Source organism: Aestuariivivens insulae (assembly GCF_022662195.1).
GTDB lineage: Bacteria > Bacteroidota > Bacteroidia > Flavobacteriales > Flavobacteriaceae > Aestuariivivens > Aestuariivivens insulae.
Window position 1 is genome coordinate 173,015 of record NZ_JAKMCS010000006.1, and the last position, 57,671, is coordinate 230,685.

Below are 57,671 nucleotides of genomic sequence, written 5' to 3' on the forward strand. Positions count from 1 at the left end.
GAATTGCCGTTAGATATGGGTAAAGACGATATTGAAAAAGCAGTGTTGGCAAACGAAAAGACCCAAGAACAGTTACAAGGGCGTACCCCTAAAAAGGTGATTGTGGTTCCTGGGAAGATTGTGAATATAGTAGGTTAATGTCATTACGAGGAAGGAACGACCGAAGTAATCTGTATAATTGAAAGTTTAATTCGTGAGATTGCTTTATCCAGACGTTTGCAGTCTGGATTCGCAATGACATTCATAAAAAAAAAGAAATCATGAAAAAATGGATTTTAATAGTAGCGTTAATTGTAATGGCCTCATGCGCTAACCAAGAAAAAAAGCAAACCGTAGAACTGTCATATGGGCAATGCCAGTTTGGGATGACCTCTCAAGATGGTTGTGATTTAGCGGTTAGAATAGATGGAAAATCATACTTTGTAGATGGTGCTCATATCGACGATTTTGGGGATGCCCATGATGAGGGAACGGGATTTTGCGAAGTGATTAGAAAAGCCGAAGTTAAAGGTGAATTAGTTGACCATCGGTTTAAGGTGAGTTCGGTGAAGTTATTGGAAGAATAATTTATCATAATGGAAATCATTGGTTTTGTTGCCGCCGTATTAACCACGGCTGCCTTTCTGCCGCAAGTATATAAAACCTGGAAAACCAAGGATGTGTCCAGTTTGTCCTTGCCCATGTTACTTATGTTTTTTGTTGGTATAGTGGGTTGGTTGGTTTATGGGTTTTTAAAACAAAGTCCGTCCATGATTTTTGCCAATACCATAACTATAGTCTCTTCGTTTTTGCTGGTCTATTTTAAAATTAAATACGGTAAAAATAATTAGGACTGACAAAATTTCTTAACTTTTATTTGGCTTATTTTTTGCTGTTCAAAAGGTATATTTACAAAAAAATTAAATCATGATAGGATATTATATATTAATTGGGGCTATAGCCTTAGTAAGTTGGGCTGTAAGTAACACCTTAAAACGTAAATTCGAAAAGTACTCTAAGGTACAATTGCGTAATGGTATGAGCGGTCGTGAGATTGCCGAAAAGATGTTGGCAGATCATGGTATTTATGATGTGGAGGTGATTTCTACACCAGGCCAGTTAACAGACCATTACAACCCTAAAAATAAGACTGTTAATTTAAGTGAAGCCGTATATAACCAGCGTAATGCGGCGGCAGCAGCTGTTGCAGCACACGAATGTGGTCATGCCGTACAACATGCCCAAGCCTACCAGTGGTTGCAGATGCGTTCTGCTTTAGTACCTGTGGTAAGTGTGTCGTCTGGAATGTCGCAGTGGTTAATTATTGGAGGTTTGGTACTCGGTGGAGCTGCAGGAATGGGCTTAGGCTGGTGGGTAGCTGCTTTAGGTGTGGTTCTTATGGGGTTTGCGACTTTGTTTAGTTTTATCACCTTACCTGTAGAATACGATGCCAGTAACCGTGCCTTAGCATGGTTAAAGAACAAGAACATGGTGTCGCAACAAGAATATGAAGGTTCTCAAGATGCCTTAAAATGGGCGGCTAGAACCTATTTAGTAGCTGCTATTGGTGCTTTGGCCAATTTACTGTACTGGGCACTTCAAGTCTTTGGAGGTAGAGACTAGTTGTTTTGACAAGTTAGGGGTAAACAAAAAACATGTACTTAAATTGTTGATTGATAATATGATTTAGTATTTTTGATAAAACAGATGATTATGAGGACAATCCATTTAAATATACCTGATAATGTTGATTTGAAAGATCATGATTTTTCAATGATAATTGCTGCTAAGTTATATGAGGATGCTAAGCTGTCTGCCGGACAGGCTGCAGAGGTTGCTGGATTGTCAAAAAGGGCATTTATTGAAATACTAGGGAAATATGGGGTTTCAATTTTTAGCTCATCGATTTCTGATTTACATTCCGATATAGCAAATGCCTAAGGTTGTTATTTCAGATGCGAGTACTTTGATAATTTTTCATAAGATTGATGAGTTTGATCTTTTGCATAAAGTTTATGGAGAATTGGTTACTACTCCTAAGGTTGCAGAAGAATTTGGAGAAGAATTACCAAAATGGATTAAGCTTAAATCTGTTTCAGATAAAAAATATCAAGATTTTTTAGAGACACTAGTCGATTCTGGAGAAGCAAGTGCGATAGCATTGGCAGTTGAGTATGACGATGTTTTACTTTTACTTGATGATTTAAAAGCAAGAAAGCTGGCGATTCAATTGAAATTTAAAATTACCGGCACTCTTGGAGTTATTCATAAAGCAAAACAAATGTCGATTATTGAAAAGGTAAAGCCATTGGTCGATAAATTATTGTTGACAAATTTTCGAATAGCTGATAACGTTATAGCTGAAATTTTAAAATTAAACGATGAATAGGTTGATAGATAACCTTTAAAGTCGAAATTTCTCATATATTGTGGTACGTACTTAGTATTCTAATGTCACGCGATTAGAAACTAAATAAAATAGATATATAAAGCTCTGAAATTTTTCAGGGCTTTTTTGTTTCTTTACCCAACAATACTATAAGAAATGAACAACCCGCAAGACTATTATAAAGAACATTCGACATTATACCAAGCTGAAGCACAGCGATTGTACAAGACAATGACGCGCTATAGTTTATACAGGCTTACCGTATTTTTAATAACGGTTTTTGGTATCTATTTTACCTTTCAGCAGTGGCAAGTGTCACTCTTTATAGGTGTGATTGGCGCTTTGGTTTTTATGGTGTTGCTTTCAAAGTATACCGATGTGAAACGGTCACACCGTTTTAATAAAGCTTTGGTTAACATTAATGAAGAAGAACTAAAAATAGCTTCGGGCGATTTTTACGATCGTGATAAAGGCTTGCAGTTTCAAGATCCCAGTCATTTTTATAGTTTGGATATCGATTTGTTTGGTCGTGGTTCTTTTTTTCAGTTTATCAATCGAACAACTATCGCCGAGGGTACCGAGCAATTGGCCAATGCCTTAAAGGCGAACCACATTGAAGGTATTGAGCAGCGGCAGGAAGCTATTAAAGAGTTAAGTGAAAAACCTAAATGGCGACAGTACTATTCTGCAACATCACATTTGGTCGAAGTTGAAACACGGGCAACAAGCATTATAAATTGGCTTAAAAGCTACCAACCGTTTTTATCCAAAACCATGGCATGGTTGCCTGTTGTGTTTGGAATACTTTCAGTAATCATTATAGTGCTTACAGCTTTAAACCTTATGCCCAATGCCCTTTTTGTGGGGTATTGGTTGTTTGTTGGATTGGGCTTTGTTGGTCGTTATTTAAAAAAAATAAATGTATTGTCTGCTAATGCCGATAAGATAAGGGATACGTTCAGGCAATATGCTTTGTTGTTGGATTTAATAGAAAAGGAAACCTTTACCTCGGGATTATTAAAAGAAAAGCAACAGCAAATACAATTAGTAAAGGAACAGGCATCACATATATTCAAAAAATTATCGAAAGCCTTGGATGCTTTGGATAATAGGAACAATCTTATTGGAGCTATTTTTGGTAACGGCTACTTTCTAATCGATTTAAAAAACAGCTATGCCATTGAACAGTGGATAAAGCAATATGCCCATAAGGTTGAAGATTGGTTTGAAGTGGTGTCGTTTTTCGACGCCTATAATACCTTGGGGAATTATGTTTATAATCATCCAGAGTTTGTTTTTCCAAACATTAAATATGATGGCATAGTTATAAAAGCCACAGATTTAGGACATCCATTATTGAACAAAACCAAACGGGTTGATAGTAACTTAAATATTGAAAATGAGCAATTCTTTATTGTAACTGGAGCCAATATGGCAGGTAAGAGTACTTTTTTGCGTACCGTTTCCTTGCATATTGTTATGGCCAATGCAGGGTTGCCCGTTTGTGCAAAATCAAGCGCATATTCACCAGTGAAATTAATTACCAGTATGCGAACTACAGATTCCCTAACGGATGACAGTTCGTATTTCTTTTCAGAATTAACCCGATTGAAATATATTGTAGATGCCATTGCAAAGGAACCTTACTTTATTGTACTGGATGAAATTTTAAAAGGAACCAACAGCACCGATAAAGCGATAGGCTCGCGTAAGTTTGTTGAAAAATTGGTAGCCTCTAACGCAACGGGTATTATAGCGACACACGATTTAAGTTTGTGTGAGATTGAAGAGGAGTTGGAAGATGTGAAAAATTATTATTTTGATGCTGAAATTATTAATGACGAACTTCATTTTGACTATAAACTGAAACAAGGGATCTGCCAAAATATGAATGCTTCCTTTTTGCTTAAAAAGATGAACATCGTTTAAAATACCATGCTTTGAATTCAAAAGATCAATACGATATTGCTGTTGTGGGAGGCGGTATAGTTGGCGTTGCTTCGGCGTATAAAATCCAATTAAAACACCCACATTTAAAAATTGTTCTTATTGAAAAGGAAGCGCGTTTGGCGGCACATCAAACGGGACATAATTCTGGTGTTATCCATTCCGGACTGTATTATAAACCGGGTTCGGCTAAAGCTAAAAACTGTGTTGATGGTAGAAAACAGTTAGTCGACTTTGCCAAAAAATACAAGATAAAGCATGAAGTTTGTGGAAAAGTGGTTGCTGCTGTTAATGAAGCCGAATTACCGTATTTAGATCGTATTTTTGAAAACGGCAAAGCCAATAATACCGAGGGCATTGAAAAAATAAATGCCAGTCAATTACGGGAGATTGAGCCTTATGTGGAAAGTATTGGAGGTATTTGGGTGCCTTGCACCGGAATTATTGATTTTGTAGGGACAACGAATAAGCTGGCCGAATTAATAATGGCAATGCAGCCTAAAAGTAAAATAATATTAGGAGAAAAAGTTGAAGCTTGCGAGCATATGGCTGAAGGGGCTTTGGTGGTGACTTCAAAAAATAAATATACCGTAAAGTACATTATTTTTTGTGGAGGCTTGCATTCAGATCGATTGGCAAAACAAGATTATATTAATCTAAAAGAACGGATAGTGGGCTTTAGGGGCGATTATTATAACTTATCCGAAGCTGCCAAAACAAAAGTTAAAAAATTAATCTATCCAGTGCCCAATCCTGCCTTTCCGTTTTTAGGCGTGCATTTTACCAGAATGATTAATGGCGATGTAGAGTGTGGGCCCAATGCCGTATTAACGTTTAAGCGAGAAGGCTATGGTAAAACAGATTTCAATATAAAGGATACCCTAAATGCTTTGTCGTATTCTGGAACATGGAATCTGCTATTTAAACATACTGATTTTGCCATTAACGAATACCTAAGAGCATTTTCTAAAAAGCGATTTTTAAGAACGTTACAACGCTTGATACCTTCATTAGCTATGCAGGATATAGAGCCAGCTAGGGCTGGAGTTAGAGCGATGTTGTTAAAGGAAGATGGTACTATGCAGGACGATTTTAAAATTGTACATCATAATAGAAGCTTGCATGTGCTCAATGCGCCATCGCCAGCTGCCACTGCATGTCTGGCCATTGGAGATACGATATGCGATATGGCAAGAACTTATTTTAATTTGGATTAATATTTTTTTGTTGAATAATACAGGGAAAACACTTAGTCCAGGAGTATAAAAACTTGGCTAACATCCTGTTTATAAAATCCAATAAAATTCTAATAAGAAGAACCTATATACAAGAATTACTTGTTAAATTAGGGGGTAGATTTTATTTAATGCAACACACCTCTAAACTTCCAGATGTAAAAACCACCATTTTTTCTATAATGAGTGGATTGGCAAAGACACATAATGCAATTAACCTGTCCCAAGGGTTTCCCGATTTTGAGAGCGATAAAACGCTTACCGATTTAGTCTGTAAAGCCATGAACTCGGGGTATAACCAGTATGCACCTATGTATGGGAATTTAGAGCTTCGTCAAGCCATTGCCAAAAAAATAGAATTACTATATAATACAAGTTATCATCCAGACAATGAAATTACCGTTACGGCAGGAGCCACGCAAGCCATCTTTACTGTAATCAATACGTTTATAAGAGAAGGAGATGAGGTCATTATTTTCAAACCGGCTTACGATAGTTATGAACCTGCAGTAAAACTAAATGGAGGTACTCCAATAGCGATACAATTAGAAGCGCCTTTTTTTGGGGTTGATTGGGATTTGGTAAGGCAAAAGATAAGCTCGCGTACCAAAATGATTATTGTTAACACACCACACAATCCATTGGGGACGGTATTTTCGAAAGCAGATATGTTGCAACTGCAGGACTTGACCAAAAATACCGATATTATTGTATTGAGTGACGAGGTGTATGAGCATATGATTTATGATGGCGAACAACATCAAAGTGCCTGTTTATTTCCCGATTTAAAAAAGCGGAGTTTTGTTGTGGCATCCTTCTGTAAAACCTTTCACAATACAGGGTGGCGCATTGGCTATTGTTGTGCGCCAAAGGAGCTTATGGATTTGTTTATGCAAGTGCACCAGTTTAATGTGTTTTGCGTGCACCATCCTACCCAAAAGGGCATTGCCGATTATATGCAAGAGCCTAAGCATTATTTAGAGCTATCAGCATTCTATCAACAGAAAAGGGATTTGTTCCTGAATTTGATTAAGGATTCCCGGTTTAAGTTTAAGCCATCAAAAGGAACCTATTTTCAGGTACTGGATTATTCAGCAATTACCGATGAATATGATGTCGATTTTGCCAAGCGTTTAACGGTAGAATCAGGTATAGCCTCTATTCCTCTGTCTGTATTTAACACCAATAATATAGACCATAAAGTACTCAGGTTTTGCTTTGCTAAAAAGGACGATACCTTAAAGCGGGCAGCAGATATTTTAAATACCATTTAACCATGCAAGACGAATTAAAAGTAGCCTGTATTCAATCCAGTTTGGTTTGGGAGAATCCAAAGAAAAACAGAAAGCATTTTTCAGAAAGAATTAAGGAAATAACCCAGGAAGTAGATGTTATTGTACTTCCAGAAATGTTTACCACGGGATTTACTATGAATGCTTCAAAAGTAGCCGAAACCATGGATGGGGAAACGGTAGCTTGGATGCAGAAAAAAGCACAGAAAGCCCAAGCGGCCATAGTGGGCAGTATGGTTGTTGTAGAAGGAAACAAGTTTTATAACCGTTTGCTTTTTGTGGAACCCTCTGGTGATGTCAAGTGCTACGATAAGCGGCATACCTTTACCTTGGCCCATGAAGATAAAGTTTTTACTGCAGGGACTAAAAAGCTTATTATAGACTACAAAGGCTGGAAAATTTGTCCGTTAATCTGTTACGATTTACGTTTTCCTGTTTGGGCTAGAAATGTTGAAGATTACGAGGTGTTGCTTTATGTGGCCAATTGGCCTAAACCTAGAATTTTAGCTTGGGATACCTTGTTAAAGGCTAGAGCTATAGAAAATATGTGTTATTGCATAGGTGTAAACCGTATAGGTATTGATGAGGCGCAGAATGAATATTGTGGTAATACAGCAGTATATGATGTGCTTGGAAATGCCATTACACCTATAAAGCCAAACAGGGAACATATTGAAATAGCTGTTTTAGAGAAACGGCATATTAGCTTTTACAGAAATAAGTTAAAGTTTTTAGACGATAGGGATGATTTTGCTATTAATTAAATGTTAGTGTTTCTATGATATCAAAATTTGAGCGCATATCATCAGACATTTCAAAATGACTCACACGTTCGGGCTGTAACTTTTCAAGGTAATTACCCGTGTCATACTTTTTATTGCCATTGGCATCATGAATGACCCTAATTAAATACTTGCCTGGGTTTAAATTTAAAAAGTCTAAAGGTTTGGCTTCTGTAGTGTACTGTTCTGCTTTCACGTCTCCTTTACTATCAGTTAATTGAACTATGGCAGGATATTTTGCATTTGCCATTATAATGCGCAAATTACCAAAGTCGGAAACTTTTTTGGTGCTAACCGTATAGTTTAATGAGTCGTTGGTTTTACCAAAAAAGCCTGTAAAGGTTTCAGGTAGTACTTGAATACGGTATTTATTGTCTTCAACCTTTTCAAAGTTTAACTCATAAGCGTTGTTTAAAGTATCAAGCTTAGCTGTGAACGCAACATTTATAGAGTCTTTGTCGAGTATGCTAATTTTGGTTTCGTCAAAGGTTGTAAAAGGTGTAGAACCATAAATTTTAAAAGGTTCATCATAAGTAATGGTTCCTGATGGATAGGACGAAACGGTTAAAGTATCCCGTTTTTGTTCACTAATTCTAACTGTATAGTCTTTTTCAAAATCTAAATGAGAAACCTTAAAGATAAGAGAATCTACTTCCAGCCTCGGTTTATACCAATAGTAAAGCGAATCGGTTTTCTGGTCTTTTGTAATGCGGTAATCAAAATCGTTGGGTACTTCAGATAGCAGTTCAATACCCATACCCTTGTAATCGCCTTCAAAGCCAAAAACTATTTTTTCTCCAGATAGCAACCGCGGTTTGCTGGCACGAAAGTCCAGTTCTTCTTTAAATAGCTTGAGGTTGTAAACCGAATCTGTGGGAACGTTTATAAAGCTTTTATAAAAACCTATTTTATCAGTTTTTTGTTGAAATTTATTGTCGTCGTTATTATCTTTTAAAGCGACTAATAAATATTTTCCTTCCTTAATATTTTCAATAGTAAAGGTGGTTACACTATCTAAGGTATTAGTAATATATTTTGGAACCTCTTTATAGATAATGGAATCGTGGAACGTTGAATCGACTTCATAGAGCCCTACATTTACAAAGGTTTCCGTTTCTTTATCTATGGCGTCGCTAATGGAACCTTTAACGGTTAAGGAATCAATATAACTGCCGGTTGAAAAGACATAGCGGTAATAGGAAAACGGATTGCCCTCGTTGTTGTCCTGTATACTATTTCCAAAATTAAAGGCGTAGGTGGTATTAGGTTGAAGGGTGTCATAAATTTTAATGGAAATATATTTACTGGCACCTCCCAAAGGTTTTATTTCGGGTTGGGTTTTCATTGGGGGCGAGATGATCAATTGCTTCTGAATATCCTTAAGCTTAATATACTCATCAAAATAGATAACAATTTCGTCGCTGTTAAAGTTGATCGAAAAATTCTCAGGTTCAGACTTAATAATTACAGGAGGCGTTTCATCTTTGGGGCCACCGCCAGGAGTGCCTTTATTGGCACAATTAATAAAAATAAGGCTTATAAAAATTAATAAAACAATGTTAGAAAGTGCTTTATGCATGGGGTGTTTTAAATTTTAGCAAAAGTACATGAATTTTATAAATATAACGTATATCAATTTTATGCTATTGCCATACAGGCAATACTTATTTTAATATTTTCGGCTTGGTTTAAAACCTTTATACAGGCTTCCATTGTTGCGCCAGTTGTTATTATATCATCTACCAATAATATGTGTTTGTTATTTATTGAAGCTAGGTTGTTAACGGTAAAAAGCGTACTGTTATCCTGCCAACGGGCAAATCGTTTTTGGGTAACCTGAGATTTGGTATTGGTTACTTTTAAAAGGACATCGTCTTTATAATTGGCATGCAGTTGTTTCGCAATTTGCTGGCCAAACTTAGCCACTTGGTTGTAGCCCCTCTGTTTTAATTTCTTTTTATGTAAGGGTACGGGAATAACAATATCAATTGTATTATAATGCTCCAAGGTTTTAAGTTCGCCGCCAAGCCAATTGCCTAAAGCGAAACCTATATTTTCATACCCTTTGTATTTTAGACCATGAATAAGCTGCTGTACAGCTCCTTTTTTCTCAAACCTAAAAAGTGCTGTGCCTTGTTCTATTTGAGCTCTTCCATAAAGTGCTTTGACGACTGTATCATTATTGTTAAAATGAAAATTGGTGACCGGTAAATTATGTCTGCAAGAGGTGCATATGGTATTTTGATTGTCTTCCAATACATTAAGACAAGCATAACAAATTTTAGGAAAAAATAAATTCACTAAGGGTTTAAACATGTTTAAAAGCAAGGGGCAATTAGTATAAATTAATCAGAAACATACGAATATAAATATTTATTAGTGAATTTGTTGCAAATTTTGTTTGAGAAGGCTCTTAGTTCACGGCGGTTTTTTATTTTTGCACCTATGGCAAATCAAGACGATACATTTAAGAGAGTAATCTCCCATGCTAAGGAATATGGGTACGTATTCCAGAGCAGTGAAATATACGATGGACTGAGCGCAGTTTACGATTACGCGCAAAATGGAGCTGAATTAAAGAAAAATATCCGTGACTATTGGTGGAAGGCCATGGTACAAATGAACGAAAACATTGTGGGGATTGATGCGGCTATTTTTATGCATCCAACCACTTGGAAGGCTTCGGGGCATGTTGATGCATTTAACGATCCTTTAATTGATAATAAAGACTCAAAAAAACGCTATCGAGCCGATGTTTTAATTGAAGACTATTGTGCCAAGATAGAAGCTAAAATAGATAAGGAAGTAGCTAAAGCAACAAAACGTTTTGGTGAAGCCTTCAATAAAGAAGAATTTGTGTCTACCAACCCTAGGGTTTTAGCTTACCAAGAAAAGATAAATGCTACGTTGTCGCGTATGGCGAAGTCTTTGGAAAAGGAGGATTTAGCCGATGTAAAAGCGCTTATTGAAGAACTCGATATTGCCGACCCGTTAACGGGCAGTAAAAACTGGACCGATGTCAAGCAGTTCAACTTGATGTTTGGGACTAAACTAGGAGCTTCAGCCGATAATGCGATGGATTTATACTTGCGTCCTGAAACGGCACAAGGTATTTTTGTTAACTTTTTGAATGTTCAAAAAACAGGACGTTTAAAAATTCCATTTGGTATTGCACAAACTGGAAAGGCCTTTAGAAATGAAATTGTAGCCCGACAGTTTATCTTTAGGATGCGTGAGTTCGAACAAATGGAAATGCAGTTCTTTATTAAACCAGGAACGCAGCAAGAATGGTATGAGCATTGGAAGGAAACCCGATTAAAATGGCATTTGTCCTTAGGGATGGGGGAGGATAACTATCGTTTCCACGACCATGAAAAGTTAGCACATTATGCAGATGCTGCTGCCGATATTGAATTTAAATTCCCATTTGGATTTAAGGAATTGGAGGGTATCCATTCACGTACCGATTTCGATTTGAGTCAGCATGAAAAGTATTCAGGTAAAAAATTGCAGTATTTCGATCCAGAGGAAAATAAAAGCTATGTGCCTTATGTGTTGGAAACTTCCATTGGATTAGACCGAATGTTTTTGGCGGTATTCTCCAATTCGTTACAAGAAGAGGAATTGGAAAATGGAACTACCCGTACCGTTTTAAAATTACCAAGTGTATTGGCGCCTATAAAAGCAGCTGTATTGCCATTGGTGAAAAAAGACGGATTACCAGATATTGCAAGACAAATAGTAAATGATTTAAAATGGGATTTCAATGTCGTCTATGATGAAAAGGATGCTGTTGGACGTCGTTATAGAAGACAGGATGCCAACGGAACCCCATTTTGTATTACCGTAGACCATGATACGTTGGAAGATAATACTGTTACTATTCGCCATAGGGATTCCATGGAACAACAACGTGTTAAGATAGAAGATTTACGCGAGATTATAAAGAAAGAAGTAGATGTACGTAATTGGTTGATGAAGATGTAATATTCCTGCGTAAGCAGGAATCTCAAAAAAATAATCCCGAGTATTTTTTGCTTGGGATTTTTTTATGAATAAAACATAGATTTAAAAATCAATGTAAATCCTAAATCTTAACTTGTCTATCAATATCCTGATTTAAAGAGATAAAAGATTCTGTTCTGGAGACTCCAGTTATGTCTTGTAGTTTGTTTAATAATAACATTAAATGGTCGTTGTTTTTGCAAAGCACTTTTAAAAACACATTCCAATGCCCTGTAGTGTAATGGCATTCCAATACCTCCGGAATACGCTTTAATAACTTAATAATGGTTGGGGCATCTCCTTCTTTGTCAAAATACATGCCTATAAAAGCAGAAGTAGTAAAGCCTAATGCTTCAGGGTTAACTATAAGTTTTGAGCCCGAAATAAGCTTGGCCTTTTCTAGTTTTCTTAACCTTTGGTGAATAGCAGCACCTGAGATACCAACATGTCTGGCGACCTCTAAAATGGGAGTTCGGGCATCTTCCATTAGCATACGCAGTATTTTTTTATCGATACCGTCTATGGTAAAGGTTTTGGGTTTTCGTCTCATAATTGTTTTAATTTAAAAGATAAAAGTATGGATTTACTTTTAAATTGAAACCCTATAGCATGTTGCAGATAAATGCTTTGATAAAAGTAGAGGTGTTGGGTGATATGGGTATTGCCGAAGTATTCTTGAAGGCATCCAATGAATAGGATTTCGAATATTTTTTGAGCACGGTGCCTGAGGTTCTCGAAGGCACCTTACGATATTATAGGTATTTTTGATTTTGGTGCCTTCGAGAACCTCAGGCACCAAAAAAATCTTAATTGTTTAAAGGGTTATAGCCTAAATAGTGTACTTCTTTTTCATTAAATATGATACCAAAGTCTTTGAGTTCACTTAAAATAGGCTCATAAATTTCTTTGGTAATGGGTATCTGTACGCCAGGTGTTGTAATTTGTCCGTTTAAAATGGCCAAGGTAGCCATGGCTACGGGTAAGCCCACAGTTTTTGCCATGGCGGTATAGGTTTGGTTTTCGCCCAAAACAACCATATTGGAATCTATTTGATGTTTTTTGCCATGGAGTTCGTAACCAAATTTATGGTACATCACAATCATGTCTTTATCATCTTCGGCAAGGGTCCATTTATCCATGAGTATTTTTTGAAGTATTTGCGCTGGTGTAGCGTTCTTTAAGCCCACTTTTTTGTTGGCATTAAAAATATCGAGCTCTTCAAGCTTTTCCCATACAATATCATCCTGGTCTATTTTTAAGGCATATCTTAGTTTCAACTCTACCGAATCGGTATGATGGTAGGGTAGAAAAGCATTGATGAAATCACGATAACTCATGTTTTCACTATCTTCAATAGTATAGCTGTCGTCGGTCATGCCAAGACTAACAAAGATGTTCCATGCCCTGCAAAATCCTACGCGTCGCATAGTGCCCCGATATAGTGTTTTTATATTGTCCAAACCGTAAGCACTTTGGTATTTTAAGGAATCCCTGTTTGCGTATGCTTCAAACCTGCCAAAGCCATCAATATCTAAAAATTCGGTGCGTCTAAATAACCTGTGGTAAGGAATGTATTTATAAGTGCCTTCCTGTAAAAATTTGGCAGCTCCCCCTTGTCCGGCAAGAACAACGTTTCTTGGATTCCATGTAAATTTATAGTGCCATAAATTGTTATCACTTTCAGGAGAAACCAATCCGCCAGTAAACGATTCAAATAAAATGATGGTTCCGCCTTTATCCCTTATGCCATCCAGAACTTTCATGGCACTCATATGGTCTATCCCTGGGTCTACACCAATTTCGTTCATGAGTATTAGGTTATTGGTTTTGGCATCATGATCTAGAGCTTGCATTTCAGGACTAACATAAGAGGCCGTTACCATGTGTTTTTTATAGCGAATACAATCTTTGGCAACATTTATATGGAAACGTGCCGGGAGCATAGATACTACTATATCGGTATTCTTTATGGCTTTGGTTCTAGAGTTGTCGTCAAAAATATCTAGGGTTATGGCAGTAGCATTAGGATGGTTATCCAAAAGCTTCTTGGTGTTTTCGGTATTTAGGTCTCCAACGGTTATAAATAAGTCTTCTTCCACCGATTTTTCCAATAAGTACTTTAAAAGGTATGAGGCAGACTTTCCAGAACCAATCACTAAAATCTTTCGCATATTAAGTTATGTTGATTAATTTTGTTTATGCTAACAAAAGTAGGTTGATTACTTTTGTGTTTGCGAATTTAATAAAAAATAGTAGTGATTATTAAGAATAATTAAAAATGAATAGAAGATTATTGATAGTGGCTGGTATATTGGGAGTTACAAGTGTGATTTTTGGTGCATTTGGTGCGCATGCATTAAAAGAACTAATTACTGTAGAAGCCCAACAGACTTTCGAAACAGGGGTACGCTACCAAATGTACCATGCTTTATTGTTATTGTTTGTAGGGCATAGTGTATTGATTTCAGAAAAAACAAAAAAGTGGGTGCTATACCTTGTTGTTTTTGGCGTGTTGTTTTTTTCGGGATCTATTTATGGTTTGGCAACAGATACATTAACAACATTCAATTTCAAGTCTATTGCTTTGATAACTCCTGTAGGAGGTCTTCTGTTAATTTTAAGTTGGCTTTCTATAATTAGGGATTTGTTAAAAAAGAACACTAAAAACGATTGAAAATAATAAAAGCTTTAAAATAATTGTTATAATTTTGCCTAGTTAACAATTTTAAAGCGTATTATGGAAAATTACGGCTCGATTACGAAAACGATTTCGTTAGCGAACTATGGCATTAAAAATGCTAAAATTAATTATCAGTTATCACCTGAGCAGTTACATGACATTGCCATTGCAAAAGGACAGGGTGTAGAAGCCTCCTCTGGAGCCTTGGCTGTAAATACAGGTGAGTTTACAGGACGTTCTCCTAAAGACCGATTTATCGTTAAAGACGATATTACCAAAGACAAGGTTTGGTGGGGCGATATTAATATTCCTTTCGATCCTGAAACGTTTGATAAACTTTATGATAAGGTTACAGATTACCTTTCTAACAAAGAACTTTTTGTAAGGGATAGTTATGCTTGTGCGGACAACAATTACCGATTGAATATTCGCGTAATAAACGAATACCCTTGGAGTAACCAGTTTGCCTATAATATGTTTTTAAGGCCTATCGAAGCTGAATTGGATGGCTTTTCTCCAGAGTGGACGGTTATTAATGCGCCAGGTTTTATGGCCAATCCGGAAGAAGATGGAACCCGCCAACATAATTTTGCCATTTTAAATTTCACAAAAAAAATAGCATTAATTGGAGGTACAGGTTATACCGGTGAGATTAAAAAAGGTATTTTTTCGGCATTAAATTTTATTCTTCCCGTATTTAAGGATACTTTACCCATGCACTGTAGTGCCAATGTAGGTAAGGATGGTGATACGGCAATATTTTTTGGTTTATCGGGTACTGGAAAGACAACATTGTCTACCGATGCTAATAGAAGTTTAATAGGAGATGATGAACACGGTTGGACCAAAGAAAATACCATTTTTAATTTTGAGGGCGGGTGCTACGCAAAAGTCATTAATTTATCAAGAGATAATGAACCCGAAATTTTTGATGCCATTAAAAAGGGGGCTATTTTAGAAAATGTTGTTCTTGATGAAGCAGGGCATGTAGATTTTAAGGATACTTCAATTACGCAAAACACACGGGTTAGTTACCCTCTATATCATATTGAAAACATTCAAACGCCTTCCATAGGGAAAAATCCAAAGAACATATTCTTTTTAACGGCCGATGCTTTTGGGGTTATACCACCAATATCCAAATTAACACCAAGTCAAGCAGCCTATCATTTTATTTCTGGTTACACAGCAAAAGTAGCAGGTACAGAAGCAGGTGTGGTTGAGCCAGTGCCATCCTTTTCGGCTTGTTTTGGAGCGCCCTTTATGCCTTTGCACCCTGCAAAATATGCCGAAATGTTAAGTAAAAAGATGATAGAGGCAGGAGTTAATGTATGGTTGATCAACACGGGATGGACCGGAGGTCCCTACGGGGTTGGGAAACGTATGGAATTAAAATATACCCGAGCTATGATCAATGCCGTATTGAACGGTGATTTAGGCTTGTACAATTACGACGATTACCATATACACTCTGTGTTTGGTGTTGCACAACCCAGAACATGCCCAGGAGTACCAACCAGTGTTTTAAGTCCACGTGCCACATGGAACGATGATGAAGCCTATTATACAATGGCATTTAAATTAACCAATGCGTTTCGAGAAAACTTTAAAAAGTTTGAAGCCCATTGTAGCGAGGAAATCCGTCGTGGAGGGCCACAGCGGTATGCGTTTTAAAACAAAAAGGGATGATTTTTAAATCATCCCTTTTTTGTTTTCTTTATATAAAAAGGCGTTATTTCCTCTTGTTAACTTCTTCAATATATTTTTCCAAAGCCATGGTCATAGAAGGGGTTTCAGGTGTTGGTGCAGCAATATCTACACGTAATCCACGTTCTTTTACAGCTTTAATTGTTGTATTTCCAAATACGGCAATACGTGTGTCATTCTGCTTGAAATCCGGGAAGTTTTGAAACAACGATTCAATTCCAGATGGGCTAAAAAATACCAAAACATCATAATACACATTAGCCAAGTCAGATAAGTCACTAACAACCGTTTTGTAAAACGTGGCTTGCTTCCAGTTTACGCCTAGAGCATCTAAAGTTTCAGGAACTTCTGGCTTTACCTTATCTGTATTAGGTAATAGGAATTTTTCGTCCTTATATTTTTTAATTAATGGAGAAAGTTCAGAAAACGTACGTTTTCCAACATATATTTTGCGCTTTCTGTAGACTACGTACTTTTGCAGATAATAGGCAACAGCTTCAGACTGGCAGAAATACTTCATAGAGTCTGGTACCTTAAAGCGCATTTCCTCGGCAACCCTAAAAAAATGATCTACAGCATTTCTACTTGTTAAAATAATAGCAGTATAATTGTTTAAATCTACTTTTTGCTGTCTTACTTCTTTGGCAGGAACACCTTCAACATGTATAAAGGGCCTAAAGTCTATTTTTACTTTTTGCTTTTCTATTAAATCGAAGTATGGAGAATTCTCTATTTTTGGTTCTGGTTGGGACACCAAAATCGTTTTCACTTTCATAGGCGCAAGTAGTTTGTTCTTTTCTTAGTTTAAAATAAAGACCTTATATAAAATAATATAGGGTGCTATTTCAAGTGCGCAAAGATACAAAATAAAATAGAAAAAATTGTTTTTTATTAAACTTTGGTGTCTTTTAAATGAAGTAATTAATCCAGTAATATTTACTAGAAACAATAGTCCAAGCATGATATTGAATAGCATTGCAGAAGACTTGAAGCTATAAATTAGAAAAGCATTGATTGGTAGTAATAAAAGGCCTAAGTAGTTTTTATAGGTTATTTTCTGAAAGAGGTAAGCGTCTATTAAACTATCAATTTCAAACAGACTACCAATTAAGCGTTCTATTAAAACCTTTATAAGGAAAAATGAACCTAGGCCAACAGTGATTTTAAACAGCGCATTTATAGAAGTATAATCGACACCATTAAAAAACTTAAGGGCCAAAACAGCAAAAATGGAGGCAGATATGATTAAATTCACAAATAAAAGCGCATCAAATTTGTCTAAAAATTTCTGCTCTCGAGAATAAATATTAAGGTATTTAGAATTTGTAAATACATAAATAAAATCGCTAAAACGGTTGGAAGACACCAATTTAGCTGCAGCCACCATAAGTAAACAGGTAACTAATAATATAGTAAACAGTTCATTTGAAGGTACTTCGCGAATCATGCGATAAAATTATTATAATTATTCAATACCAATTTAATTATTAAGGAATATTTAAAATAAATAAAAAGTGAATACCTTACATTTGTTAAAAATTTTCAGAATAATATAGTTGATGCAAAATAGTATTGTCATCATTCCAACATATAACGAGATAGAAAACATAGGGCCTATAGTAAAGGCTGTGTTTTCCCAATCAGATGCCATACACCTTTTAGTGGTAGATGATAATTCGCCAGATTTAACGGCATTAAAGGTAAAGGAGTTACAGAAAGAATTTCCGGACCGCCTGTTTTTAGAGTCCCGAAGCGAAAAGTCTGGTTTGGGAACCGCATATATACATGGGTTTAAATGGTGTTTAAATAGGGATTATAACTATATTTTTGAAATGGATGCCGATTTTTCACATAATCCAGATGATCTAATAAGGCTTTATAAAGCATGTCATGTTGAAGGTGCAGATTTGGCCATTGGTTCACGGTATATTACAGGGGTTAATGTGGTTAATTGGCCTATGAGTAGGGTACTCATGTCTTATTTGGCTTCGAAGTATGTAAGAGTCATTACGGGCATGAAAATACACGATACCACAGCCGGTTTTGTATGTTACAAAAGGAGGGTGTTGGAAACATTAAATTTAGACACAATTAAGTTTATAGGCTATGCGTTTCAAATAGAAATGAAGTTTAAAGCCTATTTAAAAAAGTTCAAAATAATTGAAGTGCCGGTTATTTTTACCGATAGGACCAAAGGAGAATCAAAATTAAGTTCGGGTATTATATCTGAAGCTATTTTTGGAGTTATTTCAATGAAAATTAAAAGTTTATTTAAAAAGTAAACCGTTTATGAGTGAGAGGACAACGTTGATAAAAAATGCAAGAATTGTAAACGAAGGCACCATTTTTAATGGTGATGTTTTAATAAAGGGCGAATATATAGCCCAAATAGATGATTCCATAAGTGCTAAATCATCAGATGTTGTGGTTATAGATGCCGAAGGTAAGCTATTAATGCCTGGTGCTGTTGACGACCAGGTGCATTTTAGGGAGCCTGGCTTAACACATAAGGCCAATATTGCTTCGGAATCTAAGGCCGCTATTGCAGGTGGAATAACCTCGTTTATAGAGATGCCTAATACCAAACCACAAGCTACCACCATTGAAAAGTTGGAGGATAAGTTTGAGATTGCATCTAAAACGTCGTTTGCCAATTATTCGTTTATGTTTGGAGGGACTAACGATAACTTGGATGAAATTTTAAAAGTAGATACCAAAACGGTAGCGGGGTTAAAATTGTTTTTAGGCTCCTCTACAGGAAACATGTTGGTAGACAATCCAGAAGTGCTGGAAAACATATTTAAAAGTACCGATATGCTCATATCTGTACATTGCGAAGATGAAGCAACCATAAAGCAGAATCTCCAAGAGCATATTGATAAGTATGGCGACGACATCCCTATAAGTAAGCACCCCATTATAAGAAGTGAGGAGGCTTGCTATTTGTCGTCTTCAAAAGCGATCGCATTAGCGAAGAAGACAGGGGCGAGATTACATGTGTTCCATTTGTCTACAGGAAAGGAAACCAATCTGTTTACTAATAAAATACCGTTAAAGGATAAAAAAATCACGGCAGAAGTATGTGTGCACCACTTGTGGTTTAGCGATGAAGATTACGATAAAAAAGGCACCTTGATCAAGTGGAATCCAGCAGTGAAGACCTCGAAGGATAGAGCACAGCTCTTAGAGGCTTTGTTGGACGATAGAATAGATGTGATAGCTACAGACCATGCCCCACATACCCTAAAGGAAAAACAAAATAATTATACCAAAGCACCATCTGGTGGGCCGTTGGTGCAACATGCCTTACCGGCTATTTTGGAAATGTACCATAGAGAGAAGATTTCTATAGAAAAAGTTGTAGAAAAAATGTGCCATAATCCAGCTATATTGTTTCAAATTGAAAAAAGAGGCTTTATAAAAGAAGGTTATTTTGCCGATTTGGTTTTGGTGGATTTAAACAATCCGTGGACGGTTAATAAGGAAAATATTTTATACAAATGCGGATGGTCTCCCTTTGAAGGGACAACCTTTAAGTCAAGAATAACCCATACCTTTTTAAATGGTAGTTTGGTCTATAATAACTTTAAGTTCTCCAAGGATAGTGCGGCAAAACGATTAACTTTTAACCGATGATGATACAGCGTTTTTCCTTACTTTGTCTTGTAGCAGTGCTTGTTTTAGGTTGTTATGGCCTTAAAGGTCCTGAAAAACCTGAAAATTTAATTTCTAAGGACAACATGGTCAATATTTTAATAGATATTAGATTGGTGTCGGCTGCTACAGGAGCTAATAAAAGAACATTAGAAAGTAAAGTAGCCAATAAGGAAGCATATATTTTTAATAAATACAATATCGATAGTTTACAATTTGCCTTAAGCAATGAATACTATGCCTATCATGTTGATGATTACGATGATATTTATACGAGAGTAAAGGATAGCTTAGAAAAGTTAAAAACGTTTTATAAGGATTTAGAAACTAAAGAACTCGAGGAAAAGAAAAAACAAGACTCCTTACAGGCACTGATTAAAAAGGATAGTCTTAAGTTGAATAGAAAGTTAGATTCTATTAGGCGAGTTATGAAAAAAGATACTTTGGGGCTAAGGCAAATATTAGATTCGGTAAGGGCAGCCCATAAAGCCATTAGACCTATTCTTAAAAAAGATTCACTAACAGAAATAAAGCTCCAAGAACAACTTATTCCACCTGTTTCAGATAATGTTGTCCAAGATTAGTAATGGTTTTATCTATAGGTTTAAAGCTGTAGTTTAAGGTCTTTTCTATTTTATCACTACTAAAATGTTTTTCCTTTTGAAGCACTTTAGCAATGTGCTTAGTGAGCCTTCGTGGCTTTCCAGTTAGTTTTTGGCTTAGCCAATCCAATCGCCAAACAATACCCAACATTAAATCTGTAGCCATTTTTTTTGGAGGGGTTTGGTTAACGGAAACCGATAAACTTTGCAGAAAACGTTTGTAAGGCCAATTTTCGGCAACCAAAATAAAGCGTTCGTTATGTATGTCGCTTTGCATTAAGCGCATCATAATAGAGATAACATCTGTTACATCTACAAGTGCAATAGTACCCTTAGTATAAAAGCTAATGTTGTTATGTGCACGTTTAAACAAACTCCCACTGCCATTGTGCCAAATACCTGAACCTAAAATAACACCAGGGTTTACTATTACCGCATGCAATCCTTCTTGGGTGCCCCGCCATACCTCCATTTCGGCGCCATATTTTGTAATGCCATAAATGCTGTTGTCCCCTTCTGGGTTCCAATGGGTGTCTTCGGTTATGGGGCTTCCGTTAGTTGTTGTTCCCAATGTTGAAATAGAACTAACATAGCACAGTTTTTTAATTTTGTTATCAATACAAAGGTTAACAATATTGGCAGTGCCTTCAATATTTGTTCTGCGTAAAAGATAATATTTACTTGGTTCAAACGATACAAACGCAGCGCAGTGATAGACATAAGTAACGGCCTCGAAAGCTTTGGACAGGGAGGGAATATCTAGTAAATCGGCTTTAATCCAGTTTATTTTTTGATATAAATTACCATAATTACTGGTGTAAGAAGAAAAAACTTGTTTAACGTTTATAAGGCTGCTTTCATTTCGGTATATAGCTTTAACGGGCGTGTTATTTTCAACAAGCCTATAAAGTAAATGGGCGCCAACCAATCCCGTACCACCAGTGACTAAAATCATGCAACTAATGTAAAGAAATATTAAGAATACACGAGTAATTATAAGTGTATTTTTATCTTTGCGCTAGTTTATTAAAAATTAGAAATTATAATGAAGAATTTTGTTGAAGAGTTAACTTGGAGAGGTATGGTGCATACCGTTATGCCTGGAGCAGAAGAGCATTTAATGGAAGGTATACGTAGTGCATATGTGGGGTTCGATCCAACAGCAGATTCTTTACATATTGGAAACCTGGTGCCTATTATGTTGTTGGCGCATTACCAGCGATGCGGGCATAAGCCCATTGCATTGGTTGGTGGTGCTACAGGTATGATTGGTGACCCATCGGGGAAATCGAATGAACGTAACTTGTTGGACGAAAAAACACTGCGTCATAACCAAGAAGCCATAAAAAAACAATTAGCCCATTTTCTGGATTTTAAAAGCGATGTCGAAAATGCTGCCGTTTTAGTGAATAATTACGATTGGATGAAAGACATTTCGTTTTTGGACTTTATTCGCGATGTGGGTAAGCATATTACCGTAAACTATATGATGGCCAAAGATTCTGTGAAGAATAGAATTTCTTCTGAAGCTTCAGAAGGAATGAGCTTTACAGAGTTTACCTATCAGTTGGTGCAAGGTTACGATTTTCTTCACCTTTACAGAGATATTGACTGTACCTTGCAAATGGGCGGCAGCGATCAATGGGGTAACATCACTACAGGTACAGAATTGATTAGGCGTATTGGTAACGGTAAAGGTTTTGCGATTACTTGTCCGTTAATCACAAAATCCGATGGTTCTAAATTTGGGAAGTCCGAGGGTGGCAATGTATGGTTAGATGCCAATAGGACCTCACCATATAAGTTCTATCAATATTGGTTGAACTCAAGCGATGAAGATGCCGAAAAGTATATTAAAATCTTTACCTTTTTAAAAGAGGAAGAGGTGAATGCCTTAATACAAGAACACCAAGAAGCACCACATTTACGAGTGCTCCAAAAGCGTTTAGCCGAAGAGATTACCACTATGGTGCATTCTAAGGCCGATTTAGATAACGCGATAAAAGCTAGTAATATTTTATTTGGAAAATCGACCAGCGATGATTTAAAGCAGTTGAATGAACAAACCTTTTTAGATGTTTTTGATGGCGTGCCACAAACTGAAATTGCTCTAGATGATATTGACAACGGACTGGATATTATTGCCGCTTTAGCTGAAAAAGGAGGATTTCTAAAGTCGAATGGCGAAGCACGTCGTGCTTTAAAAGAAAATTCCATCTCAGTAAATAAAGAAAAAGTAAATGAAGGCTATTCTATTTCTACAGACGACTTGATCAATAATAAGTTTGTGCTTTTACAGCGCGGGAAGAAGAATTACTTTGTACTGACCGTAAAATAACAAAAGCCTCGATTTAACTTGAAATCGAGGCTTTTTTTAACCAACCAATTAACTTAACTAAAAAACTTTTCTTTTTCTTAGCTATAGCTTTGACGTACAGATGTTTTAAACCTTACAAAAAAGATTGTTTATTTTTTAAATTTTATGGTTTTCCAATTTTTGTTGGCTTGTTCCAATAAGTTAGCTTCGTTATTTTTATTCCATAACTCGAGTGTATTAGTGCCCCAGGCATTATAAAATAAATACAGTTTATGGTCTATAATTTTAAAAGCTCGTGGGTTTATAGAAACTTTTTGGCCTTTTAAAGCAATAGCATAAGCACAATAGCCTCCATATTGCGGGATGTATTGTTCTGGGGCTTTATTGAAGGTTATAAGGTTCTCATTAGAAGAGAATTTATAGTTCACACCATCAAACGTTGTCACAAATTCCTTTTTGCCCTCTTTTGGAGTGTTGTTAAAATAGGAAACCACATCGTAGCCATTGGCGGCATATCCTTTTTTTAGATTATAATCTGGTGTTTGTGAGAAGGTATGTAGGCTTACCAGTATAAACAAATAACACAGTGGCTTCATAAAAAAACGTTTTATGATAGGTCGAAACGTATTTTATACCTTACAGAAAAAAGGGGCTTAAAGCACCATTAAATTGCACCCTCTAATGTCAGAATTATCAAAGCGTCCAATAACTTCAAAAGTTCCATTTTGATAAACACAACCTAAATCTTGAGTAGCGATAAAGGCACAGGAATTAATATTGGCAAGGTCTATAATATTAATACCACCAGTTTTTCCATATCCTTGAACGGTTAGTGCGTCTTCGGTGTCCCGTGTTAACACCTGCATCCAGGGAGGACAACTAAAAAGGCCTTGCCCTTTGGAGTAGGCCTGACTTAACAGTTCGGTCATGCCATATTCACTATGTATGGCATTCACACCAAACCCTTTTTGTAGTCTATCGTGTAGTTCGATCCTTATCAACTCTTTTCGTCTACCTTTCATGCCACCCGTTTCCATAACTATGGTATGCTCTAAATTAAACTGATGCTGCTCAACCAAATCCAATAACGCAAACGAGACGCCTATAAGCAATACCTTTTTACCATTGGTATCTAATGTTGTTAAGGTATCTTTAAGTTCGTTAAGGTCATTCAAATAGAAACCACTTTCAGGGTGATTGGATCGTTTAATAAGGTTATCGACCATATAGATCAAGGAAGACCCTTCGCGTTCCAGGTACGATGGTAGCAAGGCCAAAACAACATAGTCTTCAATGTTTCCATAAAACTTTTGGAAGCCTTTAGAGAAACTTTGGGTGTATATATCCAGATTGGTTACATAGTGTTTACTGGTACTGCTTCCTGTTGTGCCAGAACTTGTAAATGTGGCTTCAATGTTTGCTTCAGAACTTAAAACAGGATGGGATTTAAAAAACTGAATAGGTAAAAAAGGGATGTCTTTTACCGAAGTTATCTCGCTGGGGTGTTTGTAAAGTAAGTCGCAAAACGACCGATAGACCCTATTGTTTTCAAACTGAAACTTAAAAACCTTAAGAGCCAAGTTTTCAAATTCGGTTTGGGTTTTAATATTAAAAATAGTGTTAGAGTCTATCATATAATAATACGGAATATTAAGAAGACAAAAGTATATAAAATAAAAAAAGCGTTACTAATGGTAACGCTCTAATATTTATGGCAATGCTATTAACGAATAATTAATTTTGAAGTTGCAACAGCTCCCTCTTGGGACACTTTTATTAAGTAGATGCCTTTTTTTAAGTAGGAGACATTTAATTTGTTGTTGCTAATGGTTTGCTTTATCACTTGCTTTCCTAACAGATCAATTATTATAATATCCATTAGTGAACTGCTATTACTGGAAATGGTTACAAAGTCAAGAGTAGTTGGGTTAGGGTATATGCTAAAACCCCGTATTTTGTGTTGTTTGGAGGAAAGGGTAGGGCCCTGTGTAAAATCCCCAGGGGTATCATCGCTAACCGTTACCCAGGCCATTGAAGTTTCGTCGTATTCCAATGAATAGCCCACTGGAGTGTTGGTGGGTTCAGATACGCCTATATCAACAGAGGGCAAGGTCGCTGCTGGTCCGTCAGTGGCAGTGAAGGTACCTTCGTAACTTAAAAATTGGACGTTTGAACTTCCGGTTTTAGACAGGCATAGCCCGTCGGGAGAGCCGTTTTGAAAGTTTACTGAAGGGGTAACGGCTATAGCGCCAACGCCAGACATAGATTCATTGTCAATAGTACCAGTTAGAGGAATGGTTTTGTATGATTGCGAATTTCCTCCATTATACAAGGTTATTGTATAACTTGATAAATCTGTGCCAGCTGGACCGGCAATTTCAATAAACTCGCCAACATCACCACCGTCATTATCGTAATGGAATTCATTAATGTAAACGTCATCAACGGTACCCGAGATTCCTACATTGGTTTGGCTCCAAGATAGAGAAGCCACAATAAGAGTTAACGCAAAGAAGTTAAGTTTTTTCATAATGATAATAGATTTAGGAATCTTAAATATAAGATACTTCTTACGTGTAAGCAAAAAAACAGCTTCATTAAGCTGTTTTTTTACAATAAATTAACATTATGTTTACTTAATCACTAGTTTTCGTGTTTCCGTGATGTTATTTTCGATGATTTTCAAGAAATAAACGCCTGTTGCCAATTTCGATATGTTTAACTCCTTACCTGTAATTGTAGTGGCATATACTTTCTTTCCAATAGCATTAAAAAACTCAATTTGTTTGGTCATATTACGCTTGGTGGTAATATAAATAACTTGCCTATTGCTATTTACGGGGTTTGGGTAAATGGAAAGTTGTTCTATTTTTTGATGCGGTGCATCCTGTGCGAAAACTTGGGGAGCATTCGCAAAAAGTAAAACAAAGAAAAAGGTCAAAACGTAGTTTTTTGCCATAGTAGGATTTTTATATGTTAAATTTAATAAATAATATCAAAAGTTGTACCAATTAATTGTTAAAGATTTTATCATTTTAACGAAAGGTTAAACTAATGTAACTTGTGTGTTACCTTTTTGTTATATGTCTTTTAATTTTTATAAGTTTATGGCAATAGTTTTACCTTTACCTTTTTAAGAATGACATCTAATTGCTTTTAGAATGGATAAAACAGACATAAAAATATTATTGGTAGATGATGAACCGGACATTTTGGAAATCGTTGGGTATAATCTATCTAGTGAGGGATATCAAATCATTACTGCTGAAAATGGAGTGGAAGCAGTTAAAAGAGCCAAAAAGGAACAGCCTCATTTAATTATACTGGATGTGATGATGCCAGAAATGGATGGTATTGAAGCTTGTGAACAAATAAGAAAGCTCCCAAATTTAAAAGACACGATCATTACTTTTTTAACGGCAAGGGGTGAAGACTACTCGCAAGTGGCTGGTTTTGATGCTGGAGCCGACGATTATATTACCAAACCAATTAAGCCTAAAGTATTAATAAGCAAAGTAAAAGCATTATTAAGACGTTTTAAGGAAGACAACAACGAAAATCTTAAAATTGGGGATTTAGTTATAGACAGGGAAGAGTATAAAATTAGTTTAAAAGGAGAGGAAATTATATTGCCTAGAAAAGAGTTTGAATTGTTATCTTTGTTAACCTCGAAGCCAGGGAAGGTTTTTAAACGAGACGAAATTTTAGATAAAGTATGGGGTAACGAGGTTGTTGTTGGTGGTAGAACTATAGATGTCCATATTAGAAAACTTAGGGAAAAAATAGGAGACGATAGTTTTAAAACAGTAAAAGGAGTTGGGTATAAGTTTGTAGACTAATGCAAGTTAAATTAAAAAAACCATATCGATTTTCTGCGAAAACGTCGCTTTATATAGCACTATTCTTAACACTCGCAACGAGTGTTTTTTTATATTGTTTTTTTGAAATGAATTGGGTTTTGCTAGGCTTTCTTTTAGTGGTAAGCTATATACTGTCCTTTGCCTTTATTCAGTTGCGTATAGAACGATTAATTTACAGGCGTGTTAAGCAGATTTATGATGACTTAACGCTTTTAGAGTCGGTTAAATTAAATAGAGGAGCCATTACTACAGATATGAGTACCCTAACCAAGGAAATTGATAAATTTGCTAGGGACAAAAAGCTAGAAATAGAAACACTTAAGGTAAGGGAACAATATAGAAAAGAGTTTTTTGGTAATGTATCCCACGAACTAAAAACACCTTTATTTACTGTACAAGGTTATATTTTAACGCTTTTGGATGGTGCTATTAACGATGGAAATGTAAGGGATAAATACCTAAAGCGTGCTAGTAAAGGTGTGGAACGTTTAATATATATCGTTAAGGATTTAGACATGATCACTAAACTTGAGATAGGTGATTTAAGTTTAAATATGCAGGCCTTCGATATTGTGGAGCTTGTAAGGAATGTGTTCGAGATGTTCGAAATGCGAGCCAGTAAGAAGAAGATAACCTTAACCTTCGATGCGGATTATAAAAAACCTATTTTAGTCAATGCCGATAAGGAGCGAATCCAACAAGTGTTGACCAACCTTATAGTTAATTCCATAAAATATGGGAACGAAAAGGGTACCACCGAGGTTAGCATTGAAAATCTAATAAAAAATAAGGTCATTGTCCGTGTAACCGACAATGGTGAAGGCATCTCTAAAAGCCATTTGCCACGTCTTTTCGAAAGGTTTTATCGTGTGGATAAAAGTGGTGCGCGTAGTGAAGGTGGATCAGGTTTGGGCTTGTCTATAGTAAAACATATTATTGAAGCGCACAATGAAAAAATTTATGTGGAAAGTGAATATGGAGTTGGAAGCGAATTTTCATTTACTTTAGAAAAGGTCTCCGAATAGCGCTTTAAAATTATTTTCAAAGCCTTTAAAACTAAGTCCTATAAAAGAGTCGATTGTATTAAGTTTGTCTAAAGTAAAAGCTGTTTGGCTACAGCTAGGGACTAAGCCATCTTCGGTAAGACGTTTGGCCAGGTACTCCTGTTCAAACTGCCCAGGGGTAGGAATAAAAAAAGCTTTTTTACCTAATTTGGACAAATCCATAATGGTGGTGTATCCCGATCTGGAAAGGACTAAAGCACTCTCGTTAATGGTCTTTTCCAATAACTGGGACGTCATAAAATTATAAACCGTAAGATGTCCCATAATCTGAATGTTCTGTTCTTTTTCCACTAGGCCTTTAACAAAAACAACTTTACCTGTATAGTGCTTTAATTCCTCCAGCAACTTTTCTTCAAGTAGGGTGCGTTGAGGTTCCGGTCCAGAAAGCAAAACCAATAAGTCATTTTTAATGTTACATTCCTGTTGGGAAAACCTGCTTAATGGGCCAATATATTTTGTAGGGATTTCAAAGGCATTGGTGTGACCCAAAGTACCACTTAAATTTGGGGTGTCTTCAACGTCGGGAACCCAACATTCATCAAATTGCTGTATGAATTTTTGATGTATTTTAGTGCTTAGTTTAGTAGTGCTTCCGCTTAGAACATTTAGTTGATGGGTTATAAAAACCGATGGCACTGTTTTACTATAAACCCCAAGTCGGTTATCTGAAATAATACCAGAAATATTAAGCCCCTCAACAATAGCCTGAGCTGCTTTTTTTTCTGCTTTAATGGCCCATAAAAGCTTAGGAGTGCTTTTTATAAGCTTCCATTTAAAATGTTTTCTATTCTTGGCATAAGTGACGTTGTAAGGAGGTAATGCAACAGAGGCGATTTTGGGGAATTCCTTTTGCAACAAGGTTAAAGCTACGCCATCACTAGCAATTATGGGCTCGTAGCCATTACTAATAAGGGCATTGATTATAGGAATACACCTAGTGGCATGACCCAATCCCCAATTTAAGGGGGCAACTAAAATTCTTTTGCTCATTATAAAGGTTTGGGCGTGTCCCCAAATTCATTTGGGGTCGGGCCTGCCTGCCGGCAGGCAGGCTTTCACAAGTCGCTCTCAAAGTGGAGCTCCAACAATTGTTCAATCCCTCACGCAATTTTCAATTAAATTCAAAGATAAGCATATAAGCACTTTCACATATTTCCTTAATTTTACCAAATAATTAAATTACAGAAACTTCAGTGGGTAGTAAAAATAAGCTAAAACGATTTAAGGAAAATGAAACGTTTGATAATGTGTTTCAACCAACACGGGATGAATTGGTTAACCAAGAATATCCTTTAAAGGGCCATTGGCGAAGTGCTTTTTTTAAAAACGACAATCCGTTGGTTTTGGAGTTGGGTTGTGGTAAAGGAGAATACTCCGTGGCATTGGCACAAAAATACCCAGACAAAAATTTTATAGGTATCGATATTAAAGGCGCCCGTTTTTGGAGAGGAGCCAAAACTGCTGTTGAAGAACAAATTTCTAATGTGGCTTTTTTACGAACCCAAATAGAGCTTATTGAGCATGCGTTTGCCAAAAATGAAGTAGACGAAATCTGGATAACCTTTCCAGACCCGCAAATAAAATATAAGCGCACTAAACACCGATTAACCAATGCCCAGTTTTTAGAGAGGTATAAAGCCATATTAAAACCAGAGGGTATCGTTAATTTAAAAACCGATAGCGAATTCATGCATGGGTATACGTTGGGTTTGTTACATGGAGCAGGGCATGAGGTACTTTATGCCAATCATGATGTCTATAAACAAGAAGGAAGTCCAGAAGAAGTAACGGGAATCCAAACGTTTTATGAAATGCAATATTTAGAGCAACAAAAACCAATTACCTATATTAGATTTAAAATCAAGTAAAATTGGATATTACATTTATTTTTTTTCTGGGTTTAATTATAGCGTTTATAGGGGTCGTTCCACCTGGTTTGTTAAACATGAGTGCTGCTAAAATAAGTCTTAAAGAAGGGCACGCAAGAGGGATTATGTTTTCCATAGGGGCTTGTGTGACCGTTTTTGCGCAAACCTATATAGCGGCCATTTTTGCTAGGTACCTAAGTAAACATACCGAAGTTGTTGAAATTTTACAGCGGGTAGCTTTTGTGGTTTTTGTGCTAATAACCATTTATTACTTGTTCATAGCAAAGTCTAAACCTAAGCAAGATATAGAGCCTAAAGTAAGAAGTAAGCACAGTCGGTTTTTCCACGGTGTGTTTTTGTCTGCAATAAATATGTTTCCTATTCCTTTTCAGGCTTATATGACTGTTACTTTAGCATCGGTTGGTTGGTTGGCTTTCGATACCATAAGTATCATATCTTATGTTTCTGGAGCAGCAATGGGTAGTTTCGTAATGTTGTACATGTATATTTTTTTCTTTGATAAAATTAAGAGCAAGTCGTTTACGTCCCAAAAAAATATGAACTATCTTATAGGTGGTATTACAGGAGTAATTTCAATTTTTACGCTAATCAATATCATTAAAGATTTAAGTTCGTGAAGCGGGATACTTTAAATTTTTTCGACAAAGTTTATGAGGTTGCCAAGCTAATCCCTTACGGCAGGGTAACCAGCTATGGGGCAATCGCTAAATATCTAGGAGCGGCGAGAAGTGCCCGTATGGTAGGTTATGCTATGAATGGGTCTTCGGGTAAAGATGTGCCGGCACACCGTGTAGTTAATAGAAAAGGGTTGCTTACGGGCAAACATCATTTTGATGGCACCAATTTAATGCAACAATTGTTGGAAAGCGAAGGTGTGCAAGTTATAGAAAACCAAATTCAAAATTTCGAAAAAGTGTTTTGGGATCCTGCTAAGGAATTGTAATTGTTTCCAAGATTTTTTAAAATTACAAATACTTAAATTGGTAAAACTTATAGCTTAAGTATTAAGTCTTCCAGCTTTATTAGTTATATTTGCACTTTAGAATGATTCTTAATAAAACAATGAAACTGAATAAATTAGAGATATTAAAGGCATTGGAGACCATTACGGTACCTGGCGAAGGGCAGAATATGGTGGAGAGCGGTGCAGTAAAAAATGTGGTTGTTTTTGGAGACGAAGTTGTGGTGGACATTACCATAAAGAACCCAAGTTTGCAAGCTAAAAAACGCACGGAAGTCGATATTTTAAAAACCATTCACGACCAGGTTTACGAAAAAGCTAAAATCACGGTAAATGTAAAGGTAGAAGCGCCAGAGCAACCAAAAGCTAATGTTATTAAAGGGAAACCTATACCGGGTATTCAAAATATTATAGCTGTGGCATCGGGTAAAGGTGGTGTTGGTAAATCTACAGTAACAGCAAATGTGGCCGTTACCCTTGCTAAAATGGGTTTTAAAGTAGGAGTTTTAGATGCCGATATTTATGGGCCTTCTATGCCTATTATGTTCGATGTTGAAGCCGAACGCCCATTGGCTGTAAATGTTGATGGTAAATCCAAAATGAAGCCTATTGAGAATTATGGTGTAAAGATGTTATCCATTGGATTTTTTACACAACCAAACCAAGCTGTAGTTTGGCGTGGGCCTATGGCAGCTAAAGCATTAAACCAAATGATATTCGATGCGCATTGGGGAGAACTTGACTTCTTATTATTGGATTTGCCGCCAGGTACAGGCGATATCCATTTAAGTATCATGCAGTCACTTCCCATCACCGGGGCTGTAGTAGTAAGTACACCCCAAAATGTAGCGTTGGCCGATGCTAAAAAAGGAGTCGCCATGTTTCAGCAGGAAAGTATTAGTGTGCCTGTTTTAGGGATCATTGAAAATATGGCTTATTTTACACCAGAGGAATTGCCAGATAACAAATATTATATTTTTGGCAAGGAAGGTGCTAAAAATTTGGCAGAGGATTTAGAAGTGCCATTTTTAGGCGAAATACCTTTGGTGCAAAGTATTAGGGAGGCTGGCGATGTTGGTCGTCCCGCAGCATTGCAAACGGCTACAGCATCAGAGCAGGCCTTTGAAACATTAACTAAAAATGTAGTACAGGAAGTGGTAAGGCGCAATGATAATTTGCCGCCTACCGAAGCTATAAAAATAACAACAATGGCTGGATGTTCGGCAGTTAAAAAATAAATATGACTACAGAAGAACTAAAATTGAATGTCGAAAAAGCCCTAGACGAAATCCGCCCTTTTTTACAAAGTGATGGCGGGGATATTTCATTATTGTCTATCGAAGACGATAAATTAGTTAGGGTACAACTACAAGGCGCTTGCGTAGGCTGTAATGTTAACCAGATGACCTTAAGGTCTGGTGTGGAAATGACCATAAAGAAGTATGCGCCTCAAATAGAGCAGGTTATCAATATTGTAGAAGCGTAAAAAAAGCTTTCTGAAAAGTAACTTATCTTGTTATTCAGATGGTCGTTTTATGTTTTAATTGAAATTGGTAAGACCACTATATTGCTTTAATATAAAACCCCACAGGTTTTCAAAACCTGTGGGGTTTATAGTTTTAACTTATTGTAAACGTTTATGTATTCTAAGTTTATTTTAGAAGATTAAAGTTTAGGTTCCCATCCCGGTTCATAAGTACGTGACCATAATTTCATGGCATCGCGATCAAAGATACGGCCAGTGGTTTCATCAACATCAAACGATTTTCCTATGCGAGAAGCTATGTTAGCATAATGTGTCATTGCCTGACTTATAGCACCTTGAAGAATAGGGGAGTTTAATCTTTCTTTACCTCGAATGGTTTCAAAAAAGTTAACGGCATGACGTGTTGACAAATTACCGCCACCACCAAGAGCAATACCACTTTCCTTACTTTCAGATTGGCTGTCTTTAATGAGTTTTCCTTTCAGATCAAATAAACTATAACCACTGCGGTCTATAAATACAGAGCCATTCGAGCCATGTATAATGGTGCCACGCCCTTTGCCGTATTTGTTGTAGTTGTTTCTACTTTGACAATCCCATTGTATAAAGCGATTATTGGAAAATCTAAAGGTGGCTTCCATGGTGTCGTACATTTCCCAGCCATCATCTTTGTAATGATATTTTCCGGATAGCACGTTAACATGTTCGGGGTATTTTACATCTAAGGCCCAACGTGCTATGTCAAGCTCATGTGTGGCGTTATTTCCCATTTCGGCAGTACCGTAATCCCATCCGTACCAATGCCAGTTATAGTCCCATGTATCATCTGTATAGGCTCTACGTGGTGCGGGTCCTTGGAACAGGTCCCAATCTAAACCTTCCGGGGGAGCTGTTTGTGTTTGTTTAGGGACTTCACCTCGGCTATTTACATAAAAAGCAATGGCTTTGTACACATCACCTATAACGCCGTTGTGAATGTCTTTTATGATTTCGGTGGTTTCTAGGGACGAACGTTGTTGATTTCCCATTTGAACCACTTTGTTGTACTTTTCTTGAGCAGCAACGACCAATTCATTTTCATGACCGTTATGGCTACAAGGTTTTTCTAAATATACATGTTTTCCAGCCTGCATTGCCATTATGGCTCCTGGGGTGTGCCAATGGTCGGGTGTAGCGTTGAAAACGGCATCAACATCTTTGTCTTCCAAAACCTTGCGAATGTCGTTTTCCAGAGTCGGTTTATTTTTAATGTGCTTAGCGACATAAGTGGCCGCTTTTTCCCTTTGGCTTTTCATAACATCACATAAATAGAGTAAACGAACGTTGCTTTCTTTTAATGCGATTGGTTCAATATACGCGCCATAACGTCTACCCAAGCCTTGAATGGCTACATTAATACGATCGTTGGCTCCTACTATGTTGGAGTAACTCTTTGCAGACATGGCATTAATACTATGGCTAAATGTTAGACCCACAGCACCTGCCGCTGTTTTCTTTATAAAATCTCTTCTATTTGTACTCATCACTAATTAGTTTTTGTCGTTGTTAATTGGACGTATTTTTATATTTCTGAAGGATACTAAATCACCATGGTCCTGTAGTAGGATATGGCCCTTTTCAGCTTCCCCAAAATTGGGCCATTTGGCATATTTACTTTCTTTAACCAATTGTCGGTAAGCATCACTTTTACGTTCATATTCCAATACCTTCATGCCATTTAACCAATGTTCTACATGGTTGTTTTTAGAAACAATTCTCGCGGTATTCCATGATCCTATTGGATTAACAGGCTTATTGGGGTCGGCTTTAATTAAATCGTAAAGCGAAGCTATGGTTCTGCTGCCTTCATGGTTCCCCAGTTTAGCATCAGGATGCTTGGCATCATCAAGGATTTGAAATTCCAATCCAATGGCAGAGCCAGTTCCTTTATTAAGTTCGGTATCCACATAGTATTTAATGCCGCTATTGGCGCCTTCGGTAATTTTAAAATCTACTTTTAGTTCAAAATCACCGTAAAGAACTTCGGTTACAATATCGCCTCCTGCATTGGACTCTTCACCACCAGAGGACAAAACCGTTAACTCACCATTCTCTATCTTCCATCCTTTTTCAGGAAATGTTTCTAGCTTGGCACCACGCCATCCGTTAGTCGTTTTGCCATCCCAAAGCAGTTGCCAGCCATTTTTTTCTTCATCGGCAGTTAAACTGTTCTTAGTGTATTTAGGGGTAATGGTTGTTGGCGTGCTATATTTTTCAACCTCGGTGGTTATTATTTTTACATTTTTCCACATAACTTGGGTTCCATTTTTTTCGGTATCCTTTCCTATACCATGTACTTGCAAGCCTATAAAACCACTGGCTGTTTTATCGTCTATTAGGTAAGCGGCAGGAACGTCATTAATCCATGTTTTAAGAGTGTCTCCAATGGCCTCAATTCTGTATTTGTTCCAGTCGTTTTGTTTGAACGCTTTTTGAGCGGCTGGATTCTCAGTTAATGGGTATAACCAACCTCTTCTCGCTTCATCATAAATACCACAACTCCAGGCTCTCTCTGAAGGGTCAATTTCTATTTGATAACCATGAACCCTGCCATTTAGATAGGAAGGAAGGCTATTGCTGCGTATTTGAATTCCTGAGTTTAATTTTGGATCTACTTTGTATTCAAGTTCAAGGATAAAATCGCCATACATTTTATCGGAACATAAAAAGGTGTTAGGGGTGTTAAGTGTAGATGTACCTACAATAGCATTGTCCTTAACTTCATAGGTTGCTTGACCTCCTTTAGTATGCCATCCATTAAGGGTCTTACCATCGAATAAGTCGACCCAGGGCTCGGATGTTTTCTTGGATTCGTTGCAACTTGTAAGTAATAGAACTGCAATTAACGAAAAGAATCCTGTGATTTTAAGTTGTTTCATGTTGATGTTGTTTTAGTTTGAATATTCTAGTTTGTGTTTAGTTATATTTTTAAAGGGTTATCGATAAATAAACGTGTACGTACACGAAAATAAAAAATATTTGATGATTAAGTTGATTTCTAGTTAAAATTTACATTCTCTTTGGTTAGTATTTCTATGGGTGAAAATATCTTTTGCTCGGGAGCTTTCTTTTCTATTAAATAATCGCTCATTAAAATAATCGATTTGTAACCTTGGTCGAATGGTTTTTGTGAGATTAGAAAAGACACTTTGTCTTCCTCCAGACATTTAATGTTTTGGTCTGTGCCATCAAAGCCTATTAAGGCCAGTTTTTTGCTGGAGATTGCAGACAGGCAATAGGCAAAAGTTGAGATACGGCTACTGGGTACATAGATGCCATTAATGGAAGGGGTGTCTTTTAATATTTTTTTTAGTTTTTGCTTTAATCGTTCGGTGTTCCTTAAATCAATAATGTTTGCAATGGTACTGCTAATCGATATATTTTTGTTGATGAAATAATCGTTAAAACCATGTATGCGTTCGGAAATGGCATAATGGTTGTCGGCATTTAACCTAGTATGTATAATGAGGACAGAGCAGTTGTCCTTTAGGCACAAATGCATTAGCTTGCCAGCTAAAAGCCCACCTTTAAAGGCATTTTGCCCAATAAAGGATATGTTGTTAAAGCCTTCAAGGTCAACATTTATAAATAGATAAGGAATGTTTTTTTTCTCTAATATTTTTGTGATTTGTGTGGTTTCTTTTTTAAATATTGGAGCAATGACAACCCCATCTGGTTCAGATGCTATTAAAGTACCAAAAGTATTTATGTATGAAGCGGCATCGAATTGGTCAAAGCTAAAATTTTCAACAGTGACACCAAACTTTTCGACATTTTCCTGTGCGTTTTGTGTACCCATCAAAGGAGCTTTCCAAAAGGTGTTTTCCTCATCATATTGAGGGAGTAAGGTGGCAATTTTAAGTTTTTTGTTAAGTGCCAATGAGCTGGCAATCTTATTGGTCTTAAAATTGTACTTTTTTATAATGGCATTAACCTTTTCGGCTGTCTTTTTTGAAACCCCATCACGTTTGTGGAGAACCCTATCTACGGTTCCGGCTGAAACGCCAGCTTCTTTAGCTATGTCATTTATGGTAATCATTCGTACTTAATTAACAATGTTGGCAACTTTCGTAGCATGATATGTCTTAAGGACTTTACGAATCAATGGTAAATTGTAGTAAAATCATTTTTTATACTATATTTGCGTGTGCGAACACGAAACAAAAATACAAATAAACAAAAAAATAATGAATTCACTTTTTAATATTAAGGATCATGTCATTTTAGTTACGGGCGCTTGTGGCGTGTTGGGAGGAAGTATTGCCGAGTATTTATTGAAAAAAGAAGCCATAGTAGTGCTTTTGCATTATAAAGAAGACCCTTTAGTGGCAGCAGTAGAAGATTTAAAACACAAAGGATATCGTGCAGACGGATTTGTTTGTAATGTGTTGGATGAAAATAGTTTAAGGGCTACATGCGAGCAAATTGTATCAAAGTACCAAAGGATAGATGTGCTTATCAATGCAGCAGGTGGTAACAGGCCAGGGGCGACCATTGGAGAAGATCAAACCATATTTGATCTGAAAATGGAGGATTTCAAGGCTGTTACCGATTTAAATTTAAACGGAACGGTGATCCCTTCAATCGTTTTTGGTGAAGTCATGGCCAAACAAAAGAAGGGGGTTATTATAAATTATTCGTCAATGGCTGTAGATCGTGCTATAACTAGGGTGGCTGGATATTCTGCAGCAAAAGCAGCCATGGAGAACTTTACCCGTTGGATGGCTGTTGAGATGGCTACAAAGTACGGTGATGGTATTAGGGTGAATGCTATAGCGCCCGGGTTTTTTATCGGTAATCAAAACAGGCGTTTGCTAACCAATGAAGATGGTTCCTATACACAACGGGGTAACGATATTGTACGGAATACACCAATGAAACGCTTTGGTGAAGCAGATGAATTGCATGGCGCTGTTCAATTTTTGTGTAGTGAGGCCTCTAAATTTATAACCGGGGCTGTTATACCAATAGATGGAGGATTTAGTGCTTTTAGTGGGGTTTAATTAATTATTGAAAAAGAATGAAAGAGACTTTTAGGTGGTATGGTGTAAAGGATACCGTAAGTTTATCTGATATCAAACAAGCAGGAACAACAGGTGTGGTAACTGCATTACATCATATACAAAATGGTGAGATCTGGGAAATAGATGAAATCTTAAAGGTGAAACGTGCTGTAGAGGATGCGGGGTTAGAATGGTCTTTTATTGAAAGTATTCCCATTCATGAAAGCATAAAACTAAGAAAGGGAGATTATTTACAACGTATTGAAAACTATAAGCAAAGTATCATCAATGTAGCCCAATGTGGTATTAAGCATGTGTGTTATAATTTTATGCCTGTGCTGGATTGGACCAGAACGCATCTGTTTTGGGAGTTGGAGGATGGGAGTACAGCTTTGCGTTTTGATAAGGTAGATATGGCTGTTTTTGAATGTCATATTATAGCATTAAATGGAAGTGAGGAAGCATATTCCGAAGAAGTTCTAAAAAAAGCAGAAGAACGGTTTTCCAAAATGACGCCAGAGGAAAAACAGCGACTGGAAGATGGCGTGTTAAAAGGCTTGCCAGGTACAGTAGACGATCTTACGATTCCAGAATTTAAAGAAATGATCGCGCAATACGATGGTGTTACGCATCAAGATTTAAAAGCAAATTTATCTTACTTTTTAAATCAGGTAATACCAGTGGCCGAAGCACATGGCGTTAAAATGGCCATTCATCCAGATGATCCACCTTTCGATATTATGGGCTTGCCCAGGATTATAAAATCGGAAAAGGACTTAGAGGATTTGGTGAATTTTATTGATAGCCCTTCCAACGGCATCACATTTTGTACGGGCTCATTAGGGGCCAATCCAGAAAATGACCTTCCTGCTATGATTGAGAAATTTGGAGATCGAATCCATTTTCTGCATTTACGTAACGTAAAGCGCGAAAGTGATGGAAGTTTTTATGAAGATAACCATTTGGAAGGTTCATCCGATATGTATGATATTGTCAAAGCGGTTCTAAAACTAGAAAAACGCAGAGGTGTGTCATTACCAATGCGACCGGATCATGGACATCAAATGCTTGACGATTTGAAAAAGGATACCATACCCGGTTACTCCGCTATAGGAAGATTACGCGGTCTTGCAGAAATACGCGGATTGGCATTGGGAATTAAAAGGAGTTTAGATCTGTAGCCCAAAACTAAAAAGAACCATAAATAACAATAAATGGCCCAAATAAATTCAAACGCTTTTATAACTGATAATTTTTTGTTGCAATCCAAGGAGGCCGAGGTGTTATATCACCAGTATGCTAAGGATATGCCTATTATAGATTACCATAACCATTTATCGGCTAAGGAAATTGCAGAAGATAAACCTATAGGCAATATCACTAAGGCTTGGTTGGCTGGCGATCATTATAAATGGCGGGCTATGAGAGCGAATGGTGTTGAAGAAACCTTTATTACCGGACCGGCATCTTTGGACGAGAAATTCCTAAAATGGGCAGAAACGGTGCCTTATACGCTTCGAAATCCTTTGTTCCATTGGACACAGTTAGAATTGAAGCGCTACTTCGGTATCGATGCTATTTTACAATTGGATACCGCTAAGGAAATTTATGAAAAGGCAAATGCAGTTTTGGCATCCAAAACACCAGCGCAATTATTGAAAGATATGAATGTTGAATTGGTCTGTACTACAGATGATCCATCCGATACATTAGAATATCACAAACAAATAGCTAAAGGCAATTTTTTTACAAAAGTGTTGCCTACATTCCGTCCCGATGAATTGTTTTTTATTGGCCAGTCTAGATATGTAAGCTATTTAAAAAAGCTGGAAGCCTGCGTGGCATTTTCCATAGATAGTCTTTCAGATTTATTAAAAGCCATTGATAGCCGGATAGCTTATTTTCATGACCATGGTTGTCGATTGAGTGATTATGGAATTGGGGATGCTATTGATTTTATTGAAGCAACAGAGGGCGAAGTTACCGCTGTTTTTGATAAGTTTTTAAAGGGAGTAACATTATCTAATACTGAAGTTAATAAATATAGAAGTTATTTGTTGTTGCACTTAGGAAAGCAATACCACAAAAGAAATTGGGTGCAACAATACCATTTGGGAGCTTTAAGAGATAATAATAGTCGATTGAAAGAACAGGTTGGAGCCGATGTTGGATGCGATTCTATTGCAGACTACCCTTGGGCCACAGCAATGTCCAGGTTGTTCAATGCGTTGGATGCTACAGACCAATTGGCAAAAACTGTTACCTATAATTTAAATCCATCACAAAATGAAGTCTTTGCAACCATGATGGGGAATTTTAGTGAAGGCGGTGTGCCTGGAAAAATGCAATGGGGCTCCGGTTGGTGGTTTTTAGACCAGAAAGACGGGATCGAAAAGCAATTAAACACTTTGTCCAATATGGGTCTATTAAGCAGATTTGTAGGGATGTTAACCGATAGCCGAAGCTTTCTGTCCTTCCCAAGACACGAGTATTTCAGGCGTATATTATGTAATTTGATTGCTGAAGATATAAACAAAAGGTTAGTGCCAAATGATATGGTATTTTTAGGAAAAATGATACAGGATATTTGTTACAATAATGCGGTAAACTATTTTGAATTCAATTAGTATGATACGATATAAAGCACTAATTATAACAGTTCTCTTATTTGGCCTTTGGTCCTGTAAAAAGGAATCGGGAACAAAAATGATGTATTTGGCCCATAGTTTACCACAAACACACCCTGTTCATAAAGGTATTTTAAAGTTTCAGGAAGCACTGCACAAGAAGTCGGATGGAAAACTGAAAGTTAAGATTTTTCCAGATGGTCAATTAGGATCCGAACGGGAAGTGCTGGAGTTGCTACAAATAGGAAGTGTGGCCATTACTAAAGTAAGTGCTGCGACCTTGTCTAATTTTGTGCCGGAATATAATGTGCTAGGCATTCCCTATTTATTTCGGGATAAAGCACATCAGTTTGGTGTGTTGGAAGGGCCAATAGGAAAGTCGATCTTGGAAAAAGGAAGTAAATTCTGGTTACGGGGCTTGTGTTATTACGATGCAGGGAGCCGGAGTTTTTATACCAAGGATAAAGCCATACGAACCCCCGAGGATTTAAAGGGATTAAAGATACGGGTAATGAACAATCAAATGGCCATTAATATGGTTAATGCCTTGGGAGGATCGGCGACACCATTAGCCTATGGCGAGTTATATACGGCTATACAACAAGGTGTTGTTGATGGGGCGGAAAACAATCCGCCTTCTTTTGTGTCTTCCAATCATTATGAAGTAAGTAAATACTATACTCTAGATCAGCATTCGGCGGTGCCAGATGTACTCATTATGGGGACGAAATATTGGGATAAATTATCAGATGAAGAAAAGCAATGGGTGGAAGCGGCAGCGGCAGAATCTTCAGAGGCACAGAAACAATATTGGAATGAATCTGTTGCCGAATCCATGCAAAAAGCAAAAGATAATGGTGTTGAAATCATTATTCCCGATAAATCATTGTTTGCCGAACAATCGAAATCTGTTTTGGAAACCTTCGAAAAGGAATACCCCGATATGGCAGATCTAGTACATCAAATAAAAGCACAATAACTATGAAGCAAATAGATTCGTTATTCAATAAGATAAATCGCCTAATCGAAGTTTTCCTGATTGGTATTTTTGGTCTTTTGGTGGTAGATGTATTGTGGCAGGTTTTTTCACGCTATATTCTAAAGGCTTCATTTTCGTGGACTGAAGAGTTGGCAAGGTTTTCCCTAATTTGGCTGTCCATTCTTGGAGCTGCTTATTTAAATGCAAAGCGAGCGCATTTGTCAATGGATTTTGTATATCAAAAGCTTTCAGAAAAAAATAGAAAGAAAGTACTGCTCATTGTTGAAGTGCTCATTTTTTTATTTGCTGCAATTGTTATGTTAGGAGGAGGCATTAACCTGGTGTATATTACATTGCACCTCGACCAACTTTCAGGAACTTTACAGGTGCCCTTGGGCTATGTTTATGCTGTTTTGCCCTTTAGCGGATTTCTAATTATGTGTTTTTCAATATATCACATGTCAAAAATTTATACGAACCAACTAGTCGATTAATTATGAGCATTGAAGTTATAAGTATATTAGTTCTGTTTTTAAGCTTTTTTGTACTACTGCTGCTAAAGGTGCCAGTAGCTTATAGTATTGGGATTTCAACCACTATTAGCCTATTGTTAAATATAGATCGATTGCCGGGGTTAACTACCATTGCACAACGCATGACGACTGGGATTGATAGCTTTGCATTGCTGGCCATTCCGTTTTTTGTGTTGGCTGGTGAGATAATGAAACGCGGTGGGATAGCTAACAGACTTATAAATTTTGCAAAATCGCTGGTGTCAAGTCTGCCAGGTGGTTTGGCTTATGTGAATATATTAGCCTCTATGTTGTTTGGAGCCATTTCAGGGTCGGCGCTGGCAGCGACTTCTGCCATAGGAAGTATTATGACCGATAGAATGGAGGAAGAAGGTTTGCCAAGATCTTTTAGCGCATCGGTAAACATCACCTCTTCAACAACAGGCTTATTGATACCGCCGAGTAATATTTTAATTGTTTTCGCTCTGGCAAGTGGCGGCTCGGCATCGGTTGCGGCATTGTTTATTGCGGGATATTTGCCGGGAATTTTATTAGGCCTTGCGCTAATGGGCTATGTTGCGTTTGTTGCCATAAAAAGAGATTTTGTAAAGGGAACACGAGCCAGTTTTTCTGAAGTTTGGGGGTATTTTAGTAAGGCCTTATTTAGTTTATTGCTGCTGGTAGTGGTTGTAGGAGGAATAGTGGCCGGAATTTTTACAGCTACCGAAGCGTCTGTTATTGCTGTTTTGTATGCCGCCGTTTTAGCATTGATTTATGGTGATGTGAGCACTAAAGATTTTCCGGATATTTTGCTTACAAGTGCCAAAACTACGGCGGTGGTTATGTTTTTAATATGCACCTCTATGGCCATGTCCTGGTTGTTTTCTTTTGAAAGCATACCAGAATTAATGAGTAACTTCCTATTAAGTCAGTTTAGTAACAAGTTTGCCATATTTTTAGTAATAAATATAGTGTTATTGGTAGTGGGAACTTTTATGGACATGACCCCAGCAGTGCTAATATTTACCCCAATTTTCTTGCCAGTTGTAGTAGCATTGGGGATGGAGCCTGTGCACTTTGGAATTGTAATGGTACTTAATCTCTGCATTGGTTTGTGTACGCCTCCTGTTGGAACTATTCTCTTTGTAGGAAGTGGTATTGCCAATATATCGGTTACTCAAGTTATAAAACCGTTGATTCCTTTTTTAATAATTATGGTCATTGTATTGTTGTTGATAACCTTTATTCCTGAAATATCCCTGTTTTTACCACGATTGTTTGACCTATAAGTGTAACAAGTAGTAATTAATAGTTATTAGGATTTGATTATTGATGTTAAAATCTTAATTGGTTATTAATTTCACCTCTTTTAAAAAAGCATATAAGTTATTTGCTGTTGCAAAGCAGGTATTAACTTTGGAAACTTCTGTACAATACTTGGAGTCGATTTCGTGGTGTGTACAATTCAAATCGGAAAAATCCAATTTCTCGAAATCTTTATTTACCTTTTTACATTCTTTTAACAACTGATTTATTGTTATGAAAGGCGTAGTGTCTATGCCATTTTTGTACAAATAGCCTTTTAAAAAATTCATAATGGCAAATTGCGAGTTTTTGCAAACAGAATAAGGTACAATATCCTCTTCGGGTCTATATAATTCTTTATTTGCTTTGTTTAAGCTTTGAAAAGCTCTGTCGAATAAGGCGTTGGCTTCATTTTTCATGACATTAAATTTTAAATTTTAGTTTTTGGTTGCCCCCGAACATTATATAATGTTCGGGGGCAACCATATCAATAGTTGTAACAGAAGTAGACTTGTGTTATAAACCTCTATAGAGTTCTAAACGTTCCCATTTTGTTTCTACTTCTTCCTGTGCTTGTTTAAGAAGGGTTGCCCCTAATTGCGGATTGTCTTTAGCGACCCTTGAAAACCGTGTTTCGTTATACATAAACTCTTTAATAGGTATGCTAGGTTGCTTGGAGTCTAGCTTGAATTTTTTGCCTTTAGGTTTAGATGGGTCAAATCTAAACAACGCCCAATAACCACTTTCTACGGCTTTTTCTTGTTGGAAAGCACCGTCTTTAAGGTCGTAGCCATGCTCGCCACAGTGCGAATAAGCTATAATTAGTGATGGACCTGGGTAAGCTTCTGCTTCCTCAATAGCTCTAAGAGTATGAAGGTCCTTAGCACCAATGGCTACTTGGGCTACATATACGTTTTCATAAGAAACCGCTTGTAAGGCTAAATTTTTCTTACAGGTACGTTTGCCAGAAACAGAGAATTTGGCACTAGCTCCTAAAGGCGTAGCTTTAGAGGTTTGCCCTCCGGTATTGGAATATACTTCGGTATCCAAAACCAAAATGTTTATGTTTTCGCCAGAAGCCAAAACATGATCTATACCGCCATAACCAATATCATAGGCCCAACCATCTCCGCCAAGGATCCAAACCGATTTCTTACGTAAGTATTCGGTGAGTTGCAATAGTTTTTTGGCTTCGGGAGAATTTATTGTGGCTAATTTATCTTTGAGTATTTCCAGATTTTTAAAGTTTTCTGTTTTTTCAGCTTCGTTGTGTTCCGGGTTATCGAGTATGGCACGGGTTAATTCGGTTCCAACTTCTTTTTCTAGGTCTTTCAGAAATTGAGTGGCGATTTCCTGTTTTTTGGAAAGTGCCAGTTTCATGCCTAGACCAAACTCGGCATTATCTTCAAATAATGAATTAGCCCAAGCTGGTCCTCTGCCAAAGGCATTGGTTTTGTAAGGTGTGGTAGGTAAATTGCCGCCATAAATAGAAGAGCAGCCAGTAGCATTAGCTATTAAAATGCTGTCGCCATAAAGTTGTGTCAACAGTTTTATATAAGGTGTTTCGCCACAACCAGAGCAAGCTCCTGAAAATTCAAATAAGGGTTCTAGGAATTGGGAGCCTTTAAGGTTAGTAATCTGTAATTCGCTTCTATTGTAATCCGGTAGATTAATAAAGTAATCCCAATTCATGCCTTCCTTGGTTTCAGTATCCAATTTTTTATGCATGTTTATTGCCTTAAAGTTTGGATCTTCTTTGCTTACTGCTGGACAGAATGATACACAAAGGTCACAGCCCGTACAATCTTGCGGCGATACTTGTAACACGTAAGACTCTGTTTCCTTATCAAAAGGCCTTCCTTTGGCTGGGACAGACTTTAACGATGCAGGGGCTTGTGCTAACTCGGTATTGGAAACCACTTTAGCCCTAATGGCAGCATGCGGACAAATGGCAACACACTTGTTGCATTGTGTACACAGGGCTTCGTCATCCCAAATAGGTATGAAATCTGCTATGCCACGCTTTTCGTATTGTGTTGTTCCTGTTGGGAAGGTACCATCTATAGGGAATGCGCTTACGGGGAGTTCGTCGCCTTTACCAGCTAAAATTTTGCCTAATACTTCTTTAACGAATGGATCATCAGTACCAGTCATCATGGATTTTAAAGTCTCGTTACTGGTAATTTGTTTTGGGTAATCTACTTTTTGGAGATTTTCTAAAGATTGATCTACCGCATTAAAGTTCATTTGTACAATCTTGTCACCTTTTTTGGAATAAGACTTTACAATGGCATCCTTAATTTTTTGGATGGCCTCTTTCTTAGGCAATACGCCAGAAATAGCAAAAAAACAGGTTTGTAGAATGGTATTCGTGCGTTTGCCTAAATTCGTATTATGGGCTACTTTGGAGGCATCAATAACATAGAAGTCTATGTCGTTTTTTATAATTTCCTCTTGCATGATTTTGGGAAGTTTGTCCCAAATAGCATCCTTGTCGTAAGGTGCATTTAATAAAAATGTCCCTCCTTTTTTAATATGATTAAGGATGTCGTATTTTTCAATAAAGTTAAACTGATGGCAGGCTACGAAATCAGCTTTATGGATAAGGTAGGTTGAGTGTATGGGTTCTGGGCCAAAGCGTAAGTGTGAAACCGTTTGTGCTCCTGCTTTTTTAGAGTCGTAAACAAAATAACCTTGAACGTAATTATCTGTAGTTTCTCCAATAATTTTTATGGAGTTTTTGTTGGCTCCTACGGTACCGTCTGAGCCTAGTCCGAAGAACATACAGTTAAAGGTATTTTTAGTTGTTTTGAAAGGAGTTCCTATATCTAAGCTAGTGTATGAAACATCATCATTTATACCAACGGTAAAGTGATTTTTGGGTTTTTCTAGGTCTAAATTATCGAAAACAGCCTTAACCATGGCTGGATCGAATTCTTTAGAGGATAGGCCATAACGGCCACCAACAACCAGTGGCATATCCCGATCACTTTCGGTAAAGGCGGTAACCACATCTTGGTATAATGGTTCGCCTATGCTTCCGGGTTCTTTTGTTCTGTCCAATACAGCTACTTTTTTAACCGTATGGGGTATGGCTTCTACAAAGTGATTAATAGAGAATGGCCTGAACAATCTAACAATTATAGCTCCAACCTTTTTGCCATTTTTGGATAAGGCATTAACAGTCTCGATAGCAGGGCCCTGTCCTGAACCCATAATGACAACAATTTTTTCGGCTTCGGGGTGTCCTATATAATAAAAGAGGCTGTATTGTCTTCCAGTGTGCTTGTAGAATTCATCCATAGTATTTTGAACAACACTGGGAACTTTTTTATAATGTGTATTGGTTGCTTCTCTGGCTTGGAAGAATACATCTGGATTTTGTGAGGTGCCCCTAACTACAGGATGGTCTGGGTCTAGGGCGCGTTTCTTGTGCTTTAAGATTTCGTCTTCGGGCATCATGGCTTTGATGGTGTTGTCTGAAATGGCATCAATTTTCGATATTTCGTGCGATGTTCTAAAGCCGTCAAAAATATTTAAGAAAGGGATTCTGGTTCTTAAAGTAGCTACTTGTGCAATTAGAGCCAAGTCATGAGCTTCTTGAACAGAACCGCCAAATAACATGGCAAATCCAGTTTGGCGTGTAGCCATAACGTCTGAATGGTCACCAAAAATAGATAGGGCATGGGTTGCTACCGTTCTTGCGGCCACGTGTATAACAGCAGGTAATAATTCGCCGGCAATTTTATACATATTAGGAATCATTAATAAAAGCCCTTGGGAAGCTGTAAAAGTAGTAGTAAGTGCACCACCTTGTAAGGATCCATGAACTGCTCCCGAGGCGCCCCCTTCACTTTGCATTTCAACAATTCTAGGAATATTTCCCCAAATATTCTTTTCACCATTGGCACTAAAAACATCTACGTGTTCTCCCATTGGTGATGCAGGTGTAATAGGGTAAATGGCACAAACCTCATTAGTTTTGTGGGCAACTCTAGCTACAGCTTCATTAGCATCGCAGATGAGCTTTTTAATTTTTGCTTCCATAATAGTATACTTTATTGAATAAGAGGAGGAAAGTTAAGCACTAAATGAATTAAATACTATGACATATGTCAGTTGTAAATTGTAGATTGTCAATCTTTTAAATATGGTGATGTTAAAAGGGGTGATATGCTATAAACTTTGTGCTGGTAGACTATAACAAACAGGTGTTGGGTTAAGAGTTTTGGGCTTTTCTGTGAGAAAGCCTTAAAGTGAAGGGATTTGTTTTATATAATATAGAGGTGTACAAAGAGAAGGTAGATTTTTTATAAAAAACTATGGTGTCTAAAAGGAAATCATTTGGTCACATTGAGCGCAGTCGAAATGCTCCCTGTAAACCCCCTCGCCTTCATCCCATTAAATTGGGATGAATTCACTCCTCCTTTTTAAGGAAGAGAATTTTTATTTAATGTTTAAATAGTAAAGGGGATAGATAAAAAAAAGACACATCTAACAAGCGTTAGAATGTGCCTTTTAATTGATTAACACGGTTTTCTTTTTAAATATAAGGAGCTAAATACTGTTATTCAGCATGTAGCCAAGCTTTTTTGGCAAGTAATTCTTCTTCAGACTCCACATGGTCTTCATCGGGAACACAGCAGTCAACGGGGCAGACCGAAGCACATTGTGGCTCGTCATGAAACCCTTTGCACTCGGTACATTTGTCTGGTACTATAAAATAAAACTCATCAGAAATAGGGTCGTTTTCGGCATCAGCATCAACTTCACCCCCGTTAGGTAAAGCTACTGTTCCACTTAAAGCGGTTTCATCAGAATAAGACCACTCTTGGTCTGGTTCATATATTGCGTTGTTGGGGCATTCTGAAATGCAAGCATCACAATTAATGCACTCGTCTGTTATTATAATGGCCATAATATTTCGTTTTTATTATAGTAAATGATTGTAAAAATAAAATTTCAATTAAAAAATTAACGTGATAAAAGTCATCTTTCTTGTTAAAAAGTTAAATTATTTTTAGAACTTGAATACATAAATTTACTAATATTAGGTAAATTTAGCTAAATTTTTTAATTATAATAATGGTATGAGAACACCTATGGTAAAAAATCAACCAGAAACTTTAGAGGCAGTCATCATTAGATTTGTTGGAGATTCTGGAGATGGTATGCAATTAACAGGGACTCAGTTTTCTGATACTTCGGCTATGTTTGGTAACGATATTGCCACATTTCCAAATTATCCTGCTGAAATAAGGGCACCTCAAGGGAGTTTGTATGGGGTTTCGGGTTTTCAAGTGCATATAGGTAGTGTTGAAATTAGTACACCAGGCGATGAGGTAGATCTATTGGTGGCGATGAACCCTGCGGGCTTAAAGACCAATTTACATGCGGTTAAACCTGGGCATACCATTATTGTCGATACCGATGCGTTTACGAAAAAGAACCTGGAAAAGGCACAATATGAAACCAATCCATTAGAAGATGGGAGTTTGGCAAATTATCGCATTATTGAAGTGGCGATGACCTCTTTGACTAAAGAAGCTTTAAAAGATATAAGTGGTTTGGATAATAAGAGCATCACACGTACAAAAAATATGTTTGCCTTAGGTATGGTATACTGGATGTACGATCGTTCATTGGATCATACCATAGCGTTTTTTAATAAGAAATTTAAATCGAGGCCAGAAATTATTGAGGCCAATACCAAAGTTTTAAATACGGGTTATTATTTTGCCGAAACTTTAGAGCTTATCCCTAATGCCTATACCATTTCCCCAGCTAAAATGGAAGCGGGGACCTATAGAATTATTATGGGTAATACAGCTACGGCTTGGGGCTTTTTGGCAGCTGCTGAAAAATCGGGCCTAGAGTTGTTTTTAGGATCTTATCCAATTACTCCCGCATCAGATATTTTACACGAGTTAGTAAAACACAGGCACTTTGGAGTAAAATCGCTTCAAGCCGAAGATGAAATTGCTGGTGTTACCTCCGCTATAGGCGCTTCGTTTGCTGGTGATTTGGCCATAACAACAACTTCGGGCCCTGGTTTGGCATTAAAAGGTGAAGCCATTGGATTGGCCATGATGTTGGAGTTGCCTTTGGTTGTGGTGAATGTACAGCGTGGAGGGCCTTCAACTGGATTGCCTACCAAAACAGAACAATCCGATTTGCTACAGGCATTGTACGGTAGAAATGGCGAAAGCCCATTAATAGTGATAGCGGCAAGTACACCGGCCAACTGCTTCGATTTTGCTTATGAAGCCGCAAAACTTACACTGGAGCATATGACACCCGTGCTTTTATTAAGCGATGGCTATATCGCCAATGGATCTGCACCGTGGAAGATCAAATCGGTAAACGATATGCCGGAAATAAAAAATAATAAGGTTAAAGATGTTGTTGAAAATTGGCATCCTTATGATAGAGATGAAAAGACTTTGGCCAGAAATTGGGCAATTCCTGGAATTCCAGGGTTTGAACACAGGGTTGGTGGTCTAGAAAAAGATAGAGTGAGTGGTAATGTGTCCTACGCTCCAGAGAACCATGAATACATGACCAAAATAAGAGCCGAAAAAATTAAACGCGTTCAAGATTATATCCCAGAACTGTCAACTGAGTTTGCTAATAAAGGTGATTTATTGGTGATAGGCTGGGGAGGAACCTATGGGTCATTGCATTCGGCGGTTAAGCAAATGAATGAAGAAGGTAATAGAAATATAGGTTATGCACATTTTAATTATATAAATCCATTGCCCAAGAATACCGAAAAGATATTAAGACAATTCAAAAAAGTTGTAGTGTGTGAATTGAATACTGGCCAATTCGCCAAAGTCCTAAAAATGAATTTTAATGGATTGGATATTGTGCAGTTTAATAAAATACAAGGACTCCCATTTAGTAATGGTGAGTTGATTGAAAAATTCAAACAATTATTAGAATAAGATGGAGACAACAGTAGAAAAATATACATACAAAGATTTTGAAAGTGATCAAGAAGTAAGATGGTGCCCAGGTTGTGACGACTATGTTATTTTAAGGGCTGTACAAAAGGCGCTTCCTGAAATAGGTGTAAAACGGGAAAATGTGGTGTTCATCTCAGGTATAGGGTGCTCTTCAAGATTCCCCTATTATATGAATACCTATGGGATGCACAGTATTCATGGTAGGGCTCCAGCTATTGCGACTGGTGTGAAATTGGCCAATCCCGATTTAAGTGTTTGGGTTATTACGGGAGATGGCGATTCCATGGCGATAGGCGGAAACCATTTTATTCATCTTTTAAGGCGAAATGTCAATTTAAATGTTATATTGTTTAATAATGAAATATATGGGCTTACCAAAGGACAGTTTTCACCAACATCCCTAGTAGGACAGAAAACCAAGTCTTCACCTTATGGTAATACCCAACCGCCATTTTCGGCGGGGGAATTGGCACTTGGCGCCAATGCTCGGTTTTTTGCACGCATTGGAGGTAATGTGCCAAAGGATATGTCGCAAATTTTTATTGAATCAGAAAAATTTAAAGGCACATCCTTAATAGAAGTGTTGCAAAATTGCCCAATATTTAATGATGGCGCTTACGATGAATTTACCAATAGAGCCGTTAGGGAAGACAGGCAATTGTTTGTAGCGCATGGAGAGCCAATGATTTTTGGAAAAGAAAAAGATAAAGGTTTGGTGTTAAATGGTTTAAAATTGGAAGTGGTGACCATTGGAGAAAATGGTATAACTGAAGAAGATATCTTGGTCCATGATTCCAAGACTGAAGATCCAACATTGCATCAAATGCTTGTGAGACTTAGGTATCCTTTGGTTACGGGTATTATAAGAAGTTTTGAAGAAAAGACCTTTGAAGAAAGAGAACAAGAGCAGACACAGCAAGTAAAGACCGATTCTAAATTTGTTAAAGCCGATGATTTGTTCTTTTCAGGAGATATCTATCAAGTATTTTAATTATTAAATTATGGGTTCAGAAGCTATCATCGTATTTTTAATTGCAGGGGTCGTTTTGGTTGCTGGTGCTAATTTCTTATCGGATTTAATTTCACCAAAATCAGACAGTCAGCAAAAAAGGGACCCATACGAAAGTGGTATGAAAACCATAGGCCCCACTTGGGTACAGTTTAAAGTAGGATACTATTTGTTTGCCATATTATTCTTGATATTCGATGTAGAAGTGGCTTTTTTGGTACCTTGGACTGTAGTATTTGGTGATTTTGGAGGCATAGCTTTTATAGAGATATTAATATTTCTATTCATATTGGGGTTAGGACTACTTTATGCATGGAAGAAAGGCGCGTTAAAATGGGAGTAGACAATACATATAAAATACCAGAGGATTTTCCCGGGAAGGTGATTCCGGCAGGAAACGGAGCTAATATTGTGGTCACGTCTTTAGACAAAATTATTAATTGGGGACGCTCCAATTCCTTGTGGTCTTTATATTTTGGAACTAGTTGCTGCGCTATAGAAATGATGCAAACAGGAGCAGCACGGCACGATTACTCCAGATTTGGTTTTGAAGTTGCAAGACCTTCACCCCGACAAGCCGATTTAATTATCATAGCAGGGACCATAGTGAATAAAATGGCACCTGTATTACGCCGTTTGTACGATCAAATGGCAGAGCCCAGATATGTTATAGCCATGGGAGCCTGTGCCATTTCTGGCGGTCCATTTTTTTACAACACTTATTCGGTCGTAAAAGGAGCAGATCATGTTATTCCCGTAGATGTTTATGTGCCCGGGTGTCCACCAAGACCAGAAGCTTTACTTGAAGGGATGATTATGCTACAGGAAAAAATAAGAACAGAAAATAGGAAGCAAAAAAAGAACCCGATTGACGGTTTTGATGAAGGCTACTATAAAAAAGATGTATAATGACTAACGAGGCACTACAAGAGTTAATAGGCAGTTGGTTTCCCAATCCGGAGGCCGATATGGCTAAGGACGTTTCTAAAACGACCGTAGAAGAAGAAGGAGATGGGGAAACCGATCCGTCAAAAGTAGAGGAACCGGTGCCTTCAAGTTTATTGCAGTTTAGTGAGGAAGGTTCCCAGTTTTTAAACATTGTTGTGAATCCAGAACACTTTCATGATCTTATGCTTAAGCTAAAAACCAATGAAGCAACATCTTTTGATTACTTGTTTTGTTTAACAGGTGTAGATTGGGGTGAAGCATTAGGGGTGGTGTATCATTTAGAATCCACCAAATACCGCCATAGTGTTGTGGTAAAGGTAAATACTGCCGATAGAGAGAATCCTATGCTCAATTCAGTTTGCGATATTTGGCGAACTGCCGAGTTTCACGAACGGGAAGTGTTCGATTTTTTCGGAATCAAATTCAAAAACCATCCCAATTTAAAACGCCTTTTTTTAACTGAAGAGTGGGATGGTTATCCACTTAGAAAAGATTATGAAGACGAGATTAACATGGTGATAAAATAAATATGATGACTTGAAGCTTAAAACATGGAAACCGAAACCTTAAATAATAATTTCAAATCTGAAGAGTATTTCATCAATATGGGACCTCAACACCCTGCAACCCATGGGGTGTTACGTCTTTTGTTAACTATTGATGGTGAAATTATAAAAAAGGTAGAGCCAGATTTGGGCTATATCCACCGATCCATAGAAAAAATGTGCGAACGCGATAGTTATCAGCAAATTGTGCATTTAACAGATCGTATGGATTATTTGTCATCGCATATCAACAACGAGGCCGTTTGTTTAACTGTTGAAAATGCCTTACAGCTTGAAATCCCAGAACGTGTTAAGGTGATAAGGACCATAATAGGTGAGCTTACCAGAATTGCGTCGCATTGCCTGTGGTGGGGTGTTATGGGAATGGATGTAGGCGCATTGAGCACCTTTTTTTATGGTTTTAGGGATCGTGAAATGATCAATGATATTTTTGAAGAAACCTGTGGTGCTAGATTAACGATGAACTATAATGTGCCCGGTGGGCTAATGTGGGATATTCACCCAAATTTTATCAATCGGGTTAAAAAGTTCGTGGCACATTTCAAAACAAAGATTCCAGAGTATGATCAGCTTTTAACGGGTAATATTATTTTTCAAAAAAGGACCAAAGGCGTAGGGGTTTTGTCCAAAGAAGATGCCATTTCTTTTGGGGTATCAGGACCAGTGGCTAGAGGTTCTGGTTACTCTTGCGATGTTAGGAAATACCATCCCTATAGTGCTTTGGATCGAGTAACTTTTAACGAAGCCTTACAGACCGAAGGTGATACTTTTGCGAGGTATCAGGTAAGGATCCAAGAGTTATGGGAGTCGTTATCAATTATAGAACAGTTAATCGATAATATCCCGGAAGGAGAACATCGTGTTGCAACAAATGCCGTGATTAAATTGCCCAAAGGTGAGTTTTATCAAAAAGTGGAAACCGCACGAGGAGAATTGGGGGTTTACATTATAAGTACAGGAACAAAAAACCCATATAGATTGAAGTTTAGGTCGCCAGGATTTTCAAATTTATCGGCATTAAACCATATTGCTGTTGGAGGAAAAATAGGGGATTTAGTGGCTACCATGGCAACATTGGATTTGGTGATTCCTGATATAGATAGATGATCGGTGGTAGATGACAGGTGACCGATGACCGGAGTTTAAAATTTATTTATGCATAACGGTAGATTTAAGTTTGAAAAGTTAAAAATATGGAATAAGGCTATGGATTTTGGTGAAGAAATAGATAAGCTAACCGATAGTTTTCCAAAAAAGGAACTCTTTAACTTATCATCACAAATTAGGAGAGCATCAGATTCGATTGCTTTAAATATATCTGAAGGAGCTATTGGACAATCAAATCTGGAGCAAAAGAAGTTTTTAGGGTATGCTATTCGTTCGTTAGCTTAAGTAGTAACGTGTTTACATAAAACAAAGAGAAGAAATTATATCAATGAAAAGGAATTTGATAACTTTTATGATGAATCATTTCATTTAATGAATATGATGATTGCATTTAGAAATAAACTATGATGTAATGTTTAGATTAATCATTCAATATTGTTTTTCAATTACCGACATTCATGCTTCGGTCATCGGTCTCCGGTCATCGGGCATTACAAGGTCTATCCAAGATTGGCTTAGTGGCATGATGCCAGAGGCAACAGCACAAATAGTGGGCATGGTTATTATTGCTTTAATTTATTTGGGCATTTTCTCTGTGGCTGGACTGTTTCTAGTGCTTATTGAACGTCGGGTAGCCGCGTGGTTTCAATTGCGTATTGGGCCTAACCGGGTTGGCTTTCAGGGCCTTTTGCAAACCATGGCAGATGCTTTAAAGTTAGTATCAAAAGAATTGACCGGAACAGAACGGGCAGATAAATTCCTGTATAATTTGGCCCCTTATTTTGTGATTATCTCCGCTTTAATGGCATTGGGTTTAATACCTTTTACCAAAGCATTTCAAGCATTCGATATTAATATTGGTATTTTCTTTTTAATAGCCATTTCGTCCATTGGCGTTATAGGCATCTTATTAGGCGGGTGGGCCAGCAATAATAAGTTTGCATTGATTGGAGCTATGCGTAGTGGGGTGCAAACCATAAGTTACGAGCTTTCCGTTGGGTTGTCGTTGTTAACCATGATATTGCTAACAGGTTCATTACAACTTTCGGAAATAGTGGAAGTCCAGAAAAATGGCTGGTTAATTGTCCAAGGTCATATTCCGGCTATTATTGCCTTTATGATTTTTATGATTGCAGGCACAGCAGAGACCAATCGGGCCCCTTTTGATATGGTCGAGGCCGAATCGGAGCTTGGCGCAGGATTTCATACAGAATACTCAGGCATGAAGTTCGCCTACTTTTTCTTGGCCGAATTTATAAACATGTTTATCATTGCTGCCATTGCTACTACCGTATTTTTTGGTGCTTGGCTATCGCCGTTCGGGATTACGGAATCCATTCCTATTTTAGGGGTGTTCTGGTTTTTGGCCAAAGCTATGGTGTTGGTGTTTTTAATGATGTGGTTTCGATGGACGTTCCCCAGGTTAAGAGTCGATCAATTGCTAACCTTGGAGTGGAAATACTTATTGCCTATAAACTTGGCTAATATCGTTATTATGGCATTTATAGTTTGGCAAAAATTAATCATTCAGATTTAGATTATGGGTTATTTTTCAAACATATACCATGGAATAAAAACACTGCTAAGGGGTATGAGTGTTACTGGGAAGTATTTTTTAAACTCCAGAAAAGGCGCTATAACCCAGCAGTATCCAGATAATAGAGCCACTTTAAAAATGTTTGAGCGTTTTCGTGGTGAAGTGATTATGCCCCATGACGAAAATAACGAACATGCTTGTACTGGTTGCCAAAAATGTGAGATTGCCTGCCCTAATGGATCAATTGAGATTATTTGGGATAGGGGTATTGATGAGCACTCGGGCAAGAAGAAAAAGAAAATAGACCAGTTTGTTTACCATTTAAGTTTATGCACCATGTGTGGTTTGTGTATTGATGTATGCCCAACAGATGCCATTAAATGGGGACAGAATTTCGAAAATTCGGTTTACGATAGAACCAAGTTAACACGGGTATTAAATAAACCAGGCTCTAAAATAAGACAAGGCGTAGAAGATTAACAATTATGGAAAGAATACTATTTTATATTTTGGCTTTAATGATGATAAGCTTTGCGATAGCAGCCGTTAGTAGTCGAAAAATGCTACGTTCTGTTATTTATTTGTTATTTGTGCTAATGGGTGTAGCTGGGATCTTCTTTTTAATAGATTACAATTTTTTGGCGGCCATTCAACTTACGGTATATGCAGGAGGCATTATTGTATTGATTATCTTTTCGGTATTGTTGGTACATCATATTGAGTTAAAATTAGAAATGGCAAAGCCAAAAAGGCAAATTGTTACTGCAATAGCTTGCTTATTGGGTATAGGGGTTTTTCTGAAAACAATGTATTCCTACGATTTTAAGGTAATAGAAAATCATGTTACGACAACCACTTCAGATATTGGTGCCAAGTTGTTAAGTTATGATGCAGGAGGGTTTATTTTACCGTTTGAAGTGATTAGTGTCCTGTTGTTGGCTGCCATGATAGGTGCCATTATAATCGCTAAAGGCAAGAAGTTAAACCAACAAACCGATGTATAATTATGATTGAAGGCGTTACGATATACGACATTTTAACACTAACAACCATTTTGTTTTTTATTGGTGTTTATGGGTTTTTAACACGTAAGAACCTTATTTCGATATTAATTTCTGTGGAAATGATCTTAAATGCATCGGTGGTTAATTTTGTGATTATCAACAAATATTTATATCCAGATGTGTTGCAGGGCGTTCTGTTTTCAATATTTATAATCGCTGTTGCAGCGGCCGAAACAGCATTGGCAGTAGCCATCATTATAAATCTTTACAGGCAAATAAGTTCGGTTGAAGTTAAGGATACGGAAGTTATGAAGTATTAATGGTAACCACAAAGCACACAAAGAAGGCGCAAAGCACACAAAGAAATCCTCTGTAAACTTTGTGAAAACCTTTGAGAACTTTGTGGTAATAAAAGTAAACAATGTATGAATGAAAATGAACTGTCTAAAAAGATTATTGGGGCGGCGATAGAAGTTCATAAAGTTTTGGGCCCTGGCTTACTTGAAAGTGCATATACAGAATGTCTTTTTTATAAACTTCAAAAACTTGGACTCAAGGTGGAAAAAGAAAAGGCTATGCCCTTGGTTTTTGAAGAAGTAAAGTTAAACTGTGGTTATAGAATTGATATTCTTGTAGAAAGCAAAGTGGTAGTAGAATTAAAGAGTGTTGAGGCATTGCATGATGTGCATTTGGCGCAAACATTAACATATATGAAATTAGGAAATTACAAACTTGGTTTATTAATAAACTTTAATGTTAATCTCTTAAAAGAAGGTGTTAAAAGAGTAATAAATGGCACTTTGTAACCTTTGTGAAAGACTCGGTGTTCTTTGTGTAGAGCTTTGAGTTCTTTGTGGTAAAAAAGAAAATAATTTAAATTATGAACCTAACTTACATCACATTAATTCCTATGATACCGTTGCTGGTTTTTTTGGTACTTGGGATTTTCAACAAAAAAATTAAGCCTCTTGTTTCTGGTTATGTTGGAGTTTTTGGATTGTTGGCTTCAGCAATGTTATCGTTTTATGCTGCTTATGAGTACTTTTTCGTTCATGGGAAAGTAGATGGTGTTTTTCAAACGTTTTCTATAAAATCGGTTTGGATGAATTTTACCGAAACATTGCATATCGATATGGGAGTTTTAGTAGACCCAATTTCGGTAATGATGCTCGTAGTGGTTTCTGTGGTATCCTTAATGGTTCATATTTACAGTAGGGGCTATATGAAGGGAGACGATGGTTATACCCGGTTTTTTGCATTCTTGTCGTTATTCACATTTTCAATGTATGGCTTGGTATTGGCAACCAATCTATTTCAAATTTATATTTTTTGGGAACTGGTAGGGGTATCATCCTATTTGTTAATAGGGTATTACTATACAAAAACATCGGCCATAGCAGCCGCTAAAAAGGCGTTTATCGTTACGCGTTTTGCCGATTTCGGGTTTTTAATAGGCATCATAGTTATAGGCTATTATACTGGGACTTTCGATTTTGAAACCTTAAACAACCCAGAAGGTAGCGCTATCCTTAATTGGGCATCGACTTCGTTTATGGGCTTGTCGATAATCACATGGGCTTTAATCTTAATTTTTATTGGTGGTGCAGGAAAATCGGCTATGTTTCCATTGCACATTTGGTTGCCCGATGCTATGGAAGGGCCAACGCCAGTTTCTGCATTGATACATGCCGCTACTATGGTGGTTGCCGGTATTTTTTTAGTGGCGCGGTTATTCCCCATGTACTATTTTGTAGAAGATGGGTTTGCCCTAAATATTGTGGCTTATGTGGGGGCTTTTTCGGCACTGTTCGCCGCTGTTATAGCGATAACACAAACCGATATTAAACGGGTGTTGGCATTTTCAACCATGTCGCAATTGGGCTATATGATGTTGGCCTTAGGTGTTTCAGGGTACGAAGGACATGAGGGTGTAGGGTATATGGCCGCCATGTTTCATTTGTTTACCCATGCCATGTTTAAGGCTTTATTGTTCCTTGGTGCAGGTTCGGTAATCCATGCTGTACACAGTAATTATTTGAATGATATGGGTAGCCTTAGAAAGTATATGCCCATTACCAATATCACTTTTTTAATAGCAGCACTAGCCATAGCAGGCGTGCCTCCTTTAGCCGGATTTTGGAGTAAGGATGAAATTTTAGTTGCCGCTTTCGAGCATAATAAGCTTATTTATTATGTAGGTGTCTTTGTCGCTGGGCTT

General features: G+C 37.2%; 61 protein-coding genes (2 of these 61 running past the window's edge). 43 read left to right on the forward strand and 18 right to left on the reverse strand.

All coding sequences use genetic code 11. The annotated features are described in order from the left end of the window. The 10 genes from MR062_RS09485 to MR062_RS09530 form a co-directional block, all read left to right on the forward strand. On the forward strand, positions 1–138 hold the end of the coding sequence (locus MR062_RS09485) for a leucine--tRNA ligase (protein ID WP_242203918.1). Its footprint begins 2,904 nt before the window's first position; only the last 138 of its 3,042 coding nucleotides appear in the window; its start codon lies off the left edge, out of view; the stop codon is at positions 136–138. A gap of 122 nt (positions 139–260) precedes the next feature. Then, positions 261–566 carry a DUF6370 family protein gene (locus MR062_RS09490; RefSeq protein ID WP_242203919.1) on the forward strand — a complete coding sequence of 102 codons (306 nt, stop codon included), beginning with the start codon at positions 261–263 and terminating at the stop codon, positions 564–566. A gap of 9 nt (positions 567–575) precedes the next feature. Beyond that, on the forward strand, positions 576–830 hold the full coding sequence (locus MR062_RS09495) for a SemiSWEET family sugar transporter (protein ID WP_242203920.1): 255 nt from the start codon (positions 576–578) through the stop codon (positions 828–830). Between the two features lie 76 nt (positions 831–906). Further along, positions 907–1,602, forward strand: coding sequence for a zinc metallopeptidase (locus MR062_RS09500; RefSeq protein ID WP_242203921.1), 696 nt, complete (start codon positions 907–909; stop codon positions 1,600–1,602). A gap of 90 nt (positions 1,603–1,692) precedes the next feature. Continuing rightward, entirely contained in the window at positions 1,693–1,920 is a 228-nt protein-coding gene (locus MR062_RS09505; RefSeq protein ID WP_242203922.1) for a UPF0175 family protein, read from the forward strand. After that, positions 1,913–2,368, forward strand: coding sequence for a DUF3368 domain-containing protein (locus tag MR062_RS09510; RefSeq protein ID WP_242203923.1), 456 nt, complete (start codon positions 1,913–1,915; stop codon positions 2,366–2,368). Before MR062_RS09505 ends, MR062_RS09510 begins: the two co-directional genes overlap by 8 nt. A 156-nt stretch (positions 2,369–2,524) precedes the next feature. Continuing rightward, positions 2,525–4,297, forward strand: a complete 1,773-nt coding sequence (locus tag MR062_RS09515) for a MutS-related protein (RefSeq protein WP_242203924.1) — start codon at positions 2,525–2,527, stop codon at positions 4,295–4,297. Positions 4,298–4,308: 11 nt separating this feature from the next. After that, the gene (gene lhgO / locus MR062_RS09520) at positions 4,309–5,532 is read left to right on the forward strand and encodes an L-2-hydroxyglutarate oxidase (RefSeq protein WP_242203925.1); all 1,224 of its coding nucleotides are present in this window, start codon (positions 4,309–4,311) and stop codon (positions 5,530–5,532) included. A gap of 149 nt (positions 5,533–5,681) precedes the next feature. Then, the gene (locus MR062_RS09525; RefSeq protein WP_242203926.1) at positions 5,682–6,824 is read left to right on the forward strand and encodes a methionine aminotransferase; all 1,143 of its coding nucleotides are present in this window, start codon (positions 5,682–5,684) and stop codon (positions 6,822–6,824) included. 2 nt (positions 6,825–6,826) lie between these two features. Next, the gene (locus MR062_RS09530) at positions 6,827–7,606 is read left to right on the forward strand and encodes an amidohydrolase (protein ID WP_242203927.1); all 780 of its coding nucleotides are present in this window, start codon (positions 6,827–6,829) and stop codon (positions 7,604–7,606) included. On the opposite strand, the gene MR062_RS09535 is transcribed toward MR062_RS09530, so the two are convergent. Then, positions 7,599–9,203 carry an Ig-like domain-containing protein gene (locus MR062_RS09535; protein WP_242203928.1) on the reverse strand — a complete coding sequence of 535 codons (1,605 nt, stop codon included), beginning with the start codon at positions 9,201–9,203 and terminating at the stop codon, positions 7,599–7,601. The genes MR062_RS09530 and MR062_RS09535 overlap by 8 nt on opposite strands. Before the next feature lie 59 nt (positions 9,204–9,262). Beyond that, the gene (locus tag MR062_RS09540; protein ID WP_242203929.1) at positions 9,263–9,940 is read right to left on the reverse strand and encodes a ComF family protein; all 678 of its coding nucleotides are present in this window, start codon (positions 9,938–9,940) and stop codon (positions 9,263–9,265) included. Between the two features lie 129 nt (positions 9,941–10,069). Between MR062_RS09540 and MR062_RS09545 the strand changes: the two genes are divergently transcribed. After that, positions 10,070–11,611 carry a glycine--tRNA ligase gene (locus MR062_RS09545; protein ID WP_242203930.1) on the forward strand — a complete coding sequence of 514 codons (1,542 nt, stop codon included), beginning with the start codon at positions 10,070–10,072 and terminating at the stop codon, positions 11,609–11,611. A 100-nt stretch (positions 11,612–11,711) separates the two neighbouring features. Here the strand turns inward: MR062_RS09545 and MR062_RS09550 are convergent, their stop codons facing one another. Both MR062_RS09550 and MR062_RS09555 read right to left on the reverse strand, forming a co-directional pair. Then, positions 11,712–12,179, reverse strand: a complete 468-nt coding sequence (locus MR062_RS09550; protein ID WP_242203931.1) for an Lrp/AsnC ligand binding domain-containing protein — start codon at positions 12,177–12,179, stop codon at positions 11,712–11,714. Between the two features lie 256 nt (positions 12,180–12,435). After that, a complete protein-coding gene (locus MR062_RS09555) occupies positions 12,436–13,800 on the reverse strand; it encodes a saccharopine dehydrogenase family protein (protein ID WP_242203932.1) in 1,365 nt (454 codons plus the stop codon). A gap of 107 nt (positions 13,801–13,907) precedes the next feature. On the opposite strand from MR062_RS09555, the gene MR062_RS09560 reads away from it, so the two are divergent. Together MR062_RS09560 and pckA are read left to right on the forward strand one after the other, a co-directional pair. After that, positions 13,908–14,303 carry a DUF423 domain-containing protein gene (locus MR062_RS09560; RefSeq protein ID WP_242203933.1) on the forward strand — a complete coding sequence of 132 codons (396 nt, stop codon included), beginning with the start codon at positions 13,908–13,910 and terminating at the stop codon, positions 14,301–14,303. A 63-nt stretch (positions 14,304–14,366) separates the two neighbouring features. Beyond that, on the forward strand, positions 14,367–15,983 hold the full coding sequence (pckA, locus tag MR062_RS09565) for a phosphoenolpyruvate carboxykinase (ATP) (RefSeq protein WP_242203934.1): 1,617 nt from the start codon (positions 14,367–14,369) through the stop codon (positions 15,981–15,983). 58 nt (positions 15,984–16,041) lie between these two features. Here the strand turns inward: pckA and MR062_RS09570 are convergent, their stop codons facing one another. Together MR062_RS09570 and MR062_RS09575 are read right to left on the reverse strand one after the other, a co-directional pair. Next, positions 16,042–16,791, reverse strand: coding sequence for a uroporphyrinogen-III synthase (locus tag MR062_RS09570; RefSeq protein WP_242203935.1), 750 nt, complete (start codon positions 16,789–16,791; stop codon positions 16,042–16,044). Positions 16,792–16,815: 24 nt separating this feature from the next. Then, positions 16,816–17,463: a DUF4271 domain-containing protein gene (locus MR062_RS09575; protein WP_242203936.1), complete on the reverse strand. Its 648-nt coding sequence runs from the start codon at positions 17,461–17,463 to the stop codon at positions 16,816–16,818. A 112-nt stretch (positions 17,464–17,575) separates the two neighbouring features. Here MR062_RS09575 and MR062_RS09580 point away from each other — a divergent pair, with 112 nt between their 5' ends. From MR062_RS09580 to MR062_RS09590, 3 genes are read left to right on the forward strand one after another with little or no spacing between them, the layout of a single operon-like run. Beyond that, positions 17,576–18,298 carry a polyprenol monophosphomannose synthase gene (locus MR062_RS09580; RefSeq protein ID WP_242203937.1) on the forward strand — a complete coding sequence of 241 codons (723 nt, stop codon included), beginning with the start codon at positions 17,576–17,578 and terminating at the stop codon, positions 18,296–18,298. Positions 18,299–18,305: 7 nt separating this feature from the next. Beyond that, positions 18,306–19,652: a dihydroorotase gene (locus MR062_RS09585; protein ID WP_242203938.1), complete on the forward strand. Its 1,347-nt coding sequence runs from the start codon at positions 18,306–18,308 to the stop codon at positions 19,650–19,652. Beyond that, positions 19,649–20,254 carry a DUF4296 domain-containing protein gene (locus tag MR062_RS09590; protein WP_242203939.1) on the forward strand — a complete coding sequence of 202 codons (606 nt, stop codon included), beginning with the start codon at positions 19,649–19,651 and terminating at the stop codon, positions 20,252–20,254. The genes MR062_RS09585 and MR062_RS09590 overlap by 4 nt, the downstream gene beginning before the upstream one ends. On the opposite strand, the gene MR062_RS09595 is transcribed toward MR062_RS09590, so the two are convergent. After that, complete coding sequence (locus tag MR062_RS09595) at positions 20,217–21,227, reverse strand: NAD-dependent epimerase/dehydratase family protein (protein ID WP_242203940.1); 1,011 nt, start codon at positions 21,225–21,227, stop codon at positions 20,217–20,219. The two genes, MR062_RS09590 and MR062_RS09595, sit on opposite strands and share 38 nt — an antisense overlap. A gap of 87 nt (positions 21,228–21,314) precedes the next feature. Between MR062_RS09595 and tyrS the strand changes: the two genes are divergently transcribed. Beyond that, positions 21,315–22,610: a tyrosine--tRNA ligase gene (gene tyrS / locus MR062_RS09600; RefSeq protein ID WP_242204016.1), complete on the forward strand. Its 1,296-nt coding sequence runs from the start codon at positions 21,315–21,317 to the stop codon at positions 22,608–22,610. A 128-nt stretch (positions 22,611–22,738) separates the two neighbouring features. Here tyrS and MR062_RS09605 read toward each other — a convergent pair whose 3' ends face one another. The 4 genes from MR062_RS09605 to MR062_RS09620 all read right to left on the reverse strand — a co-directional run bounded on the left by MR062_RS09605 (position 22,739) and on the right by MR062_RS09620 (position 25,548). Then, positions 22,739–23,185, reverse strand: a complete 447-nt coding sequence (locus MR062_RS09605) for a YHS domain-containing (seleno)protein (RefSeq protein ID WP_242203941.1) — start codon at positions 23,183–23,185, stop codon at positions 22,739–22,741. 57 nt (positions 23,186–23,242) lie between these two features. Then, positions 23,243–24,223 (reverse strand): LuxE/PaaK family acyltransferase, encoded by a 981-nt coding sequence (locus MR062_RS09610; protein WP_242203942.1) that lies wholly within the window; start codon positions 24,221–24,223, stop codon positions 23,243–23,245. An 89-nt stretch (positions 24,224–24,312) separates the two neighbouring features. Further along, a complete protein-coding gene (locus MR062_RS09615) occupies positions 24,313–25,119 on the reverse strand; it encodes a T9SS type A sorting domain-containing protein (RefSeq protein ID WP_242203943.1) in 807 nt (268 codons plus the stop codon). Positions 25,120–25,221: 102 nt separating this feature from the next. Beyond that, positions 25,222–25,548 carry a T9SS type A sorting domain-containing protein gene (locus tag MR062_RS09620; protein WP_242203944.1) on the reverse strand — a complete coding sequence of 109 codons (327 nt, stop codon included), beginning with the start codon at positions 25,546–25,548 and terminating at the stop codon, positions 25,222–25,224. Between the two features lie 202 nt (positions 25,549–25,750). Here MR062_RS09620 and MR062_RS09625 point away from each other — a divergent pair, with 202 nt between their 5' ends. Together MR062_RS09625 and MR062_RS09630 are read left to right on the forward strand one after the other, a co-directional pair. Next, complete coding sequence (locus tag MR062_RS09625; protein ID WP_242203945.1) at positions 25,751–26,428, forward strand: response regulator transcription factor; 678 nt, start codon at positions 25,751–25,753, stop codon at positions 26,426–26,428. Next, positions 26,428–27,474 carry a sensor histidine kinase gene (locus MR062_RS09630; RefSeq protein WP_242203946.1) on the forward strand — a complete coding sequence of 349 codons (1,047 nt, stop codon included), beginning with the start codon at positions 26,428–26,430 and terminating at the stop codon, positions 27,472–27,474. The genes MR062_RS09625 and MR062_RS09630 overlap by 1 nt, the downstream gene beginning before the upstream one ends. Here MR062_RS09630 and MR062_RS09635 read toward each other — a convergent pair. After that, the gene (locus MR062_RS09635; protein ID WP_242203947.1) at positions 27,454–28,503 is read right to left on the reverse strand and encodes a glycosyltransferase; all 1,050 of its coding nucleotides are present in this window, start codon (positions 28,501–28,503) and stop codon (positions 27,454–27,456) included. The two genes, MR062_RS09630 and MR062_RS09635, sit on opposite strands and share 21 nt — an antisense overlap. A gap of 203 nt (positions 28,504–28,706) precedes the next feature. On the opposite strand from MR062_RS09635, the gene trmB reads away from it, so the two are divergent. From trmB to MR062_RS09660, 5 genes are all read left to right on the forward strand, one after another. Next, complete coding sequence (gene trmB / locus MR062_RS09640; RefSeq protein ID WP_242203948.1) at positions 28,707–29,381, forward strand: tRNA (guanosine(46)-N7)-methyltransferase TrmB; 675 nt, start codon at positions 28,707–28,709, stop codon at positions 29,379–29,381. A gap of 2 nt (positions 29,382–29,383) precedes the next feature. Continuing rightward, positions 29,384–30,019: a LysE family transporter gene (locus MR062_RS09645; RefSeq protein WP_242203949.1), complete on the forward strand. Its 636-nt coding sequence runs from the start codon at positions 29,384–29,386 to the stop codon at positions 30,017–30,019. After that, the gene (locus MR062_RS09650) at positions 30,016–30,345 is read left to right on the forward strand and encodes an MGMT family protein (RefSeq protein ID WP_242203950.1); all 330 of its coding nucleotides are present in this window, start codon (positions 30,016–30,018) and stop codon (positions 30,343–30,345) included. The genes MR062_RS09645 and MR062_RS09650 overlap by 4 nt, the downstream gene beginning before the upstream one ends. 119 nt (positions 30,346–30,464) lie before the next feature. Then, a complete protein-coding gene (locus MR062_RS09655) occupies positions 30,465–31,601 on the forward strand; it encodes an Mrp/NBP35 family ATP-binding protein (protein ID WP_242203951.1) in 1,137 nt (378 codons plus the stop codon). A gap of 2 nt (positions 31,602–31,603) precedes the next feature. After that, on the forward strand, positions 31,604–31,849 hold the full coding sequence (locus MR062_RS09660) for a NifU family protein (RefSeq protein WP_242203952.1): 246 nt from the start codon (positions 31,604–31,606) through the stop codon (positions 31,847–31,849). Between the two features lie 179 nt (positions 31,850–32,028). On the opposite strand, the gene MR062_RS09665 is transcribed toward MR062_RS09660, so the two are convergent. The 3 genes from MR062_RS09665 to MR062_RS09675 all read right to left on the reverse strand — a co-directional run bounded on the left by MR062_RS09665 (position 32,029) and on the right by MR062_RS09675 (position 35,927). Beyond that, complete coding sequence (locus tag MR062_RS09665; RefSeq protein ID WP_242203953.1) at positions 32,029–33,372, reverse strand: Gfo/Idh/MocA family protein; 1,344 nt, start codon at positions 33,370–33,372, stop codon at positions 32,029–32,031. A gap of 6 nt (positions 33,373–33,378) precedes the next feature. Beyond that, positions 33,379–34,767, reverse strand: coding sequence for a 3-keto-disaccharide hydrolase (locus MR062_RS09670; protein ID WP_242203954.1), 1,389 nt, complete (start codon positions 34,765–34,767; stop codon positions 33,379–33,381). Positions 34,768–34,886: 119 nt separating this feature from the next. Then, complete coding sequence (locus MR062_RS09675) at positions 34,887–35,927, reverse strand: substrate-binding domain-containing protein (protein ID WP_242203955.1); 1,041 nt, start codon at positions 35,925–35,927, stop codon at positions 34,887–34,889. Between the two features lie 148 nt (positions 35,928–36,075). Between MR062_RS09675 and MR062_RS09680 the strand changes: the two genes are divergently transcribed. From MR062_RS09680 to MR062_RS09705, 6 genes are read left to right on the forward strand one after another with little or no spacing between them, the layout of a single operon-like run. Continuing rightward, entirely contained in the window at positions 36,076–36,891 is an 816-nt protein-coding gene (locus MR062_RS09680; protein ID WP_242203956.1) for an SDR family oxidoreductase, read from the forward strand. Positions 36,892–36,908: 17 nt separating this feature from the next. Further along, positions 36,909–38,072 carry a mannonate dehydratase gene (gene uxuA / locus MR062_RS09685; protein ID WP_242203957.1) on the forward strand — a complete coding sequence of 388 codons (1,164 nt, stop codon included), beginning with the start codon at positions 36,909–36,911 and terminating at the stop codon, positions 38,070–38,072. Positions 38,073–38,105: 33 nt separating this feature from the next. After that, on the forward strand, positions 38,106–39,518 hold the full coding sequence (gene uxaC / locus MR062_RS09690) for a glucuronate isomerase (protein WP_242203958.1): 1,413 nt from the start codon (positions 38,106–38,108) through the stop codon (positions 39,516–39,518). 1 nt (position 39,519) lies between these two features. Continuing rightward, positions 39,520–40,497 carry a TRAP transporter substrate-binding protein gene (locus MR062_RS09695; protein ID WP_242203959.1) on the forward strand — a complete coding sequence of 326 codons (978 nt, stop codon included), beginning with the start codon at positions 39,520–39,522 and terminating at the stop codon, positions 40,495–40,497. Between the two features lie 2 nt (positions 40,498–40,499). Then, positions 40,500–40,991: a TRAP transporter small permease gene (locus tag MR062_RS09700; RefSeq protein WP_242203960.1), complete on the forward strand. Its 492-nt coding sequence runs from the start codon at positions 40,500–40,502 to the stop codon at positions 40,989–40,991. A 2-nt stretch (positions 40,992–40,993) separates the two neighbouring features. Further along, on the forward strand, positions 40,994–42,298 hold the full coding sequence (locus tag MR062_RS09705; RefSeq protein ID WP_242203961.1) for a TRAP transporter large permease: 1,305 nt from the start codon (positions 40,994–40,996) through the stop codon (positions 42,296–42,298). 54 nt (positions 42,299–42,352) lie between these two features. Here the strand turns inward: MR062_RS09705 and MR062_RS09710 are convergent, their stop codons facing one another. From MR062_RS09710 to MR062_RS09720, 3 genes are all read right to left on the reverse strand, one after another. Then, positions 42,353–42,733, reverse strand: coding sequence for a HEPN domain-containing protein (locus MR062_RS09710; protein WP_242203962.1), 381 nt, complete (start codon positions 42,731–42,733; stop codon positions 42,353–42,355). A 97-nt stretch (positions 42,734–42,830) separates the two neighbouring features. Beyond that, positions 42,831–46,361 carry a pyruvate:ferredoxin (flavodoxin) oxidoreductase gene (gene nifJ, locus MR062_RS09715; protein ID WP_242203963.1) on the reverse strand — a complete coding sequence of 1,177 codons (3,531 nt, stop codon included), beginning with the start codon at positions 46,359–46,361 and terminating at the stop codon, positions 42,831–42,833. Positions 46,362–46,881: 520 nt separating this feature from the next. After that, positions 46,882–47,232, reverse strand: coding sequence for a 4Fe-4S dicluster domain-containing protein (locus MR062_RS09720; protein WP_242203964.1), 351 nt, complete (start codon positions 47,230–47,232; stop codon positions 46,882–46,884). 172 nt (positions 47,233–47,404) lie between these two features. Between MR062_RS09720 and MR062_RS09725 the strand changes: the two genes are divergently transcribed. From MR062_RS09725 to nuoL, 13 genes are all read left to right on the forward strand, one after another. After that, entirely contained in the window at positions 47,405–49,261 is a 1,857-nt protein-coding gene (locus MR062_RS09725; protein WP_242203965.1) for a 2-oxoacid:acceptor oxidoreductase subunit alpha, read from the forward strand. A gap of 1 nt (position 49,262) precedes the next feature. Then, positions 49,263–50,273 (forward strand): 2-oxoacid:ferredoxin oxidoreductase subunit beta, encoded by a 1,011-nt coding sequence (locus MR062_RS09730; RefSeq protein WP_242203966.1) that lies wholly within the window; start codon positions 49,263–49,265, stop codon positions 50,271–50,273. 10 nt (positions 50,274–50,283) lie between these two features. Next, positions 50,284–50,634, forward strand: a complete 351-nt coding sequence (locus MR062_RS09735; RefSeq protein ID WP_242203967.1) for an NADH-quinone oxidoreductase subunit A — start codon at positions 50,284–50,286, stop codon at positions 50,632–50,634. Then, complete coding sequence (locus tag MR062_RS09740) at positions 50,604–51,200, forward strand: NADH-quinone oxidoreductase subunit B (RefSeq protein WP_242203968.1); 597 nt, start codon at positions 50,604–50,606, stop codon at positions 51,198–51,200. Before MR062_RS09735 ends, MR062_RS09740 begins: the two co-directional genes overlap by 31 nt. Then, positions 51,200–51,766, forward strand: coding sequence for an NADH-quinone oxidoreductase subunit C (locus MR062_RS09745; RefSeq protein WP_242203969.1), 567 nt, complete (start codon positions 51,200–51,202; stop codon positions 51,764–51,766). Before MR062_RS09740 ends, MR062_RS09745 begins: the two co-directional genes overlap by 1 nt. Before the next feature lie 24 nt (positions 51,767–51,790). Then, positions 51,791–52,912, forward strand: a complete 1,122-nt coding sequence (locus MR062_RS09750) for an NADH-quinone oxidoreductase subunit D (protein WP_242203970.1) — start codon at positions 51,791–51,793, stop codon at positions 52,910–52,912. Between the two features lie 48 nt (positions 52,913–52,960). Beyond that, positions 52,961–53,197 carry a four helix bundle protein gene (locus MR062_RS09755; protein ID WP_242203971.1) on the forward strand — a complete coding sequence of 79 codons (237 nt, stop codon included), beginning with the start codon at positions 52,961–52,963 and terminating at the stop codon, positions 53,195–53,197. Between the two features lie 127 nt (positions 53,198–53,324). Further along, complete coding sequence (gene nuoH / locus MR062_RS09760; protein WP_242203972.1) at positions 53,325–54,449, forward strand: NADH-quinone oxidoreductase subunit NuoH; 1,125 nt, start codon at positions 53,325–53,327, stop codon at positions 54,447–54,449. Between the two features lie 3 nt (positions 54,450–54,452). After that, a complete protein-coding gene (locus MR062_RS09765) occupies positions 54,453–54,929 on the forward strand; it encodes a 4Fe-4S binding protein (protein WP_242203973.1) in 477 nt (158 codons plus the stop codon). Between the two features lie 5 nt (positions 54,930–54,934). Continuing rightward, positions 54,935–55,453 (forward strand): NADH-quinone oxidoreductase subunit J family protein, encoded by a 519-nt coding sequence (locus MR062_RS09770; RefSeq protein ID WP_242203974.1) that lies wholly within the window; start codon positions 54,935–54,937, stop codon positions 55,451–55,453. 2 nt (positions 55,454–55,455) lie between these two features. Beyond that, positions 55,456–55,773, forward strand: coding sequence for an NADH-quinone oxidoreductase subunit NuoK (gene nuoK, locus MR062_RS09775; RefSeq protein ID WP_242203975.1), 318 nt, complete (start codon positions 55,456–55,458; stop codon positions 55,771–55,773). Between the two features lie 105 nt (positions 55,774–55,878). Beyond that, on the forward strand, positions 55,879–56,259 hold the full coding sequence (locus MR062_RS09780; protein WP_242203976.1) for a GxxExxY protein: 381 nt from the start codon (positions 55,879–55,881) through the stop codon (positions 56,257–56,259). A 74-nt stretch (positions 56,260–56,333) separates the two neighbouring features. Then, positions 56,334–57,671, forward strand: partial view of an NADH-quinone oxidoreductase subunit L gene (gene nuoL, locus MR062_RS09785; protein WP_242203977.1) — the 5' portion only. The gene runs 582 nt beyond the window's last position; 1,338 of the gene's 1,920 nt are visible here — the first part of the coding sequence; the start codon lies at positions 56,334–56,336; its stop codon lies beyond the right edge, outside the window.

Coding starts and splice junctions, on each gene's coding strand:
- MR062_RS09490 (WP_242203919.1), top strand. CDS start 261: ATGAAAAAATGGATTTTAATAGTAGCGTTAATTGTAATGGCCTCATGC.
- MR062_RS09495 (WP_242203920.1), top strand. CDS start 576: ATGGAAATCATTGGTTTTGTTGCCGCCGTATTAACCACGGCTGCCTTT.
- MR062_RS09500 (WP_242203921.1), top strand. CDS start 907: ATGATAGGATATTATATATTAATTGGGGCTATAGCCTTAGTAAGTTGG.
- MR062_RS09505 (WP_242203922.1), top strand. CDS start 1,693: ATGAGGACAATCCATTTAAATATACCTGATAATGTTGATTTGAAAGAT.
- MR062_RS09510 (WP_242203923.1), top strand. CDS start 1,913: ATGCCTAAGGTTGTTATTTCAGATGCGAGTACTTTGATAATTTTTCAT.
- MR062_RS09515 (WP_242203924.1), top strand. CDS start 2,525: ATGAACAACCCGCAAGACTATTATAAAGAACATTCGACATTATACCAA.
- MR062_RS09525 (WP_242203926.1), top strand. CDS start 5,682: ATGCAACACACCTCTAAACTTCCAGATGTAAAAACCACCATTTTTTCT.
- MR062_RS09530 (WP_242203927.1), top strand. CDS start 6,827: ATGCAAGACGAATTAAAAGTAGCCTGTATTCAATCCAGTTTGGTTTGG.
- MR062_RS09535 (WP_242203928.1), bottom strand. CDS start 9,203: ATGCATAAAGCACTTTCTAACATTGTTTTATTAATTTTTATAAGCCTT.
- MR062_RS09540 (WP_242203929.1), bottom strand. CDS start 9,940: ATGTTTAAACCCTTAGTGAATTTATTTTTTCCTAAAATTTGTTATGCT.
- MR062_RS09545 (WP_242203930.1), top strand. CDS start 10,070: ATGGCAAATCAAGACGATACATTTAAGAGAGTAATCTCCCATGCTAAG.
- MR062_RS09550 (WP_242203931.1), bottom strand. CDS start 12,179: ATGAGACGAAAACCCAAAACCTTTACCATAGACGGTATCGATAAAAAA.
- MR062_RS09555 (WP_242203932.1), bottom strand. CDS start 13,800: ATGCGAAAGATTTTAGTGATTGGTTCTGGAAAGTCTGCCTCATACCTT.
- MR062_RS09560 (WP_242203933.1), top strand. CDS start 13,908: ATGAATAGAAGATTATTGATAGTGGCTGGTATATTGGGAGTTACAAGT.
- pckA (WP_242203934.1), top strand. CDS start 14,367: ATGGAAAATTACGGCTCGATTACGAAAACGATTTCGTTAGCGAACTAT.
- MR062_RS09570 (WP_242203935.1), bottom strand. CDS start 16,791: ATGAAAGTGAAAACGATTTTGGTGTCCCAACCAGAACCAAAAATAGAG.
- MR062_RS09575 (WP_242203936.1), bottom strand. CDS start 17,463: ATGATTCGCGAAGTACCTTCAAATGAACTGTTTACTATATTATTAGTT.
- MR062_RS09580 (WP_242203937.1), top strand. CDS start 17,576: ATGCAAAATAGTATTGTCATCATTCCAACATATAACGAGATAGAAAAC.
- MR062_RS09585 (WP_242203938.1), top strand. CDS start 18,306: ATGAGTGAGAGGACAACGTTGATAAAAAATGCAAGAATTGTAAACGAA.
- MR062_RS09590 (WP_242203939.1), top strand. CDS start 19,649: ATGATGATACAGCGTTTTTCCTTACTTTGTCTTGTAGCAGTGCTTGTT.
- MR062_RS09595 (WP_242203940.1), bottom strand. CDS start 21,227: ATGATTTTAGTCACTGGTGGTACGGGATTGGTTGGCGCCCATTTACTT.
- MR062_RS09605 (WP_242203941.1), bottom strand. CDS start 23,185: ATGAAGCCACTGTGTTATTTGTTTATACTGGTAAGCCTACATACCTTC.
- MR062_RS09610 (WP_242203942.1), bottom strand. CDS start 24,223: ATGATAGACTCTAACACTATTTTTAATATTAAAACCCAAACCGAATTT.
- MR062_RS09615 (WP_242203943.1), bottom strand. CDS start 25,119: ATGAAAAAACTTAACTTCTTTGCGTTAACTCTTATTGTGGCTTCTCTA.
- MR062_RS09620 (WP_242203944.1), bottom strand. CDS start 25,548: ATGGCAAAAAACTACGTTTTGACCTTTTTCTTTGTTTTACTTTTTGCG.
- MR062_RS09625 (WP_242203945.1), top strand. CDS start 25,751: ATGGATAAAACAGACATAAAAATATTATTGGTAGATGATGAACCGGAC.
- MR062_RS09630 (WP_242203946.1), top strand. CDS start 26,428: ATGCAAGTTAAATTAAAAAAACCATATCGATTTTCTGCGAAAACGTCG.
- MR062_RS09635 (WP_242203947.1), bottom strand. CDS start 28,503: ATGAGCAAAAGAATTTTAGTTGCCCCCTTAAATTGGGGATTGGGTCAT.
- MR062_RS09655 (WP_242203951.1), top strand. CDS start 30,465: ATGAAACTGAATAAATTAGAGATATTAAAGGCATTGGAGACCATTACG.
- MR062_RS09660 (WP_242203952.1), top strand. CDS start 31,604: ATGACTACAGAAGAACTAAAATTGAATGTCGAAAAAGCCCTAGACGAA.
- MR062_RS09665 (WP_242203953.1), bottom strand. CDS start 33,372: ATGAGTACAAATAGAAGAGATTTTATAAAGAAAACAGCGGCAGGTGCT.
- MR062_RS09670 (WP_242203954.1), bottom strand. CDS start 34,767: ATGAAACAACTTAAAATCACAGGATTCTTTTCGTTAATTGCAGTTCTA.
- MR062_RS09675 (WP_242203955.1), bottom strand. CDS start 35,927: ATGATTACCATAAATGACATAGCTAAAGAAGCTGGCGTTTCAGCCGGA.
- MR062_RS09680 (WP_242203956.1), top strand. CDS start 36,076: ATGAATTCACTTTTTAATATTAAGGATCATGTCATTTTAGTTACGGGC.
- uxuA (WP_242203957.1), top strand. CDS start 36,909: ATGAAAGAGACTTTTAGGTGGTATGGTGTAAAGGATACCGTAAGTTTA.
- uxaC (WP_242203958.1), top strand. CDS start 38,106: ATGGCCCAAATAAATTCAAACGCTTTTATAACTGATAATTTTTTGTTG.
- MR062_RS09695 (WP_242203959.1), top strand. CDS start 39,520: ATGATACGATATAAAGCACTAATTATAACAGTTCTCTTATTTGGCCTT.
- MR062_RS09700 (WP_242203960.1), top strand. CDS start 40,500: ATGAAGCAAATAGATTCGTTATTCAATAAGATAAATCGCCTAATCGAA.
- MR062_RS09705 (WP_242203961.1), top strand. CDS start 40,994: ATGAGCATTGAAGTTATAAGTATATTAGTTCTGTTTTTAAGCTTTTTT.
- MR062_RS09710 (WP_242203962.1), bottom strand. CDS start 42,733: ATGAAAAATGAAGCCAACGCCTTATTCGACAGAGCTTTTCAAAGCTTA.
- nifJ (WP_242203963.1), bottom strand. CDS start 46,361: ATGGAAGCAAAAATTAAAAAGCTCATCTGCGATGCTAATGAAGCTGTA.
- MR062_RS09720 (WP_242203964.1), bottom strand. CDS start 47,232: ATGGCCATTATAATAACAGACGAGTGCATTAATTGTGATGCTTGCATT.
- MR062_RS09725 (WP_242203965.1), top strand. CDS start 47,405: ATGAGAACACCTATGGTAAAAAATCAACCAGAAACTTTAGAGGCAGTC.
- MR062_RS09730 (WP_242203966.1), top strand. CDS start 49,263: ATGGAGACAACAGTAGAAAAATATACATACAAAGATTTTGAAAGTGAT.
- MR062_RS09735 (WP_242203967.1), top strand. CDS start 50,284: ATGGGTTCAGAAGCTATCATCGTATTTTTAATTGCAGGGGTCGTTTTG.
- MR062_RS09740 (WP_242203968.1), top strand. CDS start 50,604: ATGGAAGAAAGGCGCGTTAAAATGGGAGTAGACAATACATATAAAATA.
- MR062_RS09745 (WP_242203969.1), top strand. CDS start 51,200: ATGACTAACGAGGCACTACAAGAGTTAATAGGCAGTTGGTTTCCCAAT.
- MR062_RS09750 (WP_242203970.1), top strand. CDS start 51,791: ATGGAAACCGAAACCTTAAATAATAATTTCAAATCTGAAGAGTATTTC.
- MR062_RS09755 (WP_242203971.1), top strand. CDS start 52,961: ATGCATAACGGTAGATTTAAGTTTGAAAAGTTAAAAATATGGAATAAG.
- nuoH (WP_242203972.1), top strand. CDS start 53,325: ATGTTTAGATTAATCATTCAATATTGTTTTTCAATTACCGACATTCAT.
- MR062_RS09765 (WP_242203973.1), top strand. CDS start 54,453: ATGGGTTATTTTTCAAACATATACCATGGAATAAAAACACTGCTAAGG.
- MR062_RS09770 (WP_242203974.1), top strand. CDS start 54,935: ATGGAAAGAATACTATTTTATATTTTGGCTTTAATGATGATAAGCTTT.
- nuoK (WP_242203975.1), top strand. CDS start 55,456: ATGATTGAAGGCGTTACGATATACGACATTTTAACACTAACAACCATT.
- MR062_RS09780 (WP_242203976.1), top strand. CDS start 55,879: ATGAATGAAAATGAACTGTCTAAAAAGATTATTGGGGCGGCGATAGAA.